General features: G+C 41.7%; 66 protein-coding genes and 2 tRNA genes (2 of these 68 only partly in view). 53 read left to right on the forward strand and 15 right to left on the reverse strand.

Annotation, left to right across the window (positions count from 1 at the left end; translation table 11 throughout):
• The 5 genes from LKO28_RS06235 to panC form a co-directional block, all read right to left on the reverse strand.
• Positions 1–233, reverse strand: the start of a protein-coding gene (locus LKO28_RS06235; protein ID WP_227693850.1) for a thioredoxin family protein. Its footprint begins 256 nt before the window's first position; only the first 233 of its 489 coding nucleotides appear in the window; it begins with the start codon at positions 231–233; its stop codon lies beyond the left edge, outside the window.
• Positions 234–239: 6 nt separating this feature from the next.
• A complete protein-coding gene (locus tag LKO28_RS06240; RefSeq protein ID WP_227693851.1) occupies positions 240–2,477 on the reverse strand; it encodes a TonB-dependent receptor in 2,238 nt (745 codons plus the stop codon).
• A gap of 204 nt (positions 2,478–2,681) precedes the next feature.
• Complete coding sequence (locus LKO28_RS06245; RefSeq protein WP_227693852.1) at positions 2,682–3,053, reverse strand: hypothetical protein; 372 nt, start codon at positions 3,051–3,053, stop codon at positions 2,682–2,684.
• Positions 3,054–3,101: 48 nt separating this feature from the next.
• Positions 3,102–3,452, reverse strand: coding sequence for an aspartate 1-decarboxylase (panD, locus tag LKO28_RS06250; protein ID WP_227693853.1), 351 nt, complete (start codon positions 3,450–3,452; stop codon positions 3,102–3,104).
• 550 nt (positions 3,453–4,002) lie between these two features.
• Positions 4,003–4,848, reverse strand: a complete 846-nt coding sequence (gene panC, locus LKO28_RS06255; RefSeq protein ID WP_227693854.1) for a pantoate--beta-alanine ligase — start codon at positions 4,846–4,848, stop codon at positions 4,003–4,005.
• Between the two features lie 147 nt (positions 4,849–4,995).
• On the opposite strand from panC, the gene LKO28_RS06260 reads away from it, so the two are divergent.
• Entirely contained in the window at positions 4,996–5,820 is an 825-nt protein-coding gene (locus LKO28_RS06260; RefSeq protein ID WP_227693855.1) for a glycogen/starch synthase, read from the forward strand.
• 137 nt (positions 5,821–5,957) lie between these two features.
• Positions 5,958–7,355, forward strand: a complete 1,398-nt coding sequence (locus tag LKO28_RS06265; protein WP_227693856.1) for a Gfo/Idh/MocA family oxidoreductase — start codon at positions 5,958–5,960, stop codon at positions 7,353–7,355.
• 60 nt (positions 7,356–7,415) lie between these two features.
• Here LKO28_RS06265 and LKO28_RS06270 read toward each other — a convergent pair whose 3' ends face one another.
• Entirely contained in the window at positions 7,416–9,563 is a 2,148-nt protein-coding gene (locus LKO28_RS06270) for a prolyl oligopeptidase family serine peptidase (RefSeq protein WP_227693857.1), read from the reverse strand.
• A 54-nt stretch (positions 9,564–9,617) separates the two neighbouring features.
• Between LKO28_RS06270 and LKO28_RS06275 the strand changes: the two genes are divergently transcribed.
• From LKO28_RS06275 to LKO28_RS06295, 5 genes are all read left to right on the forward strand, one after another.
• Positions 9,618–10,367, forward strand: a complete 750-nt coding sequence (locus LKO28_RS06275; protein WP_227693858.1) for a UDP-2,3-diacylglucosamine diphosphatase — start codon at positions 9,618–9,620, stop codon at positions 10,365–10,367.
• A gap of 24 nt (positions 10,368–10,391) precedes the next feature.
• A complete protein-coding gene (locus LKO28_RS06280; protein ID WP_227693859.1) occupies positions 10,392–10,721 on the forward strand; it encodes a DMT family transporter in 330 nt (109 codons plus the stop codon).
• A 75-nt stretch (positions 10,722–10,796) separates the two neighbouring features.
• Positions 10,797–11,870 carry a peptide chain release factor 1 gene (prfA, locus tag LKO28_RS06285; protein ID WP_227693860.1) on the forward strand — a complete coding sequence of 358 codons (1,074 nt, stop codon included), beginning with the start codon at positions 10,797–10,799 and terminating at the stop codon, positions 11,868–11,870.
• Positions 11,871–11,943: 73 nt separating this feature from the next.
• A tRNA-Asp gene (locus LKO28_RS06290) sits at positions 11,944–12,017 on the forward strand.
• Between the two features lie 63 nt (positions 12,018–12,080).
• Positions 12,081–12,154, forward strand: a tRNA-Asp gene (locus LKO28_RS06295).
• A 221-nt stretch (positions 12,155–12,375) separates the two neighbouring features.
• Here LKO28_RS06295 and LKO28_RS06300 read toward each other — a convergent pair.
• The 3 genes from LKO28_RS06300 to LKO28_RS06310 all read right to left on the reverse strand — a co-directional run bounded on the left by LKO28_RS06300 (position 12,376) and on the right by LKO28_RS06310 (position 15,234).
• Positions 12,376–13,023, reverse strand: coding sequence for a carbonic anhydrase (locus tag LKO28_RS06300; protein WP_227693861.1), 648 nt, complete (start codon positions 13,021–13,023; stop codon positions 12,376–12,378).
• An 88-nt stretch (positions 13,024–13,111) separates the two neighbouring features.
• Positions 13,112–14,731: a SulP family inorganic anion transporter gene (locus LKO28_RS06305; protein WP_227693862.1), complete on the reverse strand. Its 1,620-nt coding sequence runs from the start codon at positions 14,729–14,731 to the stop codon at positions 13,112–13,114.
• A gap of 167 nt (positions 14,732–14,898) precedes the next feature.
• Positions 14,899–15,234, reverse strand: a complete 336-nt coding sequence (locus LKO28_RS06310) for a hypothetical protein (RefSeq protein WP_227693863.1) — start codon at positions 15,232–15,234, stop codon at positions 14,899–14,901.
• A 174-nt stretch (positions 15,235–15,408) separates the two neighbouring features.
• Between LKO28_RS06310 and LKO28_RS06315 the strand changes: the two genes are divergently transcribed.
• Both LKO28_RS06315 and LKO28_RS06320 read left to right on the forward strand, forming a co-directional pair.
• Positions 15,409–16,968, forward strand: coding sequence for a helicase HerA-like domain-containing protein (locus tag LKO28_RS06315; RefSeq protein ID WP_227693864.1), 1,560 nt, complete (start codon positions 15,409–15,411; stop codon positions 16,966–16,968).
• 55 nt (positions 16,969–17,023) lie between these two features.
• Positions 17,024–17,938 carry an NDP-sugar synthase gene (locus tag LKO28_RS06320; protein ID WP_227693865.1) on the forward strand — a complete coding sequence of 305 codons (915 nt, stop codon included), beginning with the start codon at positions 17,024–17,026 and terminating at the stop codon, positions 17,936–17,938.
• 161 nt (positions 17,939–18,099) lie between these two features.
• Here the strand turns inward: LKO28_RS06320 and dnaK are convergent, their stop codons facing one another.
• A complete protein-coding gene (dnaK, locus tag LKO28_RS06325) occupies positions 18,100–20,007 on the reverse strand; it encodes a molecular chaperone DnaK (protein ID WP_227693866.1) in 1,908 nt (635 codons plus the stop codon).
• Positions 20,008–20,279: 272 nt separating this feature from the next.
• Between dnaK and LKO28_RS06330 the strand changes: the two genes are divergently transcribed.
• Positions 20,280–20,831 carry a thioredoxin family protein gene (locus LKO28_RS06330; RefSeq protein WP_227693867.1) on the forward strand — a complete coding sequence of 184 codons (552 nt, stop codon included), beginning with the start codon at positions 20,280–20,282 and terminating at the stop codon, positions 20,829–20,831.
• 12 nt (positions 20,832–20,843) lie between these two features.
• Positions 20,844–21,200, forward strand: coding sequence for an MmcQ/YjbR family DNA-binding protein (locus LKO28_RS06335; protein ID WP_227693868.1), 357 nt, complete (start codon positions 20,844–20,846; stop codon positions 21,198–21,200).
• Between the two features lie 5 nt (positions 21,201–21,205).
• Here LKO28_RS06335 and LKO28_RS06340 read toward each other — a convergent pair whose 3' ends face one another.
• The 4 genes from LKO28_RS06340 to LKO28_RS15525 all read right to left on the reverse strand — a co-directional run bounded on the left by LKO28_RS06340 (position 21,206) and on the right by LKO28_RS15525 (position 26,957).
• Positions 21,206–22,072 carry a GLPGLI family protein gene (locus tag LKO28_RS06340; protein ID WP_227693869.1) on the reverse strand — a complete coding sequence of 289 codons (867 nt, stop codon included), beginning with the start codon at positions 22,070–22,072 and terminating at the stop codon, positions 21,206–21,208.
• A gap of 2 nt (positions 22,073–22,074) precedes the next feature.
• On the reverse strand, positions 22,075–24,717 hold the full coding sequence (locus LKO28_RS06345; protein ID WP_227693870.1) for an outer membrane beta-barrel protein: 2,643 nt from the start codon (positions 24,715–24,717) through the stop codon (positions 22,075–22,077).
• Between the two features lie 176 nt (positions 24,718–24,893).
• Positions 24,894–26,324 (reverse strand): pyruvate kinase, encoded by a 1,431-nt coding sequence (gene pyk, locus LKO28_RS06350; RefSeq protein WP_227693871.1) that lies wholly within the window; start codon positions 26,322–26,324, stop codon positions 24,894–24,896.
• Positions 26,325–26,450: 126 nt separating this feature from the next.
• A complete protein-coding gene (locus LKO28_RS15525) occupies positions 26,451–26,957 on the reverse strand; it encodes an IPExxxVDY family protein (protein WP_227693872.1) in 507 nt (168 codons plus the stop codon).
• 259 nt (positions 26,958–27,216) lie between these two features.
• Between LKO28_RS15525 and LKO28_RS06360 the strand changes: the two genes are divergently transcribed.
• The 42 genes from LKO28_RS06360 (at position 27,217) to LKO28_RS06565 (ending at position 56,322) form a co-directional block, all read left to right on the forward strand.
• Positions 27,217–27,456: an acyl carrier protein gene (locus LKO28_RS06360; RefSeq protein WP_105717695.1), complete on the forward strand. Its 240-nt coding sequence runs from the start codon at positions 27,217–27,219 to the stop codon at positions 27,454–27,456.
• A gap of 22 nt (positions 27,457–27,478) precedes the next feature.
• Entirely contained in the window at positions 27,479–28,732 is a 1,254-nt protein-coding gene (gene fabF, locus LKO28_RS06365) for a beta-ketoacyl-ACP synthase II (RefSeq protein WP_227693873.1), read from the forward strand.
• 86 nt (positions 28,733–28,818) lie between these two features.
• On the forward strand, positions 28,819–29,559 hold the full coding sequence (rnc, locus tag LKO28_RS06370; RefSeq protein ID WP_227693874.1) for a ribonuclease III: 741 nt from the start codon (positions 28,819–28,821) through the stop codon (positions 29,557–29,559).
• A 288-nt stretch (positions 29,560–29,847) separates the two neighbouring features.
• The gene (gene hisS / locus LKO28_RS06375; protein WP_227693875.1) at positions 29,848–31,227 is read left to right on the forward strand and encodes a histidine--tRNA ligase; all 1,380 of its coding nucleotides are present in this window, start codon (positions 29,848–29,850) and stop codon (positions 31,225–31,227) included.
• 109 nt (positions 31,228–31,336) lie between these two features.
• Positions 31,337–32,332, forward strand: a complete 996-nt coding sequence (gene pdhA / locus LKO28_RS06380) for a pyruvate dehydrogenase (acetyl-transferring) E1 component subunit alpha (protein ID WP_227693876.1) — start codon at positions 31,337–31,339, stop codon at positions 32,330–32,332.
• 45 nt (positions 32,333–32,377) lie between these two features.
• Positions 32,378–34,030: a 2-oxo acid dehydrogenase subunit E2 gene (locus LKO28_RS06385; protein WP_227693877.1), complete on the forward strand. Its 1,653-nt coding sequence runs from the start codon at positions 32,378–32,380 to the stop codon at positions 34,028–34,030.
• Positions 34,031–34,405: 375 nt separating this feature from the next.
• Positions 34,406–35,602, forward strand: coding sequence for a serine hydrolase domain-containing protein (locus tag LKO28_RS06390; protein WP_227693878.1), 1,197 nt, complete (start codon positions 34,406–34,408; stop codon positions 35,600–35,602).
• Between the two features lie 13 nt (positions 35,603–35,615).
• Positions 35,616–35,975, forward strand: coding sequence for a CoA-binding protein (locus LKO28_RS06395; RefSeq protein ID WP_227693879.1), 360 nt, complete (start codon positions 35,616–35,618; stop codon positions 35,973–35,975).
• Positions 35,976–36,193: 218 nt separating this feature from the next.
• The gene (rplC, locus tag LKO28_RS06400; protein ID WP_227693880.1) at positions 36,194–36,811 is read left to right on the forward strand and encodes a 50S ribosomal protein L3; all 618 of its coding nucleotides are present in this window, start codon (positions 36,194–36,196) and stop codon (positions 36,809–36,811) included.
• A 5-nt stretch (positions 36,812–36,816) separates the two neighbouring features.
• Positions 36,817–37,446: a 50S ribosomal protein L4 gene (rplD, locus tag LKO28_RS06405; protein WP_227693881.1), complete on the forward strand. Its 630-nt coding sequence runs from the start codon at positions 36,817–36,819 to the stop codon at positions 37,444–37,446.
• 1 nt (position 37,447) lies between these two features.
• Positions 37,448–37,738, forward strand: a complete 291-nt coding sequence (rplW, locus tag LKO28_RS06410; protein WP_130143038.1) for a 50S ribosomal protein L23 — start codon at positions 37,448–37,450, stop codon at positions 37,736–37,738.
• Between the two features lie 6 nt (positions 37,739–37,744).
• Positions 37,745–38,572, forward strand: a complete 828-nt coding sequence (gene rplB / locus LKO28_RS06415; RefSeq protein ID WP_227693882.1) for a 50S ribosomal protein L2 — start codon at positions 37,745–37,747, stop codon at positions 38,570–38,572.
• Positions 38,572–38,838 carry a 30S ribosomal protein S19 gene (rpsS, locus tag LKO28_RS06420; protein WP_037498931.1) on the forward strand — a complete coding sequence of 89 codons (267 nt, stop codon included), beginning with the start codon at positions 38,572–38,574 and terminating at the stop codon, positions 38,836–38,838. Before rplB ends, rpsS begins: the two co-directional genes overlap by 1 nt.
• 7 nt (positions 38,839–38,845) lie before the next feature.
• A complete protein-coding gene (rplV, locus tag LKO28_RS06425; protein WP_227693883.1) occupies positions 38,846–39,277 on the forward strand; it encodes a 50S ribosomal protein L22 in 432 nt (143 codons plus the stop codon).
• A gap of 12 nt (positions 39,278–39,289) precedes the next feature.
• Positions 39,290–40,078 carry a 30S ribosomal protein S3 gene (gene rpsC, locus LKO28_RS06430; protein WP_227693884.1) on the forward strand — a complete coding sequence of 263 codons (789 nt, stop codon included), beginning with the start codon at positions 39,290–39,292 and terminating at the stop codon, positions 40,076–40,078.
• Positions 40,079–40,137: 59 nt separating this feature from the next.
• Positions 40,138–40,560 (forward strand): 50S ribosomal protein L16, encoded by a 423-nt coding sequence (gene rplP, locus LKO28_RS06435; protein ID WP_094257903.1) that lies wholly within the window; start codon positions 40,138–40,140, stop codon positions 40,558–40,560.
• Positions 40,561–40,653: 93 nt separating this feature from the next.
• On the forward strand, positions 40,654–40,872 hold the full coding sequence (rpmC, locus tag LKO28_RS06440; RefSeq protein ID WP_227693885.1) for a 50S ribosomal protein L29: 219 nt from the start codon (positions 40,654–40,656) through the stop codon (positions 40,870–40,872).
• Between the two features lie 15 nt (positions 40,873–40,887).
• The gene (gene rpsQ, locus LKO28_RS06445) at positions 40,888–41,142 is read left to right on the forward strand and encodes a 30S ribosomal protein S17 (RefSeq protein ID WP_130143043.1); all 255 of its coding nucleotides are present in this window, start codon (positions 40,888–40,890) and stop codon (positions 41,140–41,142) included.
• Positions 41,142–41,510, forward strand: a complete 369-nt coding sequence (gene rplN, locus LKO28_RS06450; RefSeq protein WP_130143044.1) for a 50S ribosomal protein L14 — start codon at positions 41,142–41,144, stop codon at positions 41,508–41,510. The genes rpsQ and rplN overlap by 1 nt, the downstream gene beginning before the upstream one ends.
• Before the next feature lie 2 nt (positions 41,511–41,512).
• A complete protein-coding gene (rplX, locus tag LKO28_RS06455) occupies positions 41,513–41,857 on the forward strand; it encodes a 50S ribosomal protein L24 (protein ID WP_262906019.1) in 345 nt (114 codons plus the stop codon).
• On the forward strand, positions 41,857–42,426 hold the full coding sequence (gene rplE, locus LKO28_RS06460; RefSeq protein WP_227693886.1) for a 50S ribosomal protein L5: 570 nt from the start codon (positions 41,857–41,859) through the stop codon (positions 42,424–42,426). Before rplX ends, rplE begins: the two co-directional genes overlap by 1 nt.
• Positions 42,419–42,688, forward strand: coding sequence for a 30S ribosomal protein S14 (rpsN, locus tag LKO28_RS06465; RefSeq protein WP_130143047.1), 270 nt, complete (start codon positions 42,419–42,421; stop codon positions 42,686–42,688). Before rplE ends, rpsN begins: the two co-directional genes overlap by 8 nt.
• 140 nt (positions 42,689–42,828) lie before the next feature.
• Positions 42,829–43,230, forward strand: a complete 402-nt coding sequence (rpsH, locus tag LKO28_RS06470; protein WP_227693946.1) for a 30S ribosomal protein S8 — start codon at positions 42,829–42,831, stop codon at positions 43,228–43,230.
• 23 nt (positions 43,231–43,253) lie between these two features.
• Positions 43,254–43,808 (forward strand): 50S ribosomal protein L6, encoded by a 555-nt coding sequence (gene rplF / locus LKO28_RS06475; RefSeq protein ID WP_227693887.1) that lies wholly within the window; start codon positions 43,254–43,256, stop codon positions 43,806–43,808.
• Positions 43,805–44,167: a 50S ribosomal protein L18 gene (gene rplR / locus LKO28_RS06480; RefSeq protein ID WP_411028034.1), complete on the forward strand. Its 363-nt coding sequence runs from the start codon at positions 43,805–43,807 to the stop codon at positions 44,165–44,167. The genes rplF and rplR overlap by 4 nt, the downstream gene beginning before the upstream one ends.
• An 11-nt stretch (positions 44,168–44,178) precedes the next feature.
• Positions 44,179–44,697 (forward strand): 30S ribosomal protein S5, encoded by a 519-nt coding sequence (gene rpsE / locus LKO28_RS06485; protein WP_227693889.1) that lies wholly within the window; start codon positions 44,179–44,181, stop codon positions 44,695–44,697.
• Positions 44,698–44,702: 5 nt separating this feature from the next.
• A complete protein-coding gene (gene rpmD, locus LKO28_RS06490) occupies positions 44,703–44,882 on the forward strand; it encodes a 50S ribosomal protein L30 (RefSeq protein ID WP_165295070.1) in 180 nt (59 codons plus the stop codon).
• 117 nt (positions 44,883–44,999) lie between these two features.
• Positions 45,000–45,446, forward strand: a complete 447-nt coding sequence (gene rplO, locus LKO28_RS06495) for a 50S ribosomal protein L15 (RefSeq protein ID WP_227693890.1) — start codon at positions 45,000–45,002, stop codon at positions 45,444–45,446.
• A 6-nt stretch (positions 45,447–45,452) separates the two neighbouring features.
• Positions 45,453–46,796 carry a preprotein translocase subunit SecY gene (secY, locus tag LKO28_RS06500; protein ID WP_227693891.1) on the forward strand — a complete coding sequence of 448 codons (1,344 nt, stop codon included), beginning with the start codon at positions 45,453–45,455 and terminating at the stop codon, positions 46,794–46,796.
• Positions 46,797–46,799: 3 nt separating this feature from the next.
• A complete protein-coding gene (gene map, locus LKO28_RS06505) occupies positions 46,800–47,582 on the forward strand; it encodes a type I methionyl aminopeptidase (RefSeq protein ID WP_227693892.1) in 783 nt (260 codons plus the stop codon).
• A 72-nt stretch (positions 47,583–47,654) separates the two neighbouring features.
• The gene (gene infA, locus LKO28_RS06510; protein ID WP_021071231.1) at positions 47,655–47,873 is read left to right on the forward strand and encodes a translation initiation factor IF-1; all 219 of its coding nucleotides are present in this window, start codon (positions 47,655–47,657) and stop codon (positions 47,871–47,873) included.
• Between the two features lie 44 nt (positions 47,874–47,917).
• A complete protein-coding gene (gene ykgO / locus LKO28_RS06515; protein WP_130143056.1) occupies positions 47,918–48,034 on the forward strand; it encodes a type B 50S ribosomal protein L36 in 117 nt (38 codons plus the stop codon).
• A 29-nt stretch (positions 48,035–48,063) separates the two neighbouring features.
• On the forward strand, positions 48,064–48,441 hold the full coding sequence (gene rpsM / locus LKO28_RS06520; protein ID WP_227693893.1) for a 30S ribosomal protein S13: 378 nt from the start codon (positions 48,064–48,066) through the stop codon (positions 48,439–48,441).
• A 10-nt stretch (positions 48,442–48,451) separates the two neighbouring features.
• On the forward strand, positions 48,452–48,841 hold the full coding sequence (rpsK, locus tag LKO28_RS06525) for a 30S ribosomal protein S11 (RefSeq protein ID WP_093364145.1): 390 nt from the start codon (positions 48,452–48,454) through the stop codon (positions 48,839–48,841).
• 70 nt (positions 48,842–48,911) lie between these two features.
• Complete coding sequence (gene rpsD, locus LKO28_RS06530; RefSeq protein ID WP_227693894.1) at positions 48,912–49,520, forward strand: 30S ribosomal protein S4; 609 nt, start codon at positions 48,912–48,914, stop codon at positions 49,518–49,520.
• Between the two features lie 89 nt (positions 49,521–49,609).
• Positions 49,610–50,602 carry a DNA-directed RNA polymerase subunit alpha gene (locus tag LKO28_RS06535; RefSeq protein WP_227693895.1) on the forward strand — a complete coding sequence of 331 codons (993 nt, stop codon included), beginning with the start codon at positions 49,610–49,612 and terminating at the stop codon, positions 50,600–50,602.
• Positions 50,603–50,678: 76 nt separating this feature from the next.
• The gene (gene rplQ, locus LKO28_RS06540; protein ID WP_227693896.1) at positions 50,679–51,260 is read left to right on the forward strand and encodes a 50S ribosomal protein L17; all 582 of its coding nucleotides are present in this window, start codon (positions 50,679–50,681) and stop codon (positions 51,258–51,260) included.
• Positions 51,261–51,396: 136 nt separating this feature from the next.
• A complete protein-coding gene (locus LKO28_RS06545; RefSeq protein WP_227693897.1) occupies positions 51,397–52,533 on the forward strand; it encodes an aspartate aminotransferase family protein in 1,137 nt (378 codons plus the stop codon).
• Positions 52,534–52,605: 72 nt separating this feature from the next.
• Complete coding sequence (locus tag LKO28_RS06550) at positions 52,606–53,568, forward strand: acetylornithine carbamoyltransferase (RefSeq protein ID WP_227693898.1); 963 nt, start codon at positions 52,606–52,608, stop codon at positions 53,566–53,568.
• A gap of 18 nt (positions 53,569–53,586) precedes the next feature.
• Complete coding sequence (gene argB / locus LKO28_RS06555; protein WP_227693899.1) at positions 53,587–54,381, forward strand: acetylglutamate kinase; 795 nt, start codon at positions 53,587–53,589, stop codon at positions 54,379–54,381.
• 80 nt (positions 54,382–54,461) lie between these two features.
• Positions 54,462–55,262, forward strand: coding sequence for a pyrroline-5-carboxylate reductase (proC, locus tag LKO28_RS06560; protein ID WP_227693900.1), 801 nt, complete (start codon positions 54,462–54,464; stop codon positions 55,260–55,262).
• Entirely contained in the window at positions 55,255–56,322 is a 1,068-nt protein-coding gene (locus LKO28_RS06565) for a M20 family metallo-hydrolase (protein WP_227693901.1), read from the forward strand. Before proC ends, LKO28_RS06565 begins: the two co-directional genes overlap by 8 nt.
• Here LKO28_RS06565 and LKO28_RS06570 read toward each other — a convergent pair.
• On the reverse strand, positions 56,317–56,508 hold the end of the coding sequence (locus LKO28_RS06570) for an Lrp/AsnC ligand binding domain-containing protein (RefSeq protein ID WP_227693902.1). 279 nt of this gene lie beyond the right edge of the window; the window shows 192 of its 471 coding nt (coding positions 280–471); its start codon lies off the right edge, out of view — the gene reads right to left on this strand; the stop codon is at positions 56,317–56,319. The two genes, LKO28_RS06565 and LKO28_RS06570, sit on opposite strands and share 6 nt — an antisense overlap.

Here is a 56,508-nt window from a genome sequence, read left to right on the forward strand (position 1 = left end):
AGGTCTCCGCGTTCGGCGAAATCGGGGTTTTTCTGGAGTTGGTGTTGCTGCATTTGGCAGTATGTACACCAGGCCGTAGATAGCAGGATCAATATAGGTTTCGCCTGTTGCTCCATAAGGCTGTCTACCTCGGTGATCTTCACCGCCCGAGGCTGTGCATGACCATACCAAGGGGACAGCCCTATGAGAACAAGCCACACGATATAGCTTTTATTTAATCCTGTGATCTTCATGGAGTTTTATCTTCCTATGTTATACCGAACGCCTAGAAATCCTCGAATTCCTTGGTTAGGTCCGTAGACATAACTCGGGTCGAAGGGTAGGAGATTCGGATCATCAATTCTTTCAAATGGATCATGGGCACGGGAAATGATAAACGGAATCCCTTTAGTGGGCGTCCAGTTTAGTAAATTCTTGACCCCACCGAAAATCTCGAGTCCGTTAGCGAAGTGTTTCGTAGCCTGTATATTCTGGATGCTCCATGCTTTGGACTCGTCCGGTCTAGGATCGTTATCGCCTAATACCGGTAAACGCATCGGCCCTATCATATTGCCGGTATAATCAAAGCTCAGGCCTAGGCGGTGCCAGTTATAGCCGATCGACCAAGTTCCCATATACTTTTCCGTCAGCATCTGCCATTCGCGTTTTCCTTGTGCTTCACTATACACATCCATGATTGTTCCGCCGACCATCGCTTTGAGACCACTGGGATGTGCCCAATCTAGATTGAGGGAAATACCTTTTGACACCGCATGTCCATCTAAATTGGAGTAGATGATCTTATGGATGTCGGTATCATAGTCAGGAATAATCTTGTTGGTGAAATAGGTGTAAAAGGTACTCGCATCGATACCGAATATAGCACCGTTATCCGCGTAAAACTTCTTGACGTAATTGATATTAGCGTTCCACGAAGTTTCGGGTTTTAGGTCGCCTATAAACACGACATCTCGTGCACCGGTCAATGCTGCATGATCTTCGGTGAAGACGTTTGCTACCCGATATCCATTTCCGACACCGATCCGTAAGACATGGGTTTTGTCTTTCGAATTCCATTTGTAATTTAAGCGGGGTGATAAGATACTGCCGTGGATGGAGTTGTAATCGTACCGTGCCCCAAGCAATAGTTTATGTTGCGGATGTAAGGTGATTTCATCTTGCACGAACAGACCCGGTAAATGTGTATGGGATACGTTGGCTGTTGCGGGTGTATTATCATCGTAATAGGTGTACCGATAAGCGAGTCCCGTTAACAAATCGTGATTTTTAATTTGTTTGTGCCAGGTCAATTGGCCAAATAGAATTTTCTGGTCTGCCGTGTATTTGGTGTCGCCATAGACACTGTTTTGATCGTGGCCGTTGGCACTGAAGGAGAACGAAAGGTCCTCGCTTCCCGGTAAATCGTACACACCCATGAGTTCCCAGCGTTTGGTGTAGATACTTTCGCCATATACTTCGTCTCCACCACGGTATTGGCGGTTCCAGTCCATTTCTCCGCCCCAGCGATCTTCATAGATATACCGTCCGGCCAACGAAGCTGTTTTGTTATCCTTACGTGCGAAATTCCATTTATTAAAGATGGATATGCGGTCCTGCAGCGTTACGTCGGTAAAGTTATCGCCGTTTTTATCTAAGGGGTTCGCGTAATTGAAGTAATTTACGCCAAGTAATGATTGGGCAGATCCCACCTTAAATTTTCCGCCGAGATCCAAGCTGTATTCCTGCCAGGTTGTCCCGAAGGTTTCGAGGCTAAATAGGGGAGCGTTTTCAGGCGTTTTGGTGATGATGTTTATCAGCCCACCTACGGCCTCGCTACCGTATAAGGTAGAAGCCGGGCCTTTGACGATTTCTACCCGTTCAATCAATGCTTGCGGAATGCCGTTTAATCCGTATACGGTGGATAGGCCCGAAACAATAGGCATGCCGTCGATCAATACCATGGTGTAGGGGCCTTCCAGGCCATTGATATGGATGTCGCCGGTGTTACAAACGCTACAGTTGACTTGAGGCCGTACCCCGTTTACATGCTGGAGCGATTCGAAAATGGTGGGGGTGGGGTTCGCTCGGAAAAACTTGGCTGAGTATACCTCAACGGGAATGGGACTATCTAGTTTCGAGACTTCCCGCAGGGTTCCCGATACCACGACCTCATCCAGGTTGCGGTTATCTTTCTGGAGGGTGATCGCTAGCGGGGAAAGGGTAGCGGCGGTATGGATGTCCTGTTTGTGCGGTAGGTAGCCTACTGCGCGCACCACTAGAGTGGCTTTGCCGGCAGGAATGCCTTCCAGCTCGAAGTGTCCGTTTTCGTCGGTTGTGGTGCCTGTCGTGAATCCTTCTAGTAGTACACTAGCCGCGAAAATAGGTTGATTGTCAGCATCGGTGATTTGTCCGTGTATTTTTGTTTGGGCAAAAAGTGCCAGTGGGAATATATAGAATAAGGCTATTAGGGAAAGCCTGTAATTGTATCTTTTTGTCATGCAATAATTCATATGAAGCTCAAAGCCTTAACCCCATCATGATTCAGCGTTTTTGTCATGTAACGACATTACGGTTGGATGGATGCTACACGAATGAGCAATCAAGGTATGCTGGCGTGAAAACATCACAACTTCCTGCAGACCTTATTACGTAATAATAAATGTGTTCTGTTAAGTTTCCGACAGTGAAGCGGAACGTGGAGATTAGGATGAAAAAGAAGCGGGAGGTCCCCGTAAATCGTAAGGGAAGAATAAGCGGGTCAGCTTATTCTCGGTGGCTTCTGCATAGTGTATGCAAAGGGGAATAGGCGCAACGGAGAATTCGAAAGCCTGGAAATCACTAGCCACGAACACACCTGCAAATACAACATTCAGAAACTGAATTTCATCGTCCGAATGGTGATGTTGGGGTTCGCCTTTCTGCGTAAAGTCATATGGGTGAATGTGGGTAACGATTTCGCCCGTCGAGGTGACTTCCTTGTGCATAAATACCACACCACTGGTGATGATAGCCACCATCCAAACGCTCAGTAACCAAGCGGTGAGATTGCGGTATGTGGAACTTAGTATATGCATCAAGTAATAGGGTGCAGGGCACCGTAAAATTACGAAAAGATAAGTGAACTAGAGTGTTAATTTATTGTTATGATCGGGGAAAAGTAGACTGGGCTTGTGTATTCTAGCTTCTTCGGGCGTCATACTAGCGTAGGAGATGATGATGATAATATCGCCCACTTGTACTAACCGAGCGGCCGCGCCATTCAGACAAATTGTACCCGTTCCGCGTTCGCCGGGAATAACATACGTCTCTAACCGAGCCCCGTTGTTGTTGTTTACAATCTGCACTTTTTCGTTTGCAACAATATTTGCTGCATCCATCAAATCTTCATCAATCGTGATACTCCCGACGTAGTTCAGTTCCGCTTGTGTTACCCGGACCCGATGAATCTTTGATTTCATTACTTCAATCAACATACTGCAAAATTACCTAAAATCTTTCTTTAATTTCTTTTTCCTTGACGAAAAAGAAACAAAAAGTCAAGACTTACATTGTTTCGCTACCTTTACTAGCCTATTCCTAAATCTTTTTTAAGTCTCTTTTTCTTGATAAAAAGAGAGAAAAATCAAGGCTGTATATTGTTTTGCTATTTTTCTTCGTCTATTCCTAAACAGCATATAACTCGCTACGCTCAAACATTATGCTGTTTTAACGGAATATCCTGCTGAAAAATGACAGCAAAACAATATAAGGCCGCTCTAGCCCGCGTTCCGCGTGCGTGGGTGTCTACATTCGTGTTATTCTTATTATTTAATATAGTAGATACTTTCGAAACCGAAAGAACCCTATTCTATCATCATTATAAAGAGTAACTAACACGCTATACAGTTGCACTCTCCCTTATTAACACTAAATGTCGCATCCGGATGTTTGAAGTATGTAGAAATTCATCCTTTGTACTATCCATTATTTCAAACATCCGAAGCGACGATTTTTTGCATTCTTTTTTCTAAAAAAAGAATAAACCTAATCCAGTATCATATTATCAATCAACCGTACCCCTTCTACCCAGGCGACCAGTAGAGCGACATGTTTTTTCGAGGAATCGATGTGATCAACTTCTTGTAACGAGCGGGTCTCGCAAATCGCTAGGTATTCCAGCTCGATTTCGCCTTCTTGTTCCAGGATAGCTAATGCTTCTTCGCGGAGTGTATGCAAATCTTCTGTTTTGAAATGCTGCTGTATATGGTCTAAAACCCGATATAATGCCAACGATTTTTGTTTTCCGGCTTCCGAAAGGCGCATATTGCGTGAACTCAACGCGAGTCCCTCCGCGCTGCGGACGGTCGGGGCGATATGTAGGCTAACAGACAGATTTTTTAAATCAATGAGGCGCTGAATTACCATCACCTGTTGAAAATCCTTTTGTCCAAAGCAGGCCACGTCCGGTTCCACCAACTGGAATAATTTGTATACGATCTGCGTAACGCCTTGAAAATGGCCCGGTCTTTTTTCGCCTTCCCATACTTGTTCCAGCTTTCCCAAATCCAAGTGCCAAGGTTGGTCGGTGGAGGGATACATTTCGTCTACCGTGGGGAGAAAAACGATATCACAACCTACTTCCTGCAATAAACGTAAGTCGTTTTCTTCGGGGCGGGGATATTTTTCGAGATCCTGGGGATCATTAAATTGGGTCGGGTTTACAAAAATGCTGCAAACGACGACATCCGCAATTTTTTGAGCTTCTTTAATAAGCGAAAGATGCCCCTCGTGAAGGGCCCCCATCGTGGGCACAAGTGCGATACGCAACTTGGCTTTACGTGCCCCGTCGAGATACGATTGAAGGGCTTGTTTTGTTTTAGAGATGTTCACGATAAAACATTGAAATAAGGGCGCAAATTTGCAGAATTAAATCCGTAATATAAAGGTGTGAAACTTAATGAATTGTAAAATTCATAAAATAATCGTATCTTTGTAGACCGATTTTACTGTTCGATAAATAAAAATAAAGAATTGGAGATGGCAAAAACGAAAATATTGTTTGTAACCCATGAAATGTCGCCTTTCCTTGAAATAAGTAAAATTTCTGAAATAACACGCCAGTTACCACAAGCTATGCAGGAGAAAGGATTTGAAATTCGGATCCTAATGCCACGTTTTGGTAATATCAATGAGCGCAGAAATCGTCTTCATGAAGTGATAAGGTTGTCGGGAATGAACATTGTGGTGGATAATAATGACAATCCATTGATTATTAAGGTTGCTTCATTGCCTGCAGCTCGCATGCAGGTCTATTTTTTAGATAATGAAGAGTATTTTCAACGGAAAAAGGTTTTTCGTGATGAAAAAGGGGTGTTTTTTGCAGACAATAACGAGCGGTCGTTGTTTTTCTGTAAAGGCGTCTTAGAAACCGTTAAAAAGTTAGGATGGTCACCGGATGTGGTACATTGCCATGGCTGGTTTTCGGCAATGGTGCCAGCTTATTTGAAAACGGCCTATAAAGATGACCCAACATTTAAGGATGCTAAAGTAATGTATTCATTGTATGCAGACGAAGATTTCGATGCGGTGGGTGCAAAATATGCGACGATGGCTGCGCAGGTGGATATGGCGGAGGAAGATGCAGCTCGGTATGGTGATGGTTCATATGTAGACTTGTATAAAGGAGCGTTATCTTATTCGGATATTGCGGTGCTAGCGGATGAGGATATTCATCCCGACCTTAAAGTTTACATAGCAGAGAGCGGAATCCGTACGTTCACACCAGAAGGTGCTGATGATTATGAGGGTTTTGCAGAAGTGTTTGAAGAGTTTTCAACGGTAGATATCGAAGAGACCGCATAGACTTATGCGACGTCATAGAAGAAAGGCACGACATTCGTCGTGCCTTTTTTTGTTTGCTATCAAGTTTTTTTCTATTTTAGGCAAGCTAACTGCTGCAGGGATGTATGTAGGAAATCAACTATTATAAACAACATAGCATGGAGAATTTTTCGAGAAGATCATTTTTACAGGCCGTCGGTTTACTCGCCGCAGGATCGGTGGTGTCGTTGCCGGCGAATGCTTTCGGTTTGCGTCGTAAGTTAAGGGTTACCTTGGTGGGCACCGGGATCCGCGGGATATCCTTTTGGGGACGCCGTTTGGTAGAGCAATATCCTGATCAGTTAGAGTTTGTCGGTTTGAGCGACATTAACCCGGGGAGGTTGCAATACGGAAAGGAATTTATGCAGGTAGATTGCCCTACTTTTGTAAATTATAAAGAGATGTTGCAGAAAGTGAAGCCAGACTTGGTCATCGTCTGTACGACAGATGCCGCTCACCACGAGCAGATCATTGATGGATTGGCTGCTGGCTGCGATGTGTTGACGGAAAAGCCGTTAACGATTGACGAAATTAAGGCGCAGGCTATTCTGGATGCGGAACGTAAATCCAATAAAAAGCTGATCGTCGGATTTAATTACCGCTGGAGCCCTTACATGACCAAGATCAAGGAATTGATCATGAATGGGGAGATCGGTGAAGTGACGTCGGTGGACTTCAATTGGTACCTCAATACGCACCATGGTGCTTCTTATTTCCGTCGTTGGCATGGGCTTATGAATAAAGGGGGATCATTGTGGATACACAAAGCTACGCACCATTTTGATTTACTCAATTGGTGGCTGGACTCTGAGCCGGAGGAAGTTTTTGCGTATGGCGACCTGGAACATTATGGTAAAAATGGTCCGTTTAGGGGAGAAAGCTGTCGGAGTTGTTCGCACAAAAAAGAATGTGCCTATTACTGGGACATCACGAAGGATAAGCATGCGATGAACCTGTATGTGGCAAACGAAGAACACGATGGTTATATTCGTGACGGCTGTGTGTATCGGAATGAAATTGATATTTACGACAAGATGTCAGCGCAGATAAAATATGCGAATGGCGCGATCGCCAATTACTCATTGACGACCTATTCTCCTTTTGAAGGATGGCGAATCGCGTTCAATGGGCAGAAAGGGCGTATAGAGGCCTGGTTGGATATTCCTTGGATGAAAAATGATACCTTGGACCAGGAAAGTTTGCATGCTGCGGAAATGGACCAGGTGGAAAATGTGGATATCGTACATGAACCGGTTGTGCTCTATAAAAACTGGAATGATTACCAGATTATCCAAGTGGCGAGTGAGCGTGCAGGGCATGGTGGGGGAGACCGTCGTTTGCACGATAAGCTCTTTAAGGGAACAGAGACGCCCGATCCATATGGGCACGCTGCAGGGCTCCGCGACGGGGTAATGTCTATCCTAATCGGTGTTGCTGCTCGTCACAGTATCGAGCAGGGAAGCCCGATTAAGGTAGCGTCGCTGACGGATTTAAAGCCAAAGGCTAAACGTGAGTAGTCGTTACAAGTAGATATAAAATAGAGAAGGTGCCCGTTTTTCGGACACCTTCTCTATTTGTTACTTTATTTCTTTATAATTTAAACCCATATTCTGGAACATAAATGCCCATTTATCGGTTTGTTCGGCGATAACCATGGCGGTCGATTTTCCAGCACCATGGCCCGCTTTTGTATCGATACGGATTAACACCGGATTATCTCCTTGGTGATACTCTTGCAGGCGCGCTGCAAATTTAAAGGAGTGTGCGGGCACAACGCGGTCATCATGATCGGCTGTGGTCACCATAGTCGCCGGATAAGCTGTTCCGGGTTTCAAAGCATGGTAAGGCGAATATGCGTGCAGATAGTCAAACATCTCTTTGTTATCCGCTGCCGTTCCGTAATCAAATGCCCAACCTGCACCAGCGGTAAATTGGTGATAACGCAGCATATCCAAAACCCCTACTGCCGGAAATGCCACTTTGAAAAGTGTTGGGCGTTGGGTCATACTAGCGCCTACTAATAGTCCGCCGTTGGAGCCACCCGCGATCGCTAGTTTTTCAGGAGAAGTGTATTGCTGCTCCACGAGGTACTCGGCTGCTGCAATAAAATCATCAAACACATTTTGCTTATTCATTTTTGTGCCGGCTAGGTGCCAACGCTCCCCGTATTCTCCTCCTCCACGAAGGTTTGCTACGGCATATATGCCTCCCTGCTCCAGAAGAATGATATTACTGGTGGAAAACGAAGGGGTTAAGCTTATATTAAACCCGCCGTAGCCATACAATAAGGTGGGGTTTGTTCCGTCTAGTTGGATGCCTTTTTTATACGTAATGATCATCGGGATCTTCGTTCCATCTTTAGAGGTGTAGAACACCTGTTTAGATTCGTAAGAAGAGGGATCAAAATTAATAGCCGATTCCTTATAGATCTCGGATTTACCTGAGGTGATATCATACCGATAGATTGTAACCGGGTTTACATAATTCGTGAAAGAATAGTATAGGTCTTTATCGGCTAACTTGGCATCAAACCCGCCTGCTGAGCCTACACCTGGTAACTCAATTTCCCTTTCCAACTTCCCGTTACGGTCGTATTGTTTTACTAGTGATGCGGCGTCTTTCAAATAGTTTGCAAAAATTTTACCGCCACCCACGGTAGGTGAGAGTGCTTCTTCGGTTTCTGCAATTAATGTTTGCCAGTTTTCTGGTTGGGGAGTAGCAGCATCCACCGTCACCACCCGGCCATTCGGCGCATCAAGCTCCGTGTAAAGAAACAATTTCGAACCATCGTTATCAATAAGTTCGTGGTTTTTATCCATATTATCTACTACCTTTACAAACTTCGCCTGAGAAAGAGATAGGTCTTTAATGTACAGCTCGTTGCCAGAAGTGGCATTCGCCGCTGTGACGACTAAAAACCGTTCGTCTTCTGTTAGTCCAGCGCCAATGTAACGACGTGGTAAGCTAGGTCCGCCAAATACAAGTTCATCAGCGGTTTGCGGTGTGTTCAACCGGTGAAAATAAAGCTTATGCTGATCTGTCATAGCAGACAATGCGGAACCTGCTTTGGGTTTGTCATAACTGCTGTAGTAGAAACCTTCGTTTCCTTGCCAGGCTAAACCGGAGAACTTAACATCCACCAAGGTGTCCCCGACGATCGACTTATCCGCCGTATTAAGTACCACCACTTTTCTCCAATCGGAGCCACCTTCGGAAATCTGATAAGCGACCAACGAGCCGTCTTTCGAGAAGGATATGCCTGCCAGAGAACTTGTGCCATCCTCCGAAAACTTGTTCGGATCCAGGAAGACCTCTTCTTTTCCATCTTCACCTTTCTTACGCCAGAGTACGTACTGATTTTGAAGTCCATCATTTTTGTAGAAATAGATATAATCTCCTTCTCTGATCGGAGCGCCTTCTTTTTCATAGTTCCATAAACTTTCCAAGCGCTTGTGGATAGCGTCGCGGAATGGAATTTGCGCTAAATAGTCTTGCGTTACTTCGTTTTGAGCAGTCACCCATTGTTTCGTTTCTGCGGATAAATCATCCTCTAACCAACGATAAGGATCTTCTACCGTTGTCCCGAAGTAATCATCTTTCTGATCAATTTTTTCCGTTTTTGGATAGGGCTTTAACACGATGTCATCTTTTGATTGTATACTATTGTCTTGGTTACAGGCTGTTACTCCTAATGCCAATAAAATAATACCTAAATTTTTGTTCATAATCCTTTTTTTAAACCAAGCGCAAGTTAGGATTTTTTGATTAGTTTTGACCCAATGTCAGTAAGAGATAAAATATACTTTGCTTCAGATTTTCATTTGGGTGTCACGTCCAAAACGACTTCTATGGAACGGGAACGGAAGCTAGTCTCTTGGTTAGATCATATTCAGGCCGACGCCAAAGCTCTTTTTTTGGTGGGTGATATTTTCGATTTTTGGTTTGAATATAATACGGTTGTTCCGAAGGGCTTTATCCGCTTTTTAGGTAAATTGGCAACGCTTTCTGATCTCGGGGTGGAGATCACTTTCTTCAAAGGCAATCACGATATGTGGATGTTTGGCTACTTAAAAGAACAGTTAAATGCGCGCATCGTCGACAATGAACTCACGCTCCAACTCGATGGCAAACGGTTTTATATACATCATGGCGATGGGCTTGGTCCCGGCGACCGGAAGTACAAATTTTTGAAAGCTTTCTTCCGGAGTAAGGTTTGTCAGTGGCTTTTTGCCAGGCTACATCCCAATCTCGGTATAGGTATTGCACAAAGATGGTCTCGTCACAGCCGAGCTGCTAGTTTGGGGGAAGAGCGCTTTTTAGGAGAAGAGCGGGAATGGCTTATTCAATACGCCAAAGAGGTTCTTCAAGAGGAGTATTTCGATTATTTCATCTTCGGACATCGCCACCTCCCTTATGCGGTTCAGCTTTCTGAAAAAAGCCATATCGTAAACCTCGGGGAATGGATGCATTCTTGCACTTACGCCGTATGGGACGGCAAACAATTAGCTTTAAAGCAATGGATGCCCTAACTATTATTAGTATAAGAAAAAGCTATGAATTGGATTATTTTAATTATTGGAGGGCTGTTTGAGGTTGCGTTCACCTTCTGTATCGGAAAAGCTAAAGAAAGCGCTGGGACAGAAATGTATCTTTGGTATCTTGGTTTCCTGGTCAGCGTAACGATTAGTATGGGGTTGCTCATCAAAGCGAGCCAAGGTCTTCCGTTAGGTACTGCTTATGCGGTGTGGTCTGGAATCGGGGCGGTTGGTACGGTGTTGTTGGGTGTCTTATTCTTTAAGGAACCGACGGATTTTTGGCGGATGTTTTTTATTTTCACTTTGATCGCTTCTATTATTGGACTCAAGGTGGTTTCTACACACTGATAAAAAAAAATTACGTACTTTTGTGCCTTATAAAAACGAGAATTACCTTCCCGTTACTTAAGAGCAATATGCACTATGTTAGAAAAATTACAAGCTATAAAAGAACGTTGGGAAGAAGTAGAAGCTGAATTAAGCAATCCTGACACCATGAAGGATATGAAGCGTTTTGCTAAGTTAAATAAGGAATACAAGGACTTGGGCAAAATCGTGGATCAATATCATATCTATAAGAATATCGTGAGTAATATCGATACCAACAAAGATATACTAGCGCACGAAAAGGATCAGGAACTGCGAGAAATGGCGAAAGAAGAGCTCGACCTTTTGCTGGAAGAAAAAGAAACCAAAGGGGAAGAGATCCGGCTGATGCTTATTCCTAAAGACCCTGAGGACGGAAAGAATGCGATTATTGAAATACGAGGTGGTACCGGCGGTGACGAAGCGGCCTTGTTCGCAGGGGATCTTTATAGAATGTATACGCGATTTTTCGAGACGAAAGGTTGGCGAACGGAAGTGATGGACGTAACGGAGGGAACTTCTGGAGGATATAAAGAGGTTATTTTAAAGGTTATTGGCGACGATGCCTACGGGCAATTGAAATATGAATCGGGTGTGCATCGTGTACAACGTGTACCCGATACAGAAACCCAGGGCCGGGTTCATACATCTGCCGCGTCGGTGGCTGTTTTGCCAGAGGCCGAAGATGTTGACGTGGAGTTGAATCCAGGCGATATCGAAATGCAAACCTCTCGTTCTGGCGGTGCAGGCGGGCAGAACGTCAATAAAGTAGAAACGAAAGTACAATTAACACATAAGCCGTCCGGAATTGTAGTTGTCTGTCAAGTGGAGCGTTCCCAATTAGCCAATCGGGAACTGGCGATGGAAATGCTTCGTAATAAGTTATATGAACTAGAAGTGCAGAAAAAGCATGGGGATGTAGCGGCAAAACGTAAGACTATGGTGTCTACGGGTGACCGTTCAGCTAAAGTACGTACTTATAATTATCCGCAAGGGCGTGTTACCGAACACCGCATTGGTTTGACACTTTATAACCTGCCGGGAGTGATGGATGGTGATATTCAAGGTATTATAGATGCCCTTCAATTTGCAGAGAATGCGGAGAAAATGAAGGAAGGTGGAGCGGGTTAAATATTTTCAAAAAAATTTCTACTTTCTATAAAATACACCTATATTTGCACACCTTCAAACGGGAAGGAAACAAGGTCTGGTAGTTCAGCTGGTTAGAATACATGCCTGTCACGCATGGGGTCGCGGGTTCGAGTCCCGTCCAGACCGCTAAAATAAAGGAAGCTTTGCTTCAACAACGTTCTTAAACATATCCTGTAAAAAGGAAAATTTGGTCTGGTAGTTCAGCTGGTTAGAATACATGCCTGTCACGCATGGGGTCGCGGGTTCGAGTCCCGTCCAGACCGCTCAAAGAGCCTGCTTAGAGTTGCTCTTAGAAAAATAACCCCGTCATTTTTTTAATGGCGGGGTTATTTTTTGCCTTATCTTTTAACTGTCTAGGTTTATTTCCTGAACGTATTTTTAATAAAATTTGGAGTAAATATTTCGAAGTATTTTACTTCGCTGTATAAAAAAAGGAAGGGGTCTTTTTTGGACCCCTTCCTTTTTTTATTGACGCTATCTTCCGTTATTTGAAAGCAAATACTTTTCCTAGTTTTTCGTTGCTATAAATCGTGTTTTTTAAATCGTTAAGCTTTCCCGTAGCGATATCGATGACCATCCCGTGTACCGCTAGGTTTTGATTGTTTTTCCAGGCGTTTTGTACAATGGAGGTGGTGCACAGATTGAATACCTGCTCCTTAACATTTAACTCGATTAGGCGATTTACTTTTTCTTCCTCATTTTGTATGTTGTCGATTTCTTCGGCGTATAAACGATAAACATCTTTTATATGGCATAACCAGTTATCGATGACACCAAATTGTTGACGGCTTAAAGCGGCAGCAACGCCTCCACAACCATAATGACCCGCGACGACAATGTGTTTTACTTTTAAAACAGTAACGGCATAGTCAAGAACGGATAACATACTCATATCGGAATGCACGCACATATTGGCAATATTTCGGTGTACAAACACTTCCCCAGGCCGGCTACCTACTATTTCATTGGCGGGGACACGACTATCTGCACAGCCAATCCAAAGGATTTCTGGGCTTTGTCCTTTAGCCAATTGCTCAAAACGGCCGGAGTTGTCATTTTTAACAAATTCTACCCATGACCTGTTGCCATCCATTATTTTCTGAAAACCTAATTCTAGTTCTTTATTTCCCATAATGATTATTATAAACGTTATTTGATTGTTTTGCTGCCGGTTGAAAGGAACGCATTTTTACGATTTACAACCTGGACAATTTAGTGTATTATTGATGAATATCCTTGTAAATCTTTATTTTTTTTCCATTGTGACGCGGTGTCGGCCCGCTGTAAGGCGTAGCAGCCTGCTTGTTGCTTTTATAGGTAACCGCCTCCAATTCGATGTCAATTCCTTTACTCACCGCGTTCGTTTGAAAATCTTTTAGTACCTCAATGACGTCTTTGTCTATAAACCGGCTATGCCGGCCGTCAATTCGAATCGCAAGTGTGCCTTTGGGTAAGCTGTAAAGTTTTTGTTGGATCGGTACTTTGTTTAAAAAAGATACCTCTTCGGCGAGTGTCATCGTAACCTTTTGTGCCCCGTTCTCGTCCTTAATTTCTATTTTGAAAGCATTCTGCATGTTTGCTCGGATGATATAAAAGAGAGCGACTACGATGCCAATTCCAACTCCCATCAACAGGTCGGTGAAAACGACGGCTACGATGGTTGCAAAGAAAGGGATAAATTGGTCGAGTCCCTTTCGTAGCATTTTTTTGAATAGCGCGGGATTGGCTAATTTGTAACCCGTGTGGAGTAGGATGGCAGCCAAACATGACAATGGAATCAAATTAATAAGAGCAGGAATCGCCAAAAGAGCGACTAGAAGCCAGAGACCATGTAACATAGCTGATTGCCGCGTCCGCCCGCCAGCTTGTGTGTTTGCAGAAGAACGTACGATAACGGATGTCATCGGAAGCCCACCTAGAAAACCGCTAGCCATATTGCCAACACCTTGCGCAACCAGTTCTCGGTTGGTTGGGGTAATGCGTTTAAAGGGATCCATTTTATCAACAGCTTCAATACTAAGCAATGTCTCCAAACTAGCAATGATAGCAATTGTAAAAGCCACTATCCATACATCTTTATTCAAGATTTGAGCGAAATCTGGAAAAATGAACAATTGTGTGAATTCTTGAAAAGAGCTCACGATGGGAATGACGACAAAGTGATCCGCATTGAGCTGCATGGTAGAGCCTTGGAAAACAGAAGCTAATCCAACTCCTAGTAAAACAACGACCAATGGTGCAGGCACTTTGTTAATACCTTTGATTTTTGGCCAGTAAATAAGGATGGCAAGAGACAATAAACAGATCGTAGTCGCCCCCCAATTGATACCGGATAAAACCGTGTTTTGAACTGCAGCGATACCGCCTCCGGCATCGAGTTCGAAAGCATGTTCTTCTGATAACCCAAAAGCCAGTGGTATTTGTTTCAGTATAATGGTGATACCGATGGCGGCTAACATACCCAAAATTACAGCGGAGGGAAAATAGTTCCCAATCATACCGGCTTTGATGATGCCCAAGATGAGCTGTACAACACCGGCGATGACAACGGCGAGCAGAAAAGTTTCATACGCACCTAATTGTTCTATAGCACCTAATACGATCACCGTTAAGCCAGCGGCAGGCCCACTCACGCTGAGCGGAGATTTGCTGATGGATGCAACGACTAATCCACCTATAATTCCTGTTAATAGTCCGGCAAACAAGGGTGCGCCGGATGCCATTGCTATACCCAGACATAGTGGTAGCGCTACAAGGAACACCACAATACTAGCTGGGAAGTCATATTTTAAGTCTCTTTTCGATAATTTAAGAAAAGCAGACAAACGAGTTCCTGACATAAAATTTTATTTTAATCCGTTATATGAGCTAAATAATCTAAGGCCAATAAAAATTCTGTATCTCTAAAAAGGATGTACATGCTTTTTATTGTCGTTAAAAAATAAGATATTGAAATGATGATCTGTGAACGGTTGTTGAGAACCGACAGATTAGTTATCGAAACGGATTAACTGTTAGGAGGAGGGGGGGGGACAGAGGGATGGAATACGCTAAAAAGCCGTTCGTTTTTTAAGTAGCGTTTTTCTTTGCCCAAATTTTCCATAAAGGGGCAGAACAGTAGATAGTCCGACGTGGTGGTGAATAACTTGATTCCTGCTTCATGTAAATCTTCGGAAGGATTATTTCCTTTGGCATTTTCAATTTCTAGCTGGAGTACGACCTGTAGTATAGTTCCGCTATCTAACACATTTAAAAACATAGGAGTGGCAGAGATAAGCATCTTTGTCATAAAGATGGCAAAACATATTTTTGCTGCTATTACTCGAATGGTTGGAGTTGCCACGCTCTTTTATTTTGTTTTTTTCAAAAATATGAATCTTTCTTTGGAAAATATAGGGTAAACCATATTTTTTATGTTATTTGTTTGCTAAATCTTCTTAATTTTTCTTGTTTAGTTGAAATTGTTACAAATATGTGGCATTTTTGCTTCATTGGCGACCTTATTTAGAATAATAATATGGATACTGAAAAAAAACGATTTATAGACGCGGTTTCGGCTTCCTACAACCCCAAAGGAGCGTATATTCAGCTTGGATCTGGCCTATTAGGAGACGAAATTATCAGCGACGCGAAGGTGAATCTCGCACTGAAAATTATGAATCGTCATGGGCTTATTGCAGGCGCTACCGGCACGGGGAAGACCCGTACGCTACAATTGATGGCGGAGCAATTGTCCGACAAAGGTGTGCCTGTTTTGATGCTTGACGTGAAGGGGGATCTGTCGGGGTTGGCCGAAAAGGGGAACGTGAATGAAGCGCTGATCGAGCGTGGTGAGCGTGTGGGCATACCGTTTGAACCCGCGCAATTTCCAATAGAAATATGTTCCCTTAGTGGGAATCTTGGTGTGCCGATGCGGATAACCGTGCGGGATTTTGGGCCTATTTTGTTAGCTAGGGTATTGGATCTAAATGATATACAGGGAGGTGTATTGTCTGCTATATTTAAATATGCAGGAGATCAGCACTGGGATTTAATCGATCTCCAGGATCTAAAAAAGCTTCTTGTTTATTTGAGCGAAGGTCCGGGTGCTGCAGAAATCAAACGCGATTATGGTAAAATAAGTACGGCAACTTCGGGAACGATTTTACGTAAAATAGTTGCTCTTGAGCAGCAAGGGATTGCTCACATTTTTGGTGAAAAAGCATTTGATATCCATGATCTGTTTCAAAAAATTGACGGCCGGGGGGTCATCACCTTATTAAATATTTCGGATATTCAGGATCAAACGGTGGTGTATTCTACTTTTTTGTTAAGCCTGTTGGATCAATTGTTTGCCAAACTTCCGGAGGTGGGGGATCTGGATAAACCGAAATTAGTATTTTTCTTTGATGAGGCGCACTTGTTATTTAATGGTGCTTCAAAGGCATTTTTGAATCAGGTGGAACAGATTATCCGGCTAATTCGTTCAAAAGGAATTGGTGTGTTTTTCTGTACCCAGGCAGCAACGGATATTCCAGCTTCGGTACTTGGACAGTTGGGTAATCGTGTGCAACATGCGCTCAGGGCATTTACGCCGAATGATGTCGACAACCTTAGAAAAACGATAAAAACATATCCCTTTACGCCTTTTTATGAGATAGACAAAGTGTTGACCTCCCTGGGGACGGGACAGGCATTGATTACCGTGCTCAATGAGAAAGGGATTCCTACTGAAGTGGTAGCTACTCATCTGGTACCCGCAAGGGCTGTAATGGGGCCATGCCAAGCGGCAACTTATACGGAAATTATATCCAATTCGGAATTGTACGGGAAGTATCAAGAACGACTCGAGCGAAGAAGTGCAGCGGAGATTGTGGATGAGAAAATGGTTGCTTTCGAAACGAAACAGGAGCAAGAAAAAGAAAAAAAGGAAGCGGAGAAGACGGTAAAGCGAAGTGCCGGCAGGCGGAGTTCCCGACAAACACCGATGGAGGCTGCTAAAACGCAGGCTTCCCGAACCTTGGCCCGTGAGGGTGCGAAGCTTTTGGGAAAGCTTGCAAACGGAATTTTAAATGCGATGTTCAAAAAAAACAGATAGAATAATTTTATCTTTGTTAGAGGTGGATTTTGTAATTGATAACAATAAATAGATAATGAGTAAACCAACATTGTTAATTCTAGCCGCGGGAATGGCGAGTAGATATGGATCACTTAAGCAGATGGATGGGTTCGGCCCGCATGGCGAAACCATCATCGACTATTCAATATACGATGCTATTCGTGCGGGTTTTGGAAAGGTAGTATTTGTTATTCGTGAAGAATTTCTGGATAGGATGCGGAGCGTTTTTGATGAAAAGTTGAAAGGTAAGATTGAAGTGGATTATGCTTTTCAAAGTTTTGATTTGACGAAATTTGGTGTCAATAAGGTGATTGAACGTACGAAGCCCTGGGGCACGGCACATGCGGTGATGAGTGCCAAGGAGCACGTCAACGAACCTTTTTGCGTGATAAATGCGGATGATTTTTATGGGAAAGATGCTTTTGAAAAGATGGCAGCTTTCTTACAAAGCGAGGTGAGTGACGATAATATGGCATTAATGGGTTTTAAAGTTGGTAATACGATGTCGGATTACGGATATGTATCCCGAGGTGTGTGTGATGTCGACGAAAGAGGGAATATGGTTTCGGTAACGGAGCGTACGAATATCTATTACGTGACGGATGGGGACGGCAACCGGAAAATCGTTTACGAAGAAGAGGGCAAGCAGCATGATTTAGATCCGGATACACGGGTTTCTATGAATTTTTGGGGATTTACACCACATATTTTTGAAGTTGCTCAAGATATGTTTGTGGAATTCGTAGAACAGAACGGGGATAATCCAAAATCGGAGTTCTTTATCCCTTCGGTTCCTGATTATTTGGTGAAAGCCAACAAGGCAAGTTTTCGGGTTATCCCGACGTCTTCTAAATGGTTTGGGGTAACTTACAAAGAAGATAAACCGGTGGTGGAAGAATCGATTTCTAATTTGGTTAAAGAAGGGATATATCCAAATAAATTGTTTTAGTATGATAGTAAATTTCGATGTACAGCATCTTTGGAAGGATTCCATCTGTGTATCGCTTAAAATATTATTTAAAACAGAAGCAAGCGTATAATTTTAATATTTTATAAAAAAGCCCCGCTGAATTTCCAACGGGGCTTTCTTTTGGTATGATAAATAGAAATTTATTTCACTTCTTCAAATTCTACATCCTGCACGTCGTCACCGCCTTGTTTTTGGTCATTTGTTTGATCAGCGGCACCTTGTGCCTGTTGTGCGCCTCCTTCTTGTGAAGCGGCATACATTTCTTCTGAAGCGGCATTCCAAGCATTTTGAAGTTCAGTAGATGCGGTGTCGATCTCGGCAAAGTTTTTCGCAGCATAAGCTGTTTTCAATTTCTCTAATCCGGCTTCGATAGCACCTTTTTTATCTGCAGATAATTTGTCGCCATATTCTTTCAATTGTTTTTCTGTTGAAAAGACTAAGGCGTCAGCTGCATTTATTTTTTCGGCTTCTTCTTTTACTTTTTTATCTGCTTCTGCGTTTGCTTCTGCTTCTTGTTTCATTTTTTGGATTTCTTCTTCAGATAATCCAGAGGAAGCTTCAATGCGTATGTTTTGCTCTTTACCAGTGGCTTTATCTTTTGCAGATACTTTGATAATACCGTTCGCGTCAATATCAAATGTTACTTCGATTTGAGGCACACCGCGAGGTGCTGGCGGAATATCCGTTAATTGGAAACGACCAATTGTACGGTTTTGAGATGCCATGGGACGCTCTCCTTGTAGAATGTGAATTTCTACGGATGGCTGGTTGTCTGATGCTGTAGAGAATACCTCTGACTTTTTGGTCGGGATAGTGGTGTTTGCTTCTATTAATTTGGTCATCACACCGCCCATCGTTTCTATACCTAAAGAAAGAGGGGTAACGTCTAACAACAATACATCTTTTACTTCTCCTGTCAATACTCCTCCTTGTATAGCGGCTCCAAGGGCTACAACTTCGTCTGGGTTTACACCTTTTGAAGGTTCCTTGCCAAAGAAACTTTTAACTGCTTCTACAATAGCTGGAATACGAGTAGAACCCCCAACCAAAATGATTTCATCAATATCGGAAGTAGAAAATCCTGCGTTTTTCAATGCGGATTTACAAGGCTCTATAGTACGGCTAATAAGATCAGCAGCTAAAGATTCGAATTTAGCGCGTGATAGGGTGCGTACTAAGTGTTTAGGACCAGTAGCGTCAGCCGTGATATAAGGTAGGTTAATCTCTGTGGAAGTAGTGCTGGATAATTCGATTTTAGCTTTCTCTGCTGCTTCTTTTAAACGTTGTAGTGCCATCGCATCTTTTTTAAGATCGAAGCCATTGTTTTCGTTTGCAAATTCTTCTGCCAGCCAGTTAATGATCACATTATCAAAATCGTCACCTCCTAAATGGGTATCCCCATCTGTGGATTTCACTTCGAACACCCCGTCGCCTAACTCCAGTACGGATACATCATGTGTACCGCCACCACAGTCGAACACAACAATTTTCATGTCTTTGTGGGCTTTATCTAAGCCATAGGCCAAAGCGGCGGCGGTTGGCTCATTGATAATACGTTTTACCGTAAGACCAGCGATCTCGCCTGCTTCTTTCGTAGCCTGACGTTGTGCATCGTTAAAATATGCCGGAACGGTAATAACCGCTTCCGTCACTTCTTGACCTAAGAAATCCTCTGCTGTTTTCTTCATCTTTTGAAGTGTCATCGCAGAAATTTCCTGAGGCGTATATTTTCGGTCATCGATTTCAACACGAGGCGTGTTGTTGTCACCTTTTACAACTTTATAAGGTACTTGATCGGCTTCCTTTATAGATTCATCGTATGACAAACCCATAAAACGTTTGATTGAATAAACTGTTTTATGAGGATTAGTGATCGCCTGGCGTTTTGCCGGGTCTCCTACTTTACGTTCACCACCTTCTACAAACGCTACAATGGAAGGGGTAGTGCGCTTTCCTTCATTGTTGGCAATAACTACCGGCTCGTTACCCTCCATCACGGCAACACATGAGTTTGTAGTACCTAAGTCGATTCCAATAATTTTTGACATATCTCGTTATTTTATATTTACGAATGAGTAATAATTTTTATGCTACGTAAGGTGTTAACAACACTTGTGCCAAGGTCAAAAACGGCACAAAAATGTATTTTATGTCGTTATTATTCTTTTTGACGCTGTCAAACTGTCATAATATTAACATAAATAATAGTGCATAAGAAAAGAAAGTCTTTGGAAACGAGTGAAACACATCCTCTCCGCGCGACACGTTTTTTTTTACCCGAAATTAATTAGTAAATTCGTCTGGTAAGACGAACATAGACATGACCTTTCAAGAATACGTAGATTATTTTGACCAGATTTTGGCTTCCCCGGAGGATTATGACCCCTACGGGAATGAGGAGTACTTAAATTATACGAAGTTAAATTGGTCGAGAATGAACCGTTGGCTGAAACGGTTTGAGCCGCAGGATGCGATGAAGAGCTTGATAGCGAGCATAACTGAGCCGCAACATTGGATTGTAATCACGGAGCCGTGGTGTGGTGATGCTGCGCATTCCGTGCCTCAGCTTTATCAAATGGTGAGAAACAATCCGAATATTGACTTCGAAATACAGCTGCGTGATAGTGAGCCGTTTCTGATCGAGGATTATCTTACTGATGGAAGTAAATCTATTCCTAAACTTATTATCAGGAACGATGTCGGGCATGATAAAGTTATATGGGGGCCTCGTCCGGAACCATTACAGCGTATATATATGCAGATGAAGGATGAAGAGCGCCCTTTCGAAGAGATTAAAGAGGCTTTGCAGAAATGGTACAATGAGGATAAAGGAGAAATACTGCAAAGAGAACTGCTTGCGCAGTTAAGTTAATCGTTTAGTAGGATGAACATTGAAGACATCCGCGAGTACTGTCTTACGAAGCAGCAAGTATCAGAAGAGTTACCTTTCGGTCCGGATACGTTAGTTTTTAAAGTGTGCGGAAAGGTGTTCCTATTAGTGGGGTTGGATCAAGTAGAATCTTTAAGTTTCAACGTGAAATGTGACCCTGATGTAGCCATTGAATTAAGGCTGAACTATTCGGAAACGGTTATTCCGGGTTATCACATGAACAAAAAACATTGGAATACGGTATATTGTAATCGCCAACTTTCGGATGAACGTTTGAGGACGTTTATCGATGACAGCTATACATTAGTTTGCAATTCGCTACCTAAAGCAGTAAAAGCAACTTTAAAATAGTAATCTTAGTAAATTAAATTCTCTAATAGATTCCGTCGTTTTTGTTGTGGATTGGCCCCGCCTCCGAAAAACCGGTTGTTCCCTAAAGCATCGAAAAACTCGGTCATGGTGATGGGCTTACTCTTTTTATCTCGCCATTGGTTAGGTACGTTGTCCACAACGAAGTCTACCTGGCGTGCCCAGTAATTGATATGCATTTCTGGAATTGCTAGTCCTAAAATCATTCCGGGAAGTCCGTGTACTAATGCGGGACCACCGGATATAGGAATTTGATCCGTATAAAATGCAACGATATAAAGGGAATCGGGCGTGGCTCCATTAACGCGCCGGCAATCATAGCCGGCTATGTTCCGATACTCATCGGTAAAGCGCCAGGTGATATGCTGTAATGAATCCTTTAACAGGTATTTTTCGTCTAAATCGATTTCGAGTTCACTGATACCGTGCTGGAGGTTCTGGTAATATACTTTATGTTCTCCGGGCCTGGTTGATTGACGAATATTGGTGGAGCCATTTCGACGATTACTATTTCTATTGCCGCCCCTGTTCCCGGTAGCTCGACTAGTAGTAGTGTTGTTTGATGTTGCTTCGGCTTCTTCGGCAGGAAGCATGAGTGTTTCATCCTCGTCAAAACGCAAGGTGAACATCGTGGAGTTCTTTTCGGGGACGTCATCGATATTGCTACCAAAGCGCATCATCATCCCGCGATTTCTTCCATCCGTTTGATTGGCCATCTCCCGTATCCTTGCCCTTAAATATACTTCTTTCTCAAAACTGATGATTCCTTTGGAAGGAAAATAGGCATGTTGTGCACGGGTTTCTGCGATACAAACACTACAGCATATGATATAAAACAAAATCAGTTTTGTCATTTTTAGTTTTCCTTTTTCTTGCCTAAATTCTTGTTAAAATCCCATTTCATACCTATTAAAAAGTATTGTGTAAGCATTTCTTGCTGTGTTTCGGAAAAGTTATTGTTGTTGAAAGAGCGATTGGTATTGTTGAAGCTATTGAATACATCGAAGGCTTTAACACTCAACAACAGGGATTCGTCTTTTAATAGTTTGCGGGTAAGTTCTAAATTCATGTAGAATTGCCGGATTGGGTCGGGGAAAACCTTGGATTTTCCGGTATAACTATAGAATATAACTTGTGTTAGACTAAACTTAAATGGTAGAAAGTATTTTAAATCGGCATTTGCTGAAGATCTGAATGCGGTATTGTTCAATTCTTTCTGTATGCTGTTTACTTCGTTATTCACACCTAGACTTACATTAACGTTAAAATCGATGTTTTTGGAGTTTTGCTTGTTGGAGTTGATGCCTATCTGCGTATTGGTGTTATTGCTGCGGTTGAGATCGCCGTTGATATATCCATAATTGTTGCTGAACTGCGCGGACGTAAACGGTCCAAGCTGAACGCTGCCATTTAAGATGGGACGCGTATAATTTGCGTGAATGCGTCCGTTCCAGTTGATATGGTCTTGAATATTGACAAAAGTGGTGGTGGTTCTTCCTTCGGTGTCGATAATAGATCGGTTGACAATCGCATTTTTAGTAAAGCCACTATTTGCGTTGATATTAAAGGATGATGCTTTCAATAAACTAAATTTATTGAAATTGAAGCTTATATTGTTGTTGGTTTCTCTACCCAAATTCGGATTTCCTAGCTGTCGGTATAACTCGTTGGTAGGAGGTTGTATAGGTTGGAGCTGCGAAAAACTAGGTACATTGGTGTTATTTTGATAACCAATGTTCAGGTTTTTATTGTTTGTAATACGATAGGATATGTTTGCATTCAAATTGTTCTGCCAGAAGTTTCTGGAAAGTTCGATATCTCGGTAACTATCTGCCAGGGCTTGATGTCGGTGCGTCGTCCGGTTGGATAAGTTAATATTCAATTTTTCGCTGTGGAAATTTAGATTAACATTCATGCCGTTTGTGTGCGCATCGTTTGTTTCATTTTTCGAATACACACTATCTAAGATTAGAACATTTGCATCATTATCATAGGCGTTAACAAGCGCATTTCGGCTTGAACTGTTGAAGTTGTAACCTAAAGTCAGATTTAGGTGTTTCGTGAGCGGCTCACTAATGTTGATAGCGGCTCCTAAATTATTGCTTTTGTTTTCGGATAAGCGGGTTTGGTCGACGATGACCGTATCTTGAATTATACCAAGGGCGTCGTACAGCTTGGTTTGTTCGTTTACTTGATTGTTGGATGTAGTATTGTCTGTTTGGGTATTGAGATGGAGGTTTAGACTCCGGCCTTTTTTATTTAATCGTCTGCGGTAATCTAAACGCAAATTCATGTTTTCACTATCGCTTTCGCTGTTGTTCCGACTTTTAAATTCGTTTGCTTTTATGTTTTCGTTCCGTAAGGTGTTGCTGGAAGATGTGGAAGCGGAAGATTGTCGTCCTTTTCCTCCATCTAGTCGGATATTTAAATTGCTTATGGAATCTATACGATAGCGAATTCGTGAACGGAGGGTGTGCCTTCTGTTGTCATTCTCTGAGGTGGATTCGCGCGTAGTTTCCTGTGTTTGATTATCGTTTAAAATCCGTCTATTATAATTCGCGGATTCGTTGGCCATACCATTATTACTAAAATTGTAACTGGATGTCAAGTGTAATTTTTTTTCAAAAAAATTGTTCTCGTAGTTCATGCCTACATTTTTATGTTGTGGATGTCCGATGATCTGGTTGTTCATGCGGATTCGACTGGCGTCTCCGCTATTTCCCATGTTATTCCAATTCCCGGTTACGGCGAGCCGCTCCGATCGGTTGAATTTCCCGACGAATAGGTTGGCGTCGAAAAGATGGTTGGTACCGATATTGGCGTTTGCATTTCCGAAGATGCCGCTTCTTGCTTCTTCCTTCAAAACTACATTAACAGTTTGAAGCCGAACCCCATCGTCAATACCGGTTAGCTCTGCTTCGTCTGATTTTCTTTCATACACTTGAACCTTGTCTATCGCGTCGGCTCTTACATTCCGGATAGCAATCTTGGGGTCGTAGCCGAAAAACTCTTCTCCGTCGATTAATACTTTAGAAACACTTTTTCCTTGAGCGGTAATTTCACCCGAAGCAGATACGGTTAAGCCGGGTAGTCTACGTAGTAGATCTTCTAGTTTGGCATTTTTTTCCGTTTCGAAACTTCCAGCATCGTACTCTATCGTGTCCCCTTTAATCTTGATGGGAATTCTTTGATTGATAACTACTTCTTCCAGTAAGTTGGATTGGGAGTTGATACCGATTTTTTTGAGGTCAACGGTATTATTTTCTATATGTAAAGGTTGACTGTAGATCTCAAATTTAGGATAGGTCACCAGTAGCAGATATTCCCCTTTTTCTATTTTGCTGAAATTGAATTTTCCGTTCGGTGTTGTTCGAGTAAAATAGCGCATGATAGAGTCGGTGTCCAAAAGGACAATGGAGGCGTTCTCCAATGCGTTTTGGTCTGCCTGGTCGACAACCATTCCCTCGATGGATTGTGCAGACAGATAGTGGCTAATCATGCACAGAAAAATAAATATGCACCTTTTCATTAATTAAAGCTAGTAGGTCAAAGAAAACAAGAAATTGCATAATTTCCTGTTAAAATGACACTTGTAATAGCTTTGATACAAATAGGGGCACGAAAAAAGCGTAGGTTTTGGCCTACGCTTTTTTGTCTATATGTCGTTACTCTTACTTAATCCAGTTGGGATACTCGGATGGTATTTGTTTTTCCTTTTTGATGCAGCGGTGTGGAAGCAGTATTGATGACAATCTGCCCCGGAGATACCAGGTTGAGCTCTTTGAGCAAACCGTTTACATCTTGAATAGTACCATCGGTACTTTCGAACTTGCTGTATACGAAGACGCGTACACCCCATACCAAACTCAGTAGGTTAATCAATTTCTTGTTGCCTGTGAATACATATATGTCCGCATTTGGGCGATAGCTTGAAATTTCAAATGCTGTGTAGCCTGAAGAGGTCATGACTGCGATAGCGGAGGCATTGGTGTTTTTTGCAAGATGTATGGAGGAACCACAGATAGCGTCGGGTATTCTCGTTAGGTTGGCTTGAACTCCATCTTTAGGGCTGTAATAAGGGTATGACGTGCGCTCTACTTGGGTAATCACTTTCGCCATAGTTTCGATAACGATTTCTGGAAAATCACCCACAGAAGTTTCGCCACTTAGCATCACCGCATCGGCTCCGTCTAGAACAGAATTGGCTACGTCGTTTACTTCTGCGCGTGTAGGACGAGGTGTAGTGATCATGCTTTCTAGCATTTGCGTAGCGATAATTACCGGTTTCGAAAGATCCCGACATTTTTGTACGATGGTCTTCTGTAAGCCGGGTACTACTTCCATAGGCATTTCGACTCCTAGATCTCCACGTGCTACCATAATTGCATCGGTTGCTTCGATAATAGCATCAATATTATCTATAGCTTCTGGTTTCTCTATTTTTGCAATGACTAACGCGTGACTTCCTTTTTCCTTGATGATTTGCTTACATTGGTGAATGTCTTCTGCTGAACGCACGAAGGACATCGCGATCCAATCGGCTCCGTTATCCAAAGCAAAGTGGAGATTGTCCATGTCTTCTTCCGTCAGGGACGGGATGGAAACTTTTGTATTGGGGAGGTTGACTCCTTTGCGGGAAGTTAATACGCCACCGTGCACTACTTGACATTTTACGGTGTCTTTGTGATTCGTACTGAGGACCCGCAATTGCAGTTTACCGTCGTCTAATAGGATAATTTCATTCTCTTTGACATCGTTCGGAAAGTTGTCGTAGGTAATGTATATGCGCTTTTCGTCACCGATAAGTTCTTTGGTGGTAATTTCAACTTCTGAGCCATTGATTAAGATGGCGCCACCTTCTTTCATTTTGCCGATACGAATTTTAGGACCTTGAAGGTCGGCTAAAATCCCTACGTTGAAAGGATGTTCATTATTAATTTCTTGGATAGTTTGAATCACTTTAAGGTGGTCGTCCTGGCTGCCGTGGGAGAAATTAAGACGACAAACATCCACGCCTTTTGCAATCATGTTGGTCAATATTGTCTTATCCGACGATGCCGGACCTAGTGTGGCAACAATTTTTGTCCTTTTTTGAATCTTATTCATTTACAGTGTTTTATTTGTATAGATATTATCTTCTTTAGCGTAATAATTATGTGCAAAAATAACAATATGTTTAATAAGTAAGGTTTAGCGAAGTGTAAAATTTACACTTTGAGTAATTAATATATGCTAAAATATAAGATTTTCTTTGGATTTCAATGAGGCGGGGTCTAACTTTTTGACGAGAATGACCTCGTTGATGTTTTTTATGTCGGACAATAATGTTCGAAGGTCATGACGGTCAATATAGTGTTTTATAATTAAAAAATAATCAAAATTTGGGAGTTCAGGCAACAGTAAAGCACCCTCTAAACTACGGTTATTTATCAAATAAAACTCGAATTCGAAATTATTGTCACAATAGCGGTATATCGTGAAATAGTGTTTGTAAGGTGTTTTTTGTTTGCTTTTTTCATATACGATGTGATAATCCATTTCATCTGGATCTTTTTCTTTTACATAGCCTTTGTGGTCAATATAGTCTTCTTTCCCGCGCAAAAATGCCAGACCGGTATGTTTATATAAAAAATGACAGAGTCTATAATCTCGCAAGGGCGAACTGATACCGACTAACGCAAAATCAAGTTCGATATCAAAATCGAGGTCTAATATTAAATGCTTTTTTGTAATACTCACAGTTTCGAAATTAAGAAAAAATCGTCTTTAAAGTAAGCTTTTCCTTTTTTATGGCTAAAAAGTGCATCGGTTTTAAAGTTCTTGCTATAAACAAAAAAAAGTGTTAATATTGGGGTACGCTCTGTATGGTAGCGGTTTTTGGACGGATTATTAGGTCTGAACGTTCTTCTTTCCCAGCATCAACTCAAAAAAGGGTTTGATATTTGGGGAAAATTATTTTTCTTTGCACAGATTTATTAAACAATTAAATTATAATATCATGTCAGATATCGCATCAAGAGTAAAAGCAATTATCGTTGAAAAGTTAGGTGTAGACGAAGCAGAAGTAACACCAGAGGCTTCATTCACGAATGATTTAGGTGCAGACTCACTTGATACAGTTGAGTTGATCATGGAGTTCGAAAAAGAATTTAACGTAGCTATTCCAGATGATCAAGCTGAAAACATCAGTACAGTGGGTCAAGCTATCTCTTACTTAGAAAAGAACGTTAATAACTAATTTATTAGGCCAAACATATTTAATGGAGCTTAAAAGAGTAGTTGTAACAGGGTTAGGCGCCCTCACACCTTTAGGAAATGACGTTTCAAGTTATTGGAACGCATTAGTTAATGGTGTGAGCGGTGCTGCTCCTATTACGCATTTCGATGCATCAAAATTTAAGACCCAATTCGCTTGTGAAGTGAAGGGATTTGATCCACATAATTATATGGATCGCAAAGAGGCTCGCAAGGTCGATCCTTTCGTTCAGTATGCTATTGCCTCTACCGATGAGGCGGTAAAAGATGCTGGATTAGAATTCGATAAGTTAGACAGAAACCGAATCGGTGTTATTTGGGGGGCTGGTATTGGAGGTTTGACTACTTTTACCGAAGAAGTAGCAAATTATGTCAAAGGTGACGGAACACCTCGTTTCAATCCTTTCTTTATTCCAAAAATGCTTATTGATATAGCTCCTGGTCATATCTCTATGCGTTATGGTTTGCACGGGCCAAATTTTTCGGCAGTTTCTGCTTGTGCTTCTGCTACGAATGCAATGATTGATGCTTTTAACTATATTCGATTAGGGAAAGCAGATATTATCATTACCGGTGGATCGGAAGCGACTGTAAACGAAGCTGGGATAGGTGGGTTTAATGCGATGCACGCTCTGTCTACCCGTAACGATGATCCGAAAACAGCATCCCGTCCTTTTGATAAGGATCGTGATGGTTTTGTTTCGGGTGAGGGTTCGGGTGCTATCATCTTGGAAAGCTTAGAGCACGCGCTGGCTCGAGGAGCCAAAATTTATGCAGAAGTCGCAGGAGGTGGAATGAGCGCGGATGCTCACCACATTACTGCATCTCATCCGGAGGGTCTCGGTGCGAAATTAGCGATGACCATGGCGGTTGCGGACGCAGGGCTCGAATATACTGATATTGATTATATCAATCTTCACGGTACGTCTACGCCGGTCGGTGATCTCAGTGAACCAAAAGCTATTATCGGTTTATTTGGTGATCATGCTTATAAAATGAACCTCAGTTCGACAAAATCCATGACAGGACATCTGCTGGGTGCGGCGGGAGCTGTAGAAGCTATGGCTTCTATCTTATCGGTCAAACACGATATTGTGCCGCCTACTATTAATCATTTTACAGATGATCCAGAGATTGATAATAATCTAAATTTTACATTTAATAAAGCCCAAAAACGGGAGGTAAATGCTGCGTTGAGCAATACATTCGGTTTTGGGGGACATAACGCGTCCATTATTGTAAAGAAATACCACTCTTAAATATTTTGATATTAAGAGGATCGTATTGAGGTACAAATAATAGGTGGTTTCGAAGAGAAACTGCCTATTACTTATTTATTTACTTAATGCCTTTCTTACGGATATACCATTTATACTTTTCGCCATATAGAGCTTATGTTCGTAAGCTAAAGAATATTCTTGGTTTTGTGCCAGGAAACATTAAACTATATCAGCTAGCTTTTCGGCATAAATCTGTGGCTACTACAGTCAAGGGCGGAGTGAAGAATAGCAACGAGCGTCTTGAATTTTTAGGAGACGCGGTGTTAGGTAGTGTCGTGGCGGAGCTATTATTTAAGCTATATCCTTATAAAGACGAAGGTTTTTTGACGGAACTTCGTTCTAAAATAGTCAGTCGTGCTAATTTGAATCAGCTGTCTCGTAAACTCGGATTCAACGAGTTGATCGAGTATGATGCGCGGATGATTAGTTATCCAAATAAACAGGGATCCCTGCTGGGGGATGCTTTTGAAGCTGTCGTTGGAGCGGTATATATGGATAAAGGGTATGCTTTTACCCGAGAGTTTCTACTTACGAGGATTATTAAACCACACGTCGATATCCATCTGTTAGAAGTTACGGAGACCAATTTTAAAAGTCGACTTATCGAGTGGTGTCAGCATTTGGGGAAAGATATACAGTTTGTACCGGTCGAGAGTCTGCCCGGCGAATCCTCTAAGTTATTTACGGTAGAAGTCCTTATAAATGGTGAGGTTCACGGGGTGGGAAAAGACTTTAATAAAAAGAGTGCAGAAAAATTGGCTGCCGAGAAAGCTTGTGAAGAATTGAAAGTCTTTCAGGTTGTCTGAACTGATAAATTGTAAGGATCACTTATTTGTTTGATTATTATGATTTTCGTAACGTTCGATAATTGACCTTTTACAGAATTGCACGACCCAAATCCCAACCTTAAGGGTCGCATCCAAATTATTCTCGATGTGGGGGGGGGGAAGTGCTAGGTAGCAGGATATATTAAATTTTGAGGCCTGTAGAAACGCATATTAGCACTATCCTCCTTCTAAAAGATTTGAAACGACGTTTTTTGGTTTACTTTTTTTGAGGAAAAAAAGTAATAACAGTTTTATTACCTTTGCCGTATGGCAAATATCAAACCTTCGTTAGCAAAAGGAACGCGCGATTTCTCGCCTCGAGAAATGGAAAAGCGAAATTATATATTCAATACGCTAAAAGCAGTCTTTAGAAAATTTGGTTACAGCGAAATTCAAACACCTTCTTTTGAGAACCTTGCGACCCTAACTGGAAAATATGGTGAGGAGGGTGATAAATTGATTTTTAAAATATTAAATTCGGGCGATTATCTCGCCAAGACGCACGATCAGTTGTTGACTGAAAGGGCTTCCCAGAAGTTAATTCCCTATATTTCCGAGAAGGCACTTCGTTATGATTTGACGGTGCCTTTCGCACGTTATGTAGTGATGCATCAGAACGAAATCACACTTCCTTTTAAACGTTTTCAGATACAGCCTGTATGGCGGGCGGATAGGCCGCAGCGTGGACGATATAGAGAATTTTATCAATGTGACGTCGATGTCGTTGGATCGTCCTCATTGCTTAATGAGGCAGAGTTTGTGCTCGTTTATCAAGAGGCTTTTACCGCTTTAGGATTGAAGGATTTTACTGTTAAAATCAATAACCGAAAGATTTTGTCCGGTATTGCAGAAGTGGTGGGTAAGCCGGAGCTGATTGTAGATATGACGGTGGCTATCGATAAGCTGGATAAGATAGGTCTGGAGGGAGTGCACAAGGAATTAATGGACCGAGGTTTTACGGAAGAGGATTTGAATGTATTGAAGCCCATTATTTTGCTGGGTGGCTCCAATGTAGAGAAGCTGGGGGCCTTAAAGGATGTATTAGGGGATTCTTCCGTTGGTTTGCAGGGGATTGAGGAAGTGGAGCAGGTGTTTCGTTATTTGCGGCAGTTTGGGACAGCAGATTTGTTGGATAGTGTCGTAGAGCTGGATATCACATTGGCACGCGGATTAAATTATTACACCGGCTGTATTTTTGAAGTAAAGACAAACGAGGTGGCTATGGGAAGTATCGGTGGGGGAGGAAGATACGATGATTTAACGGGTATGTTTGGATTAAAGGATCTCACGGGAGTAGGGATTTCATTTGGAGCGGATCGTATATATGATGTTTTGGAAGAATTGAATCTGTTTCCGGAGTCTTCTTCGGTTTCCACGCAAGTGCTTATTGTTAATTTTGGAGACGAAACCTATCCACATGCGCTTCCTTTATTATACCAACTCCGCGATGCAGGTATTTCCGCGGAGTTTTATCCGGTAGCGGCTAAGTTAAAGAAACAAATGGGATATGCAGATGATAAACAAATTCCTTATGTGCTGTTAGTGGGCGAGGAGGAGATCGCGTCAGGCAGGTATTCGTTAAAGGATATGGCGTCAGGAACGCAGCGGAAAGTTTCACAGGAAGAGTTAATTACTTTTTTAAGCTAGAGTGGTGGAATCGCAAAAAAATCCCACTTCATGTGGAAATATTGGTCGATATATCGTTATAATTGATTAGATTTGTAGTCGGATTAGTTAAGAAATTCAATACTTCAAAATGAGTTCAACACCTATAACAAAAGAAACATACTTAGAGTGGTATAAGTCCATGTTACTTATGCGTAAATTCGAGGAGAAAGCTGGTCAACTGTATGGACAGCAAAAAATCCGCGGATTTTGTCACCTTTACATTGGTCAGGAAGCCGTTATGGCAGGAACTGTTTCTGCTACGAGACCAGCGGATACAGTAATCACATCTTATCGTGATCATGCACACGCTTTGGCAAAGGGTATGTCTGCTAATGAATGTATGGCAGAGCTTTTTGGGAAAGTTACAGGTTGTTCGAAAGGTAAAGGCGGTTCTATGCACTTTTTCTCTAAAGAACATCGTATGATGGGAGGACATGGTATCGTTGGTGGGCAGATTCCTTTGGGTGCAGGTATTGCTTTTGCGGAACAATATTTAGGTACGGATAATGTCAATGTATGTTTCATGGGGGATGGTGCGGTTCGTCAGGGTGCTTTAAATGAGGCGTTTAATATGGCGATGTTGTGGAAGTTACCCGTTATTTTTGTTTGTGAAAACAACGGCTATGCCATGGGGACCTCTGTTAAGCGTACCACGAACATGATGGACATTTACAAAATGGGACATGCGTTCGATATGCCGAGTGCACCAGTGGACGGAATGGATCCGGTGGCCGTGCATAATGCTATGGATGAGGCGGTGCAACGGGCTCGTGCCGGTGAAGGTCCTACTTTCTTAGAAATTCGTACATATCGTTATAAAGGACATTCTATGTCTGATCCGGCGAAATACCGTACAAAGGAAGAGTTAGAAGAATATAAAGGAAAAGACCCTTTGATTACGACTAAAGCTGCTATTGTAGAAAATAAATATGCGGATGATACTTGGTTTAAAGAAGTAGAGGCTGAGGTAAAAAAAGTGGTAGACGAGGCAGTGAAGTTCGCTGAGGAATCTCCCTATCCGGACCCGTCGGCCATCTATGAAGATGTGTATGTACAAGAAGATTATCCTTTTATAAAGGAATGATTTAGTAAATTACTTTAACTTAATAGATATAATCTACTATACAATATGGCTGAAGTAGTAAGAATGCCGAAAATGAGCGACACTATGACCGAAGGTGTAATCGCTAAATGGCACAAAAAAGTCGGTGATAAGGTAAGCTCCGGTGATTTGGTTGCCGAAGTTGAAACAGATAAGGCGACAATGGATTTTGAATCCTATCAAGAGGGTACGTTGTTGTATATCGGTCCAAAAGAAGGTGAAGCAGTGGCGGTTGACGCTGTAATAGCTGTGTTGGGCGAAGAAGGAGAGGACTATAAGGCATTATTAGAAGGAGATGATTCTTCGTCGTCTGATAAAGCAAGTGAGGTGTCTGAAGAGCAGGAAGAAAAAGCTGTTGCAGGGGATAAAGATGAAGGTTCATCCACCGTTTCTGCTGAAGATCTAGATTGTACAGTTATTACGATGCCGTTATTGAGTGATACCATGACGGAAGGTGTAATAGCACAATGGAACTTTAAAGTAGGAGATGCCATCAAGTCTGATGACGCTATTGCGGACGTAGAAACCGATAAAGCGACAATGGAAGTTACCGCTTATGCGGAAGGTGTATTATTGCACATTGGGGTGGAAGCTGGACAAGCGGCAAAGGTGAACGATATTATCGCTATCGTTGGTCCAGAAGGTACCGATGTAACTCCACTATTGAACCAGCCCACAGGTGGTGCTGCTAAGGCTTCGAAATCGGAAGAATCTAAGCAGGATAGAGCGGAGGCAAAGCAGGAAGCGGCAATTCCTCCAAGTGCTAAAGATGATTCGTCAGATGATTCGCGCGTTAAAGCGTCTCCTTTGGCTCGTAAAATTGCGAAAGATAAAGGTGTCAATTTGAACGAAGTGGAAGGTTCTGCTGAAGGTGGGCGGATCGTTAAGAAAGACGTTGAGAACTTTGTTCCTAAAGCGAAAGAAGCAACTTCTCCAGCAACATCTGCTGCAGCTAGCACAGACACCAAAACAATATCTTTACCTCAATATATTGGAGAGGAAAAATATACGGAGCAAAAAGTTTCGCAAATGCGCAAAACCATTGCTCGTCGTTTATCAGAGTCTTTATTTACAGCGCCACATTTCTATTTGACAATCTCCGTTGATATGGATAATGCGATTGAAGCAAGAGGTCAAATCAATTCGGTTGCTCCAGTGAAGGTGTCTTTCAACGATATCGTTATAAAAGCTGTAGCGGTAGCATTAAAACAGCATCCGGCTGTAAATTCTTCATGGCAAGGGGATGTCATTCGTTTTAATGAACATGTGAACGTTGGTGTGGCAATGGCTGTCGAAGACGGGTTATTGGTGCCAGTTGTACGTTTTGCGGATGGTAAATCATTATCTCATATTTCTGCAGAAGTGAAGGAATACGGTCAGAAAGCAAAAGCTAAAAAACTGCAACCATCTGATTGGGAAGGATCGACTTTTACCGTTTCTAATTTAGGGATGTTCGGAATAGATGAATTTACGTCTATTATTAATTCGCCTGATGGAGCTATTTTATCTGTAGGTGCTATCCAGCAGACTCCGGTAGTAAAAAATGGTGCGGTTGTTCCCGGAAATGTTATGAAGTTGACATTGGGTTGTGACCATCGTGTGGTTGATGGCGCGACAGGAGCGGCATTTCTACAGACATTGAAGGGGTTGTTAGAAGCGCCTATCAGACTTTTAGCATAAGTTTATTGTTTCCACTTTTGATTGTAAAAGGGAAGCAAGCCGAACAAAGTGCGTTCATGAACACCAAAATTAAATACAAGTTCATAAGTTCGTCGCTTCGTATATTTGAATGGATTTGTAGTGCAAAGGGATTGTTTTTGCAGACTTCCAACATCTGGATGCGACGTTTTAATATTAAAAGAGGGATGGTACGAGTGTGCTATCCCTCTTTTTATGTTAAATGTTGTCAAGCCCATGGTAAACTCATTGAGGAGAAATTTTTAAGCGCTTTTTTTGTGAGCGGAAAGGAAGATAAGGTTAAATCCTTGATTTTTCCTCTAATAAATATTAATTTGGGACGGTAAAATTATCTAATTATAGTAGAGAGGTAGTGTAGTGAGTATATATATTGTTAAGATTGCAGTAGTTAGTTTGCTTGTCGGTTTGGTGTCCTGTTCTTCGCCGTCAGCAAAACAAAAGAAAATAGAGCAGGCAGAGCAGAAGCAGCAGGAAAAAGATAGTATCGCGCTTTTGTATAATCCAGTGGATGTAGATGAAAAAATAGATGCTTTCATGCAGAATCTACATCGTAAATCGGCTTTTAATGGAAACGTATTGATAGCTAAAAAAGGGAAGATAATTTATCAGAACACATTTGGATGGGCTGACCATTTACTTAAGGATAGTTTAAGGATAACCTCAAAATTTGAATTAGCTTCCGTTTCAAAGCCCTTGACAGCTCTTGGTGTATTAAAATTGTCAGAGATGGGGAAATTGCGATTGGATCAAACCGTGAACGATTTTTTCCCGAACTTTCCGTATCCGGATGTTACTGTACAAATGCTTTTGAGTCATCGTAGTGGCCTTCCTAATTATATTTATTTTGCGGAGGAAAAATGGAAGGATCGCAGTAAGGCGATGAGCACCATGGATGCGATAGATTTGTTGATTGAGCATAAGCCAGCACGCTACGGGGCGCCTGACGGACGTTTCCTTTATAATAATTCGAATTATATGGTGCTGGCGGCCATTATAGAAAAAGTTACTGGACAGGATTTTGCGGTATACATGAAGGAGGCGATTTTCGATAAGGCGGGTATGAAAAATACGGCGGTTTTATCAAAAGCTGTGTATGATAAGATACCGACGGATGTTGTCGGACATGACAGGGTTTGGAGGAGATCGGTAGTGCAAAATTATTTGGACGGGCCGGTGGGAGATAAAGGTATTTATAGTACTGTTCAAGATTTGTTTTTGTTGGATATCGCGCTAAAAGAAGGTAGGATTATCGATAAGGTTCTGCTAGATTCTGCTTACGTTCCTCGGAGTGACGCCCGACGTAACCTTTTTAGTTACGGTTATGGTTGGAGGACATTTTCGCCACGAGAAGCTCAAATAGTGTACCATACAGGGTGGTGGCATGGGTTTCGTAATTTATACGTTCGGGATTTGACGAATGATATTACAATTGTCTTATTATCCAATATGGTAAATGGGAGCTTGGTGAAGTTGGATGAGCTCTATAGGATTCTTAAAATGCCTGTGTTAAGGCAAAACGCTTATAATACAAATGGAGATTTTATTGTCAACTAAGTTATATTAATTTATGAAGAAGACCCTTATCGTCGGTGCGAGTAATAACCCGGCTCGTTATGCTTATTTGGTGGCAAATAAGTTGGTTCGCAAAGGATACCCGATTGTGAACGTAGGAAGAAAAAAGGGTAAAGTAGCGGGTGTAGAAATAGAAGATATGGGGGATATCCATATGGATATTGATACCATTACGTTATATGTCGGTCCGCAGAATCAAGCTGTTTATTATGATTATATTTTGCAGACAAAGCCAAAGCGTGTGATTTTTAATCCAGGCACCGAGAACGAGGTGTTTAAGCAGCAGCTCGAAGCCTCGGGTATTGAAGCCGTGGAAGCCTGTACGCTGGTCATGCTAAATACCGAGCAGTACTAAACAAAAAAGCTGGTCATTTATGACTAGCTTTTTTGTTTAGTACGATTTAGATGGTGCCAGGAGGAAGCAAGAGATATGCGACAATAAAATAAAAAATAATCCGCTAACTATTTGATACTTATAAAATTCTTTCTACCTTTGCAATCCCTTTATGGGGGATTGTGTCTTGAGCGAAGCCCTACTGCTTCGATGGACGATTAATTAATTTTATTTATAACATGTCAGGAATTATTGGTAAAAAAGTAGGAATGACCAGCCTGTTCGATGCGGAAGGGAAGAATATCCCTTGCACAGTAATTGAGGCTGGGCCGTGCGTGGTAACGCAGATACGTACGGTGGAGAAGGATGGCTATTCGGCTGTTCAGCTTGGCTATGAAGACGCCAAGGAAAAGAACACGACAGCTCCTTTAAAAGGACACTTTGCAAAAGCAGGGACTAGTCCTAAGCGTAAACTAGTTGAATTCAAGTACTTTGAGGACGAGAAGCAACTAGGAGAGACTGTGGATGTCACTATCTTTGAAGAAGGCGAGTATGTGGATGTCGTTGGTACTTCAAAAGGTAAGGGTTTCCAGGGTGTAATGAAGCGTCACGGATTTGGTGGTGTAGGTGGTGCGACTCACGGTCAGCACAACAGATTGCGCGCGCCGGGTTCATTGGGTGCAGCTTCTTGGCCTTCTCGTGTATTCAAAGGAAAACGCATGGCAGGCCGTACAGGTGGAGAGAGAGTGAAGATTCAAAACTTGCAGGTTTTGAAAATTTACCCTGACCAAAACCTTATTGTTGTTAATGGTTCCGTTCCGGGAGCTAAAGGTTCTTATGTAATCGTAGACAAATAGTAGAGATGGAAGTTAACGTATTAAATTTATCAGGTAAAGAAACAGGTGCCAAGGTGCAACTGCCTGAATCCGTATTCGGTGTAGAACCAAACGACCATGCGATCTATTTGGATGTGAAGCAATATCTGGCGAATCAACGTCAGGGAACGCACAAGGCGAAACAGCGGAATGAAATTGCGGGTTCTACTCGTAAACTTCATAAACAAAAAGGTACTGGTGGTGCTCGTGCGGGTTCTATTAAATCCCCTTTGTTTAATGGTGGTGGTCGTGTATTTGGTCCGCAGCCTCGCGATTATTCGTTCAAGTTGAACAAAAAATTGAAGCAGGTTGCACGTAAGTCTGCATTGAGTTACAAAGCGAAAGATAACAATATTTTGGTGTTAGACGAGGTTAATTTCGACGCGGCTAAAACCAAAAACTATGTGTCGCTCATTAATGCACTAAACTGTGCTGGCGAGAAAACTCTTCTCGTATTACCTACAGAAAACAAGAACGTTTATTTATCAAGCAGAAACTTGAAGAAAACAAAGGTTATTGTTGCAGCAGAATTAAATACGTATGACGTATTGAACGCAACAAAACTATTGTTGACTGCTGATTCTGTTAAAACTTTGGAGGAAGCATTCGCTAAGTAATATGGAAATTATCAAAAAACCTATTTTAACTGAGAAAGCTTCGTTATTGACGGAGAAATTAAACCGCTATGCTTTCAAAGTTGATCATAGAGCTAATAAAATACAGATCAAACAAGCTGTTGAAGAAATGTTCGGTGTAACTGTTTTAGCAGTCAACACAGCGGTTGTTGCTGGTAAAGCAAAAAGCCGTTATACAAAAGCAGGATTTGTTTCTGGAAGAGCTCCTAAATATAAAAAGGCCATCATCACAGTTAAGGATGGTGAAACTATTGACTTTTACAGTACACTATAATAAGAAATGGCAGTTAAAAGATTCAAACCGGTTACCCCTGGTACTCGTTTTAGAGTAGGTGCTGACTATTCTGACGTTACAACTAACGTTCCAGAGAAATCATTAGTCGTGGGCATCAACAAGAAATCAGGTGGTCGTAATAAGTCCGGTAAAATGACTATGCGTTATCTCGGTGGGGGACATAAGAAAGTATACCGAATAATTGATTTCAAACGCGATAAAAAAGATATCCCTGCAAAAGTTGCTACCATTGAGTACGATCCAAATCGTACAGCGCGTATTGCTTTATTGCATTATGCTGATGGTGAAAAACGTTATATTATTGCTCCAGCTGGATTGACAGTTGGTCAAACGATAATAGCAGGCGATCATGTGGCCCCAGAAGTAGGCAATACATTGCCTTTAGCAAATATTCCACTAGGTTCTATTATTCACAATATTGAATTGAACCCTGGTCAAGGAGGCTCGATTGCACGCTCGGCTGGTACCTACGCGCAGTTATCCGCTCGCGATGGTAAATACGCCATTATCAAGTTGCCTTCGAGTGAAACACGCATGATTTTGTTGAGCTGTGTCGCTACTATTGGTTCTGTGTCGAACGCAGAAAAGGCAAATCAAGTGTTGGGTAAAGCAGGTCGTAAGCGTCATTTGGGACGCCGTCCACGCGTTCGTGGTGTGGCGATGAACCCAGTGGATCACCCAATGGGTGGTGGTGAAGGCCGTTCATCCGGTGGACATCCACGTTCACGCACAGGTGTGTTAGCTAAAGGCTTCAAAACACGCGCTAAGAAGAAAATATCGAATCGTTACATCATTGAGAGAAGGAAAAAATAATGGCTCGTTCAATTAAAAAAGGTCCTTATATCGATCACAACTTAGAAAGAAAAGTTCTTTCTATGAATGAAACAAACAAAAAATCAGTTATCAAAACATGGTCTCGTAGATCAATGATTTCTCCTGATTTTGTTGGCCATACCTTCGCAGTGCACAATGGGAATAAGTTTATTCCTGTTTATGTAACAGAAAATATGGTTGGTCACAAGCTTGGCGAATTTGCGCCTACACGTACGTTCAAAGGCCACGCAGAAAAGAAAAAATAATTAGGTAATGGAAGCAACAAACAAACTCAAAAAATCTGTCTTAATCAGACAGCGCAAAGAGCAGGAAAAAGCTCAAGTAGGAGGAGCTTCTACTGCCAAGTTATTGAACTGCCCTACTTCACCGCGTAAAATGCGTTTAGTGGTAGATCTTATCCGTGGCGAAAAAGTAGAATCTGCTCTTTATATCTTGAAACATTCAGGAAAGGAAGCTGCTGCTCGTGTTGAAAAATTATTATTATCAGCAATTAAAAACTGGGAAGCTAAAAATGAAGGAGCTTCTTTGGAAGACAGCGCATTGTATGTAAAGGAAGTTCAAGTGGGTGGTGGTCGTCAATTGAAAAGATTACGCCCAGCTCCACAGGGACGTGGATACAGAATTCGTAAACGTTCAAACCATGTAACTTTGGTAGTAGATAGTTTAAACAACGTAAACAACTAATTTATTATAAGAATGGGACAAAAAGCAAATCCAATAGGTAGCAGATTAGGTATCATCAAAGGATGGGATTCTAATTGGTTCGGAGGCAACAACTATTCTGATAAGTTAGTTGAGGACGAGAAAATCAGAAAATATCTTTCTGTACGTATTGCAAAAGGAGGCGTAGCAAAAGTTGTTATTGAAAGAACTTTGAAGCGTATCACGGTTACTATTCACACGGCTCGTCCGGGAATTGTTATCGGTAAAGGTGGTCAAGAGGTCGATAAGATCAAGGAGGAGTTGAAAAAATTGACAAAGAAAGATGTTCAAATTAACATCTTCGAAATCAAACGTCCTGAACTTGATGCGAAATTGGTAGCGGAAGGAATTGCAAAGCAATTAGAAGCACGTATCTCTTTCCGTCGTGCGATGAAGACAGCAATTGCTTCTACAATGCGTATGGGAGCGGAAGGTATCAAAGTAATGTGTTCTGGTCGTTTGGGCGGTGCTGAAATGGCACGAACCGAACAATACAAAGAGGGTAGAACACCGTTGCATACATTTCGTGCTGATATTGACTATGCATTGGCTGAAGCATTGACTACATACGGTAAAATTGGTGTGAAAGTTTGGATCTGTAAAGGTGAGGTTTACGGGAAACGTGATTTATCTCCTAATATCGGTCAAACATCGAATACCAAAACGCGTGGCGGAAATGAGGGCGGTGGTGATCGCCGTGACAATCGTAAGGTTGGCCGTGGCGGAGGTCGTGGTGGAAACAATCGTAGCGGGAATAGCCGTGGTGGTTCAAACAGAGGATAATTAGTTTAATAGATTAAAAAAAATATTCGCCGTTGTGGCGGATTAAATATACTACGAACATGTTACAGCCAAAAAGAACAAAGTTCAGAAAGATGCAGAAAGGCCGTATGAAAGGTAATGCGACGCGTGGAGCGGAGCTAGCTTTCGGTTCTTTCGGTATCAAGTCAATGGAGCCAGCATGGATTACTAGTCGTCAGATAGAGGCGGCACGTATTGCCGTAACACGTTATATGAAACGTGAAGGCCAAGTATGGATCCGTATTTTTCCTGACAAACCTGTTACTAAAAAACCTGCAGAGGTACGTATGGGTAAAGGTAAGGGAGCTCCAGAATACTGGGTAGCCGTGGTGCGCCCAGGCCGTATGTTATTTGAAGCGGAAGGCGTGCCTTTGGAAATTGCCAAGGAAGCATTACGTTTAGCTGCTCAAAAATTACCGGTTCAAACAAAGTTTGTTATACGTAGAGATTACGTAGAAGCATAAACGTTGGTAATGTCAATGGGCTGAAGTCTTGTGGCCGTTACCCACTAGATAATATCCAAGCTCCATGATAACCCGACACAATACTGAAAAAAAATGAAAAATTCAGAAATTATCGAATTATCACAAGAGGAACTTACAGCTCGTCTCGCACAAGAGAAGGCTGCTCTTAACAAGTTGAAATTTGCACATGCTGTTTCTGCTATTGAGAATCCCAATGCGATCAAAGCAGGGCGCAAGACTATCGCTCGTATCTCTACGGAGATTTCAAAACGTAGAATTGCAGGTCAATCCGAAACAGCCGCTGAGGCATAAATGTAAAGTCGAAAAATGGAAAGAAATTTAAGAAAAACGAGAATCGGCTTGGTAGTTAGCAACAAGATGGACAAATCTATCGTAGTGGCTGTTGAACGTAAAGTGAAGCACCCTATCTATGGCAAGTTCGTTAAAAAAACTACCAAATTCAAAGCTCATGACGAAGAAAATACCTGCGGTATCGGCGACACGGTATTAATCATGGAAACACGTCCGCTGAGTAAAACAAAGAACTGGAGATTGGTTGAAATATTAGAAAGGGCTAAATAATGGTACAACAGGAATCAAGATTAAATGTAGCCGACAACTCTGGAGCTAAAGAAGTTTTAGTAATCCGGGTGTTAGGCGGTACGCGCAAGCGCTATGCATCTATCGGTGATAAAGTTGTTGTTACCGTAAAGAGTGCTTTACCTTCAGGGAATGTTAAGAAAGGGACCGTCTCTAAAGCAGTAGTCGTACGTACGAAGAAAGAGATCCGTCGTAAAGATGGTTCTTATATCCGTTTCGATGACAATGCTGCTGTATTGTTAAATAATAACGATGAACCACGCGGAACACGTATCTTCGGCCCAGTAGCTCGGGAATTACGTGAGAAGCAGTTCATGAAAATTGTATCACTAGCACCGGAGGTTTTATAATTATGGCACAGAAGAAAAAAGCAACTACGCACAAAATCAAGATTAAAAAAGGTGATTTGGTGAAAGTTATCGCCGGTAACGCTAAAGGTGTTCAAGGGAAGGTTCTACAGGTTGTAAAAGAAACCAATAGAGCATTTGTAGAAGGCGCAAATATTGTTAAAAAACATACTAAGCCTAGTGCAGCGAACCCTAACGGTGGTATTATTGAAAAAGAAGCTGCTATCCACATCTCTAATATTGCGTTGATCGATCCTAAATCGGGAGAGGTTAGTCGTGTTGGTCGTCGTGTGAATGCAGATGGCAAAATTGTTCGTTACGCAAAAAAATCAGGGGAGGAAATTAAATAATGACTTACGTACCAAGATTAAAAGCGAAATATGCGGAAGAAATCCGTACTGCGCTAAAGGAAAAATTCCAGTATAAAAGCGTTATGCAAGTTCCGAAGCTGGAGAAGATCGTTGTGTCACAAGGTATAGGTGCTGCTACTGCTGATAAGAAATTGATCGACAATGCAGTGGCTGAATTAACCTTGATCACTGGTCAGCAAGCGGTTCCGACGAAATCCAAAAAGGACATCTCGAACTTTAAACTACGTAAAGGAATGCCTATCGGTGCTCGCGTAACATTACGTGACAACATGATGTACGAGTTCCTTGATCGTTTGGTAGCGGTATCTCTGCCTCGTATCCGCGATTTTCGTGGTATCAACGAGAAGGGATTTGATGGCAGAGGAAACTATAATTTGGGTATAACTGAACAGATTATTTTCCCAGAGATTAATATTGATAAAATCAATAAAATCCAAGGGATGGATATTACTTTTGTAACTTCAGCCGATAATGATGTGGAGGCTTTGGAGTTGTTAAAGCAATTCGGTTTACCATTCAAAAATCAAAATTCAAACAATAATGGCTAAAGAAGGAATAAAAGCACGTGAACTCAAACGTCAAAAACTTGTAGCTAAGTTTGCAGAGAAACGTGCAGCTTTAAAAGCTGCAGGAGACTATGCTGCGTTAGATAAGTTACCTAAGAATGCTTCACCGGTTCGTTTACACAATCGTTGTAAACTGACTGGACGTCCTAAAGGATATATGCGCCAATTTGGCATCTCTCGTGTAACTTTCCGCGAGATGGCGTTGGATGGCAAAATCCCGGGAGTGAAAAAAGCTTCTTGGTAATCAGCAAAAAATAAATTACTTTTGCCCGGATAAATCATAAACTGGTTTATCGGGGCAATTTGTTTTGAAATTTTATTAACAGATGACAGGTCTCCGGGATTTGGTTAGTCCGTGAGAAACCGTTATCGCAAATTTTATACATAATGAATACAGATCCAATAGCGGATTACCTTACACGAGTAAGGAATGCCATTAAGGCCAACCACAGGGTTGTTGAAATTCCTGCATCGAACCTTAAGAAAGAAATCACAAAAGTTCTTTTCGATAAGGGTTATATTGCTAATTATAAATTTGAGGAGAATGGACCTCAGGGAAGTATCAAAATCGCTTTGAAATACAATCCAATTAGCAAAATTCCGGCTATTCGCACATTGACACGTGTGAGTAAACCTGGTTTAAGAAAGTATGCAAATGTTGACAGCATGCCTCGTGTTTTAAATGGTTTGGGTATCGCTATCTTGTCCACTTCTAAGGGAGTGATGACGGATAAAGAAGCTCGTCTGCAAAACGTAGGTGGTGAGGTTTTATGTTACGTTTATTAATCTAGGTAAAAAACACAAAAGAAATGTCAAGAATTGGAAAAGCGCCGATCGCTATTCCTTCGGGGGTAACGATTAACGTATCAGATAAGAATCTGGTAACGGTAAAAGGACCGAAAGGCGAATTAACACAGCAAGTAGATAGTGATATTGCGGTGAAAGAAGAAGACGGTAATATTATCGTATCACGTCCTACTGAACAAAAAAGACACAAATCATTACATGGTTTGTACCGGGCCTTAATCAATAACATGGTTGTGGGTGTTACGGAAGGATACAAAACTACACAAGAACTCGTCGGTGTAGGTTACCGTGCTACAAGTACAGGTAATACATTGGAGTTAGCCTTAGGTTTCTCTCACCCGATTGTTTTTATATTGCCAAAGGAAATTAAAGTAAGTACCACTTCAGAGAAAGGTAAGAATCCTACGATTACTTTGGAAAGTGCTGATAAGCAGTTAATCGGTCAGGTGGCTGCAAAGATCCGTAGTTTCCGCAAACCTGAGCCTTATAAAGGAAAAGGTGTTAAGTTTGTAGGTGAAGTATTGAGAAGAAAAGCAGGTAAATCAGCTAAAAAATAATAACCATGGCAGGAAAGAAAACATCTCGCAGAGAGCGAATTAAAAAAGGAATAAGAAAAAGCCTGACTGGAACGGCTGGACGTCCACGTTTATCCGTTTTCAGAAGCAATAAAGGTATTTATGCTCAGATTATCGATGATGAAGCTGGGAAAACATTGGCTTCAGCTTCTTCGGCTTCAAAGGATTTTGCAGCAAATGGTACTAAGATCGAGCAATCGAAGGCCGTCGGAAAATTAGTAGCAGAAAAGGCCGTTGCAGCAGGTATTAGCAAAGTAGTTTTTGACCGTAATGGGTACTTATACCATGGCCGTGTGAAATCATTGGCTGAAGGTGCTCGCGAAGGCGGTTTGGACTTTTAATCAATAAGAACATGGCATTAAGCAATATAAAAAGAGTGAAATCAAGCGAAATTGAATTAAAAGATCGCTTAGTAAGCATCCAACGTGTAGCGAAAGTAACTAAAGGTGGTCGTACCTTCAGTTTCTCAGCTATTGTCGTTGTAGGTGATGAAAATGGTATCGTGGGTTACGGTCTTGGTAAAGCGAAAGAAGTTACAGAAGCTATTACTAAAGGTATCGATGATGCAAAGAAAAATTTAATTAAAGTTCCTATCATCAATGGTACAGTTCCTCACGAGCAACATGGGAAATTCTCTGGAGGCCGCGTTTTGATTAAACCAGCGGTTGACGGTACGGGCGTACTTGCCGGTGGTGCAATGCGGGCTGTATTGGAGAGCGCGGGTATTAAGGACGTATTAGCGAAATCGCTGGGTTCATCCAATCCGCACAACGTTGTTAAAGCAACAGTTGATGCATTGGTTAAACTGCGCGATGCGTATACGGTTGCTCAAAACCGCGGTGTCGATTTGAATAAAGTATTTAACGGTTAATTATCATGGCAAAAATCAAGATCACCCAGATAAAGAGCGTTATCGACAGAAGCGAGCGCCAAAAAAGAACTATTCAAGCGTTGGGCTTGAAGCGGATCAATCACTCCGTTGAGGTTGAAGCTACGCCATCCATTATCGGAATGGTTAGAAAGGTCAACCATTTGGTAGCGATAGAGACAGTTTAAGGTAAAGTGAGTTAATGGAAAGGATTTTAGGATTCTTTCCATTCCATTTAGTAATTATTATTCATCGTTACGACCTGTTTAGTGAAAGCGAAGGCGTAACACAATTTTTCAAACACAATGAATTTAAGTAGTTTAAAACCAGCTAAAGGTTCTGTTAAAAGCAGGAAACGTATCGGTAGAGGTCAAGGATCGGGTCGTGGTGGTACGTCAACTCGTGGTCACAAAGGCGCGGGTTCGCGTTCAGGACACTCTACAAAGATTGGTTTCGAAGGTGGTCAGATGCCTTTGCAACGTCGGGTACCTAAGTTTGGTTTCAAAAACATGAACCGCGTCGAGTACAAAGGAATTAATTTAGACGCACTGCAGGAGTTGGTAGCTAAATACAACTTATCTGCTGTTGACTTCGATACGTTGAAAGCTCATGGTTTGGTTTCCAAAAATGACCTAGTGAAGATTTTGGGAAGAGGGGAGTTGACTACTAAAGTTGAAGTTAAAGCTCACGCTTTTTCTGCTTCGGCACAAAAGGCGATTGAAGCTGCAGGTGGTTCTATCGAAAAACTATAAAATTACATGAAGAAACTAATCACAACCTTAACCAATATATGGAAAATAGAGGACTTACGCAATCGTATTATTACTACGTTGCTTCTTCTTCTTATCTACCGTATCGGTTGTCACGTGGTTCTGCCGGGTGTCAACCCTGATGCTTTAGTGGCTAGAAGTAGCGAAGGAAATAGTATATTGGACTTGATCAATATGTTTGCCGGAGGATCATTTTCTCGATCGGCGATCTTCGCGTTGGGTGTAATGCCTTACATTTCAGCATCAATCGTTGTTCAGTTATTGGGTATAGCGGTTCCTGCATTTCAAAAGATGCAAAAAGAGGGCGAATCGGGGCGAAAAAAAATGACCCAGATTACGCGTTATCTAACATTGGCAATTACGTTGGTTCAAGCAGTGGCTTATGTGAAAACACAAGTTCCGGCTGAGGCAAAAACACTAGCGGAGCCTATGTTTACGATTCTTTCTGCAATTGTTTTGACAGCAGGTACCTTGTTTGTGATGTGGCTTGGTGAAAAAATTACAGATAAAGGGATTGGAAATGGTATCTCCTTAATTATTATGGCAGGTATCATTGCACAATTACCAGCCGGTATCGTGGCAGAGTGGGGATCACGGATGAGCCCTAGTGGCGGTGGTCCTATCCCTCTTTTATTGGAATTTGTTGCACTTTTCTTTGTTGTAATTTTCGCAATCTTGGTGGTACAGGGGATTCGTAAAGTTCCTGTCCAATATGCTAAGAAAATTGTGGGGAACAAGCAAGTAGGTGGCGTTCGTCAGTATATTCCTTTAAAAGTGAATGCTGCAGGAGTTATGCCGATTATTTTTGCGCAGGCGATTATGTTCTTGCCAATGGCTTTGTCACAATTTTTTCCAGATCTACAATCGGACTTTTTAGCTTCACTGAGTAACTATACCTCTGTAGCCTATAATTTGACGTTTGCGGTTCTCATCATTGCGTTTACATTTTTCTATACCGCAATCATGGTGAATCCACAACAGATGTCGGAAGATATGAAGAAGAACGGTGGTTTTATTCCAGGGATTAAGCCCGGATATGATACCAATATTTTCATTGATAATGTGATATCCCGTATTACGTTTCCTGGTGCAATATTTATTGCGATTATCGCAGTTATGCCCGCCTTGGCGGCTAAACTAGGCGTAAATAATCAATTTGCACATTTTTATGGAGGTACTTCTTTATTGATTTTAGTAGGTGTAGTACTGGATACATTACAGCAGATTGAAAGCCATTTATTGATGCGTCATTACGACGGTTTGATGAAGACCGGAAGAGTAAAAGGACGCTCCACTGCCACAGTGGAAGGTATCGATCAATCAGCACTTTAATAAATGTCGAAAGTTTATTACAAAACAGAAGAGCAAATCGAGCAAATACGAGAGTCAGCGAACGTACTCTCGTTATTGCTTGGTGAGATTGCCAAGGAAGTAAAGCCGGGAATTACCACCTTATCATTGGATAAACTAGCTTACGAATTTATTCAAGACCACGGTGGTACTCCAGCATTTCTAAATTATCAAGGGTTTCCCCATTCTTTGTGTATATCAGTGAATGATCAAATTGTTCACGGTTTTCCAAGTGATTATGTGTTGAAGGACGGCGATATCGTTTCTGTTGACGGGGGAGTTAATCTCAACGGGTTTATTAGTGATTCCGCCTATACTTTTGGTGTAGGAGAGATCTCCGAGGAAGCTCGTCAATTACTTGATGTCACTAAAGCTGCTCTTTATAAGGGGCTTGATTGTGCTGTTGCGGGTAAACGGGTTGGAGATATTTCCTTCGCAGTGCAGGAGCATGTGGCGCGTTATAACTACGGAATAGTAAGAGAGCTAGTGGGACACGGTGTGGGATTGCATTTACATGAAAAGCCAGAGATTCCAAATTATGGGAAACGTGGTTCGGGTCCAAAGTTAGAGGAAGGTTTGGTTATTTGCATCGAACCCATGATCAACGCAGGTAAGGCGGGTGTGAAGTTTTGGGATGATGGTTGGACGGTGAGTACGATTGACGGGCGATTGTCTGCACACTTTGAGCAGATGGTCGCGGTTAGAAAAGGCAAGCCAGACGTGCTACTGACTTTTGAACACGTGGAAGAAGTTTTGAGTAAAAAGTAGTTGGTTTTCAATAATTTTATTTATCTTTGCACTCCTGTTTGTGCGGGCTAAAAATAAATTAAGTTAGGATATATGGCTAAACAAGCCTCAATAGAACAAGACGGTATAATTAAGGAGGCGCTTTCTAACGCGATGTTCCGTGTAGAGTTAGAAAATGGGCATGAAATTATTGCGCATATTTCGGGTAAAATGCGTATGCATTATATCAAGATTTTGCCGGGAGACAAAGTAAAGTTGGAAATGTCGCCTTATGATTTGACAAAAGGAAGGATCACTTATCGCTACAAGTAGTGATTGGTTTTTTCTGTATAATTTGCTTTTAAAATACTACAACAATGAAAGTTAGAGCATCAATAAAAAAACGTAGCGCGGATTGTAAGGTTATCCGTCGCAAAGGAAAAGTTTTTGTAATCAACAAAAAGAACCCTAAGTTTAAGCAACGTCAAGGGTAGTTTATTAACATAATCGCTTAAAACATTATATGGCAAGGATAGCAGGTATAGATTTACCTAAAAACAAAAGAGGCGTAATAGGCCTTACCTACATCTTCGGTATCGGCCGTTCTACGGCAGCTTATCTTTTGGAGAAAGCGGGTATTAGTGAGGATGTTAAAGTTTCTGAATGGAATGATGAGCAATTGACAGCCATTCGTAACATCATCAATGAGGAGATCAAAGTTGAAGGTGCTTTACGTTCTGAGGTTCAGTTGAATATCAAACGTTTGATGGATATTGGTTGTTACCGTGGTTTACGTCACCGTAAGCATTTACCTCTTCGTGGTCAACGGACAAAAAACAACTCTCGTACTCGTAAGGGTAAGCGTAAAACAGTTGCAAATAAGAAAAAAGCTACTAAATAATAATTAAGAAATGGCTAAAAGTAAAAAGGTTACGAAGAAGCGTATCGTCGTTATTGAGCCTGTTGGTCAAGCTCATATCAACGCTACGTTTAACAACATTATCATTACTTTGACAAATAATCAAGGTCAGACTATTTCATGGTCTTCAGCTGGTAAAATGGGTTTCCGGGGTTCGAAAAAGAACACTCCGTATGCTGCTGGTCAAGCTGCTCAAGACTGTGGTAAAGTTGCGCATGACTTAGGTTTACGTAAAGTTGAGGTTTTTGTAAAAGGTCCTGGAGCTGGACGTGAGTCAGCGATCCGAACATTACAAACAGTGGGTATTGATGTTACAACGATTAAAGATATCACACCACTTCCTCATAATGGATGTCGTCCTCCGAAGAGAAGAAGAGTTTAATAATAGTTATTGTTTAAGATAAGCTTCGTCAGCTATAGGCTGGTAGATACTTCAAACAGAAAGAAAACAAATGGCAAGATATACAGGACCTAAGTCCAAAATTGCACGGAAATTCAGAGAGCCAATATTTGGACCTGATAAAGCATTAGAAAAAAAGAATTATCCTCCAGGACAACATGGTCCATCGAAAAGAAGAGGCAAGCAATCTGAATATGCGGTTCAGTTGTTAGAAAAGCAGAAAACAAAATATACCTACGGTGTTTTAGAGCGTCAGTTCCGGACATTGTTTGCGAAAGCATCCGCAAAACAAGGTATTACCGGTGAGAATTTCTTGAAATTATTAGAATCTCGCTTGGATAATGTTGTTTACCGTTTAGGTATTGCGCCAACACGTGCAGCAGCGCGTCAGTTGGTATCCCATAAGCACGTTACAGTTAACGGCGACGTCGTTAACATCCCATCATATAGCTTGCGTCCCGGTGATGTAATTGCTGTTCGCGAGCGTTCTAAGTCTTTGGAAGCTATTACCGCTTCTGTTGAGGGAAGAAAAATCAACAAGTTCAATTGGTTAGAATGGAACGTCAATGAATTGACAGGAACGTTTGTTTCTTACCCAGAAAGAGTTGATATCCCAGAAAATATCAAAGAAAACTTAATCGTAGAGTTATACTCTAAGTAATAAAATATCGGGAAGAAATATGGTTTGTATGCATATTTCTTCTCGGTTGTATTTTATGGTTATTAATAAAAACTTTTAAAAGAAAATAAATGGCAATTTTAGCATTTCAAAGACCGGATAAAGTTATCATGCAAAAATCAACAGATTTTGATGGTACTTTCGAATTTCGTCCATTAGAGCCTGGTTTTGGTGTAACGATTGGTAATGCTTTGCGCCGTATTTTATTGTCCTCGTTAGAAGGATATGCAATTACGTCGGTGAGGTTTTCAGGCGTTTCGCATGAGTTTTCTACTATCAAAGGTGTTGTTGAGGATGTTACGGAGATCATTCTGAATTTGAAGCAAGTTCGTTTCAAAAAGAGTGGTGAACAGGGTGATAGTGAGAAGATTTTTGTGGTTATCAATGGTCAGGAGCAGTTTAAAGCGGGTGATATAACCAAATTTTCTAATAATTTTACCGTTTTAAATCCCGATTTGGTGATCTGTAACATGGATAGTTCAGTTACGATAGAGATCGAGCTTTCGGTAGCTAAGGGGCGCGGTTATGTAAATGCTGAAGAAAATAAAGTTACAGATGGACCTGTTGGTTTTATTGCTGTTGATTCTATTTACACGCCAATTAAAAACGTAAAATACACCATTGAGAATTATCGTGTAGAACAAAAAACAGATTACGAGAAATTGTTACTGGATATTTCTACAGACGGTTCTATTCATCCCGAGGAAGCTTTAAAAGAAGCGGCTAAGATTTTGATTCAACACTTCATGTTATTCTCCGATGAGAATATGTTGTTGGAGTCTCAAACAAAAGAGGAAACCAAAGTCGTTGATGAAGAGATTTTACATATGCGTAAAGTTTTGAAAACGGAGTTGGTGGATCTTGACCTTTCTGTTCGTGCGTTGAACTGTTTAAAAGCAGCAGATATTCGTACGTTAGCGGAGTTGGTGACTTACGATGTTGCAGATATGTTGAAGTTCCGTAACTTCGGCAAAAAGTCATTGAGTGAGATTCAAGAATTGGTTAAATCAAAAGGTTTGTCGTTCGGTATGAATCTATCCAAATATAAGTTGGAAGAAGAGTAATAGTTAAATTTAACAAAATAAGCGACCTGTTGCGTAATTCCTCTTTTAAGAACGGTACGCACAAAAACAAAACAAAATGAGACACGGAAAAAAAGTAGATAAATTAGGGCGCACGGACAGTCACCGTAAGGCGATGTTGGCCAACATGGCGACTTCTTTAATTAAACACAAGCGCATTACAACAACTTTAGCTAAAGCTAAAGCATTGCGTAAGTATGTAGAGCCTTTGATTACGAAATCAAAGAACGATACAACGCACTCGCGTCGTACAGTTTTTGCATACTTGAAAGACAAAGAAGCTATCACGATTTTGTTCCGCGAAATTTCGGAAAAAGTTGCTTCTCGTCCAGGTGGGTATACACGTATTATCAAGCTTGAAAATCGTCTTGGTGACAACGCGGAAATGGCGTTCATCGAGTTGGTAGACTATAATGAGATTTATGGTCAAATCGCTAAGGACGAGAAAAAAGCTACTCGCCGACGCGGTGGTAGAAAGAAATCTACAGAAAAAGCAGCTGAAGTAGAAGTTGCTGAAGAAGTAGACGCGACGGAAGAGGTAAAAGTAGATGCTGCGGAAGCATCGGCAACGGAAACTCCTGCAACTGAAGAAAATTCTGCAACGGAAGAGTCTTCGGATAAGGAAGAGAAAAAGGACTAAAATTTTGTCTCTTATATAGAAAAGCCCGTCATACTTTATGGCGGGCTTTTTTATTTCATATTTACTTATTATTTTAAGCGTGTTGCGCTATATTTGTGTGTAGTATTTTTTCTATACCAGTTTTACTTTTTCATACATGGATTTATTTAATGTTTATCCCATAAACCCCATTAATATTGTACGTGCCAAAGGATCTAGCGTTTGGGACAAGGAGGGAGTCGAATATCTTGATTTATATGGCGGACATGCTGTAATTTCTGTTGGTCATACGCATCCGCATTATGTAGAATCCATAACCCAGCAATTGAACCAAATTGGTTTTTATTCAAATTCTGTGGAAATTGCGCTGCAGAAGCAGCTAGCCAAACAATTGGGCGAGGTTTCCCGAAAAGAAGAATATGCTTTATTTCTCTGTAATTCGGGAGCGGAAGCGAACGAGAATGCATTGAAACTGGCGTCGTTTCACACGGGACGGAAGAAAATAATAGCTTTTTCAAAGGCTTTTCACGGGCGTACATCCTTGGCAGTAGCAGTTACGGATAACCCAGCAATTGTAGCTCCTGTTAATCAGACAGAAAACGTGGTCTTTTTGCCTTTTAATGATGAGGAAGCGATCCGGCGAGCTTTCCAAGATTTTGGAGAAGAGGTGTGTGCTGTAATTATCGAGGGAATACAAGGCGTGGGTGGGATACGAGAGGCTTCGGTTTCTTTTCTTCAGTCGATTCGTACACTTTGCAATCAATATGGAGCCGTATTTATTGCCGACGCTGTACAGTGCGGTTATGGACGTACCGGCGATTTTTATTCGCATGATTACGCAGGGATAGAAGCAGATATTTATTCCATGGCTAAGGGAATGGGAAACGGATTTCCTATAGGCGCAGTTAGTATTGCGCCTAAGTTTAAAGCATCGTTTGGGATGTTGGGAACTACTTTTGGAGGTAATCATCTTGCTTGTGCAGCTGCAATTGCAGTATTGGATATAATCCAGGAGGAGAACTTAGTGGCGAACGCGCGAGATGTCGGAGGCTACCTCGTTGAAGAATTAAAGAGGTTCGATAAAATAAAAGAGATTAGAGGTAGAGGCTTGATGATCGGTATTGAACTGCCGGAGGAATTGTCGAGTGTCAAAAAAGACTTATTGACAAAAAATCGAATTTTTACGGGCGAAGCAAAGCCCAACACTATTCGGCTTCTACCTGCGTTGAATATCACGAAAGATACGGCCGATGTTTTTTTAAGCGCGCTTGACGAACGTTTGAAGGCCGTATAGTTTGTTTTTCGATAGATTTGCCGTCATGCGATTAGATGACGAATGATATTAATTTTTAGTTTACTTTGAAAGATGAATAGATTTTTTTCGGTTGCAGATATTGATGATTTGGACTTGGTTGTTAAAGAAGCCCTGTCGATAAAAGCTGATCCCTATAGATGGCGGGAATTAGGTAAGAACAAAACGTTAGGTTTAGTGTTTTTAAATCCTAGCCTGCGAACACGCTTGAGTACGCAAAAAGCGGCAATGAGTCTCGGAATGGATGTCATGGTAATTAATATGGATAAAGAAGGTTGGGCCTTAGAAACGCGAGATGGTGTTATCATGAATGGAACAACCGTGGAGCATATTCGGGAGGCTGCAGCTGTGATGGGGCAATATTGTGATATTTTAGGCTTACGTTCTTTCCCAAGTTTGAAAGATAAGGAAGCAGATTATACCGAGGAGTTGTTTAATAAATTCATGAAATTTTGTGGCGTTCCGGTAGTCTCCTTAGAGAGTGCTACGCGTCATCCTTTGCAAAGTCTTACCGATTTGATAACTATCATGGAGCATAAAACCGTAGCTCAGCCTAAGGTCGTTTTGGCTTGGGCACCCCACGTGAAAGCGTTGCCTCAGGCTGTGCCTAATTCATTCTCAGAATGGATGTGCGCGGCCCAAGAACAAAAATTAGTCGATTTTACGATTGTACATCCTAATGGATACGAATTGGATAAAGGCTTTACTAAGGGAGCAAAAATTGCATACGATTTAGGAGATGCATTAAAAGACGCTGATTTTGTATATGTTAAAAATTGGTCTTCTTATGAAGATTACGGACAAGTTCCTTCTGTAAAGGGAGATTGGTTGATGACCAATGAAAAACTGCGTATGACAAATAACGCGGCTGTTATGCATTGTCTACCGGTACGTAGAGATTTAGAGTTGTCTTCGGAGATTCTAGACGGACCGAATTCTTTGGTTGTCAAAGAAGCAGGAAACCGCGTGTGGGCCGCTCAGGTCGTATTGAAACGCATGTTGGAAAATCTTAAATAGTAAAGTATTTTATAGTTTATGGGAAGTGGATTACATGTCATCAAAATTGGCGGAAACGTTATAGATGATGATACACAGTTGCAGAGTTTTTTGGAAAAATTTGCGGCGCTGCAAGGGAAAAAAATATTAGTCCACGGTGGAGGAAAGATTGCAACACGGATTGCGGCAGATCTTGGGATAGAAGCAAAAATGATTAATGGTCGACGTATTACGGATAAGCCGATGTTAGATGTGGCTACTATGGTGTATGCCGGCTTAACAAATAAACATGTAGTTTCTTCTCTTCAGAAATTCGGCTGCGACGCGTTGGGGTTGTCAGGTGCAGACGGTAACGCTATTAAAGCTGTTAAACGACCTGTTAGGGATATCGACTATGGATACGCGGGTGATATTTTAGTGGACTCTGTAAATGTTCTTAGTATAAAGAAATTTTTAGAAGCCGGATTCACTCCCGTTTTTTCCGCTATTACGCACAACGGTTTAGGACAGTTGTTAAATACAAATGCCGACACGATTGCATCGGCGCTAGCAGTTTCTTTGGCGAAAATATATGAAACAAAGCTGATTTACTGTTTCGAAAAGGACGGCGTATTGCGTGACGTGAACAAACCCGAATCGATTATCAAATCTATAAATGCAGATGAGTTCGAGCAGTTGAAGACAGAGAAAGTTATTTATGAGGGAATGATTCCGAAGCTTGAAAACGCTTTTGAAGCGCTTGGTAAGGGAGTGAAATATATATACATAGGCAATGCTTTAAATTTGCATAAATACCAACAAGGAGAGTTTGGTACTTGTCTCTTGCCTAAATAGGCTGACGATGTATTGAAACTATACAAGTGCAAATAGACAGGTTAACTGCACCACCATTAAATAATTTTTACGGCTGAAATATGAGCAAAATAACAATAATAGGGAGTGGAAACATTGGGCTTTCTCTTGCTAAAGGACTTGTAAAGTCTGGACAATACATATCCGAAGATATCACGCTCACCCGCAGAAGTCTCGTTAACCTCCAAGAGGAGGCTGCTCTGGGGTTTCAGGTTAGTGATGACAATACCCAAGCCGTCATGGAGGCGGAAATAGTGGTGTTAGCGATTTTACCACAGCAACTTCGTAGAGTTTTAGAAGATATTAAAGATACATTGCACACCCAACAAATTTTAGTTTCGGTTATTTCGGGGGTAAATTGTGCTGATATTAAACAAGTATTGGGTGACGATAAAGTAGTCGTCCGTGCCATGCCGAACACAGCTATTGCTATAGGGCAGTCGATGACTTGTATAGCAGCAGATAATGCGTCCGATACTGTAACAGACCGGGTGCAACGACTGTTCGAGTCAGTAGGATCGGTCGTGGTGATTCAAGAAGACTTGATGACGTCTGCTACCGCACTATGCGCGTGTGGTATTGCTTTTTTTCTCAGAGCTATTCGGGCAGCCTCACAGGGCGGTGTTGAAATAGGTTTTCATGCACATGACGCTCTAAAAATGGCTGTACAAACCGCTAAGGGTGCTGCAGACTTATTATTACAGACCCAAAATCACCCTGAAGGCGAAATTGATAAGGTGACCTCTCCAAAAGGGTGTACAATTGCTGGATTAAACGAAATGGAACATAACGGATTTAGTTCGGCGTTTATAAAGGGGATAAAGTTGTCCGCAGAGAAGGCAGGGGGATTGTATAATGAATAAGGAGATCGCTTATTTGATAGAAGAAGCGACGGCACTATTGAAAGAGATGATAGCGTTACCCTCTTTTAGTAAAGAAGAAAACGACACGGCAGACTTGTTATGTCGTTTTTTCAATGAAAGGGGAGTGGCGTATGAACGTATAGGTAATAATGTCTGGGCCTATAACAAATACAAAAATGAGACAAAACCGTGCATACTATTAAATTCTCATCATGATACGGTAAAGCCCAACCCAGGGTACACGAAGGATCCGTTTACACCTATCATAGAGGAAGGGAAGTTATACGGGCTCGGAAGTAACGATGCGGGAGGGTGTTTGGTTTCGTTAATAGCAACGTTCTTATATTACTACGATAGGCAAGATTTACGTTATAACCTCTGTTTATTAGCCTCTGCAGAGGAAGAAATCTCGGGGAAAAATGGTATTGAAGAAGCGATGAGACATATCGGTATGATGGATTTCGCTATTGTGGGAGAGCCTACGCTATTAAATATGGCCGTCGCTGAAAAAGGGCTAATGGTACTTGATTGCGAAGCGGTAGGGCTTGCCGGACATGCCGCACGGGAAGAGGGAGACAATGCTATCTATAAAGCGATGGAAGCTATTAATTGGTTTCGTACCTTTCAGTTCCCGAAAGTTTCCTCTTTTCTAGGTCCCGTGAAAATGTCTGTAACAGTTATCAACGCAGGTACACAGCATAATGTTGTTCCGGCCTCTTGCACGTTCGTCGTTGATGTGCGTACCACAGATGTTTATAATAATCAGGAAGTTTTGGATATTATCCGTCAGCACGTCTCCGTTGAGGTGAATCCGCGTTCCACTAGACTTAATCCTTCTACCATTGCGGTGGATCACCCCATCGTTCTATCTGGATTGGAGCTAGGTGCCCAGACATTCGGTAGTCCGACGATGAGTGATCAAGCGCTCTTGACAATTCCCTCAATAAAAGCAGGACCGGGAGATTCGGCAAGATCACATTCCGCGAATGAATTTATTTTTTTGAATGAAATTGAACAGGGTATTGTATTTTATATAAATTTACTCCAAAAAGTCCTATAAAGTTATCTGTCTTTTTATGCTTTCTTCTAAGGAGATGATTGTCTCTGTACGTTGGATTCCTGTCATGGATTGAATATCCTCATTTAGTACTTTACGCAAGTGCGCGGTATCCCGACATACTATTTTCGCAAACATACTGTATTGGCCGGTACAATAATGAAGTTCCACAACTTCTTTTATATCTTG

The sequence above is a fragment of the Sphingobacterium sp. FBM7-1 genome (genome assembly GCF_020687765.1).
GTDB lineage: Bacteria > Bacteroidota > Bacteroidia > Sphingobacteriales > Sphingobacteriaceae > Sphingobacterium.

Excerpts from the sequence above, each read along its gene's own strand:
- LKO28_RS06240 (WP_227693851.1), bottom strand. The coding sequence starts at position 2,477 with ATGACAAAAAGATACAATTACAGGCTTTCCCTAATAGCCTTATTCTAT.
- LKO28_RS06245 (WP_227693852.1), bottom strand. The coding sequence starts at position 3,053 with ATGCATATACTAAGTTCCACATACCGCAATCTCACCGCTTGGTTACTG.
- panD (WP_227693853.1), bottom strand. The coding sequence starts at position 3,452 with ATGTTGATTGAAGTAATGAAATCAAAGATTCATCGGGTCCGGGTAACA.
- LKO28_RS06260 (WP_227693855.1), top strand. The coding sequence starts at position 4,996 with ATGGCAAAAACGAAAATATTGTTTGTAACCCATGAAATGTCGCCTTTC.
- LKO28_RS06265 (WP_227693856.1), top strand. The coding sequence starts at position 5,958 with ATGGAGAATTTTTCGAGAAGATCATTTTTACAGGCCGTCGGTTTACTC.
- LKO28_RS06270 (WP_227693857.1), bottom strand. The coding sequence starts at position 9,563 with ATGAACAAAAATTTAGGTATTATTTTATTGGCATTAGGAGTAACAGCC.
- LKO28_RS06275 (WP_227693858.1), top strand. The coding sequence starts at position 9,618 with ATGTCAGTAAGAGATAAAATATACTTTGCTTCAGATTTTCATTTGGGT.
- LKO28_RS06280 (WP_227693859.1), top strand. The coding sequence starts at position 10,392 with ATGAATTGGATTATTTTAATTATTGGAGGGCTGTTTGAGGTTGCGTTC.
- prfA (WP_227693860.1), top strand. The coding sequence starts at position 10,797 with ATGTTAGAAAAATTACAAGCTATAAAAGAACGTTGGGAAGAAGTAGAA.
- LKO28_RS06300 (WP_227693861.1), bottom strand. The coding sequence starts at position 13,023 with ATGGGAAATAAAGAACTAGAATTAGGTTTTCAGAAAATAATGGATGGC.
- LKO28_RS06305 (WP_227693862.1), bottom strand. The coding sequence starts at position 14,731 with ATGTCAGGAACTCGTTTGTCTGCTTTTCTTAAATTATCGAAAAGAGAC.
- LKO28_RS06315 (WP_227693864.1), top strand. The coding sequence starts at position 15,409 with ATGGATACTGAAAAAAAACGATTTATAGACGCGGTTTCGGCTTCCTAC.
- LKO28_RS06320 (WP_227693865.1), top strand. The coding sequence starts at position 17,024 with ATGAGTAAACCAACATTGTTAATTCTAGCCGCGGGAATGGCGAGTAGA.
- dnaK (WP_227693866.1), bottom strand. The coding sequence starts at position 20,007 with ATGTCAAAAATTATTGGAATCGACTTAGGTACTACAAACTCATGTGTT.
- LKO28_RS06330 (WP_227693867.1), top strand. The coding sequence starts at position 20,280 with ATGACCTTTCAAGAATACGTAGATTATTTTGACCAGATTTTGGCTTCC.
- LKO28_RS06335 (WP_227693868.1), top strand. The coding sequence starts at position 20,844 with ATGAACATTGAAGACATCCGCGAGTACTGTCTTACGAAGCAGCAAGTA.
- LKO28_RS06340 (WP_227693869.1), bottom strand. The coding sequence starts at position 22,072 with ATGACAAAACTGATTTTGTTTTATATCATATGCTGTAGTGTTTGTATC.
- LKO28_RS06345 (WP_227693870.1), bottom strand. The coding sequence starts at position 24,717 with ATGATTAGCCACTATCTGTCTGCACAATCCATCGAGGGAATGGTTGTC.
- pyk (WP_227693871.1), bottom strand. The coding sequence starts at position 26,324 with ATGAATAAGATTCAAAAAAGGACAAAAATTGTTGCCACACTAGGTCCG.
- LKO28_RS06360 (WP_105717695.1), top strand. The coding sequence starts at position 27,217 with ATGTCAGATATCGCATCAAGAGTAAAAGCAATTATCGTTGAAAAGTTA.
- fabF (WP_227693873.1), top strand. The coding sequence starts at position 27,479 with ATGGAGCTTAAAAGAGTAGTTGTAACAGGGTTAGGCGCCCTCACACCT.
- rnc (WP_227693874.1), top strand. The coding sequence starts at position 28,819 with ATGCCTTTCTTACGGATATACCATTTATACTTTTCGCCATATAGAGCT.
- hisS (WP_227693875.1), top strand. The coding sequence starts at position 29,848 with ATGGCAAATATCAAACCTTCGTTAGCAAAAGGAACGCGCGATTTCTCG.
- pdhA (WP_227693876.1), top strand. The coding sequence starts at position 31,337 with ATGAGTTCAACACCTATAACAAAAGAAACATACTTAGAGTGGTATAAG.
- LKO28_RS06385 (WP_227693877.1), top strand. The coding sequence starts at position 32,378 with ATGGCTGAAGTAGTAAGAATGCCGAAAATGAGCGACACTATGACCGAA.
- LKO28_RS06395 (WP_227693879.1), top strand. The coding sequence starts at position 35,616 with ATGAAGAAGACCCTTATCGTCGGTGCGAGTAATAACCCGGCTCGTTAT.
- rplC (WP_227693880.1), top strand. The coding sequence starts at position 36,194 with ATGTCAGGAATTATTGGTAAAAAAGTAGGAATGACCAGCCTGTTCGAT.
- rplD (WP_227693881.1), top strand. The coding sequence starts at position 36,817 with ATGGAAGTTAACGTATTAAATTTATCAGGTAAAGAAACAGGTGCCAAG.
- rplW (WP_130143038.1), top strand. The coding sequence starts at position 37,448 with ATGGAAATTATCAAAAAACCTATTTTAACTGAGAAAGCTTCGTTATTG.
- rplB (WP_227693882.1), top strand. The coding sequence starts at position 37,745 with ATGGCAGTTAAAAGATTCAAACCGGTTACCCCTGGTACTCGTTTTAGA.
- rpsS (WP_037498931.1), top strand. The coding sequence starts at position 38,572 with ATGGCTCGTTCAATTAAAAAAGGTCCTTATATCGATCACAACTTAGAA.
- rplV (WP_227693883.1), top strand. The coding sequence starts at position 38,846 with ATGGAAGCAACAAACAAACTCAAAAAATCTGTCTTAATCAGACAGCGC.
- rpsC (WP_227693884.1), top strand. The coding sequence starts at position 39,290 with ATGGGACAAAAAGCAAATCCAATAGGTAGCAGATTAGGTATCATCAAA.
- rplP (WP_094257903.1), top strand. The coding sequence starts at position 40,138 with ATGTTACAGCCAAAAAGAACAAAGTTCAGAAAGATGCAGAAAGGCCGT.
- rpmC (WP_227693885.1), top strand. The coding sequence starts at position 40,654 with ATGAAAAATTCAGAAATTATCGAATTATCACAAGAGGAACTTACAGCT.
- rpsQ (WP_130143043.1), top strand. The coding sequence starts at position 40,888 with ATGGAAAGAAATTTAAGAAAAACGAGAATCGGCTTGGTAGTTAGCAAC.
- rplN (WP_130143044.1), top strand. The coding sequence starts at position 41,142 with ATGGTACAACAGGAATCAAGATTAAATGTAGCCGACAACTCTGGAGCT.
- rplX (WP_262906019.1), top strand. The coding sequence starts at position 41,513 with ATGGCACAGAAGAAAAAAGCAACTACGCACAAAATCAAGATTAAAAAA.
- rplE (WP_227693886.1), top strand. The coding sequence starts at position 41,857 with ATGACTTACGTACCAAGATTAAAAGCGAAATATGCGGAAGAAATCCGT.
- rpsN (WP_130143047.1), top strand. The coding sequence starts at position 42,419 with ATGGCTAAAGAAGGAATAAAAGCACGTGAACTCAAACGTCAAAAACTT.
- rplF (WP_227693887.1), top strand. The coding sequence starts at position 43,254 with ATGTCAAGAATTGGAAAAGCGCCGATCGCTATTCCTTCGGGGGTAACG.
- rpsE (WP_227693889.1), top strand. The coding sequence starts at position 44,179 with ATGGCATTAAGCAATATAAAAAGAGTGAAATCAAGCGAAATTGAATTA.
- rpmD (WP_165295070.1), top strand. The coding sequence starts at position 44,703 with ATGGCAAAAATCAAGATCACCCAGATAAAGAGCGTTATCGACAGAAGC.
- rplO (WP_227693890.1), top strand. The coding sequence starts at position 45,000 with ATGAATTTAAGTAGTTTAAAACCAGCTAAAGGTTCTGTTAAAAGCAGG.
- secY (WP_227693891.1), top strand. The coding sequence starts at position 45,453 with ATGAAGAAACTAATCACAACCTTAACCAATATATGGAAAATAGAGGAC.
- map (WP_227693892.1), top strand. The coding sequence starts at position 46,800 with ATGTCGAAAGTTTATTACAAAACAGAAGAGCAAATCGAGCAAATACGA.
- infA (WP_021071231.1), top strand. The coding sequence starts at position 47,655 with ATGGCTAAACAAGCCTCAATAGAACAAGACGGTATAATTAAGGAGGCG.
- ykgO (WP_130143056.1), top strand. The coding sequence starts at position 47,918 with ATGAAAGTTAGAGCATCAATAAAAAAACGTAGCGCGGATTGTAAGGTT.
- rpsM (WP_227693893.1), top strand. The coding sequence starts at position 48,064 with ATGGCAAGGATAGCAGGTATAGATTTACCTAAAAACAAAAGAGGCGTA.
- rpsK (WP_093364145.1), top strand. The coding sequence starts at position 48,452 with ATGGCTAAAAGTAAAAAGGTTACGAAGAAGCGTATCGTCGTTATTGAG.
- rpsD (WP_227693894.1), top strand. The coding sequence starts at position 48,912 with ATGGCAAGATATACAGGACCTAAGTCCAAAATTGCACGGAAATTCAGA.
- LKO28_RS06535 (WP_227693895.1), top strand. The coding sequence starts at position 49,610 with ATGGCAATTTTAGCATTTCAAAGACCGGATAAAGTTATCATGCAAAAA.
- rplQ (WP_227693896.1), top strand. The coding sequence starts at position 50,679 with ATGAGACACGGAAAAAAAGTAGATAAATTAGGGCGCACGGACAGTCAC.
- LKO28_RS06545 (WP_227693897.1), top strand. The coding sequence starts at position 51,397 with ATGGATTTATTTAATGTTTATCCCATAAACCCCATTAATATTGTACGT.
- LKO28_RS06550 (WP_227693898.1), top strand. The coding sequence starts at position 52,606 with ATGAATAGATTTTTTTCGGTTGCAGATATTGATGATTTGGACTTGGTT.
- argB (WP_227693899.1), top strand. The coding sequence starts at position 53,587 with ATGGGAAGTGGATTACATGTCATCAAAATTGGCGGAAACGTTATAGAT.
- proC (WP_227693900.1), top strand. The coding sequence starts at position 54,462 with ATGAGCAAAATAACAATAATAGGGAGTGGAAACATTGGGCTTTCTCTT.
- LKO28_RS06565 (WP_227693901.1), top strand. The coding sequence starts at position 55,255 with ATGAATAAGGAGATCGCTTATTTGATAGAAGAAGCGACGGCACTATTG.